Annotated in this window: 44 protein-coding genes and 1 tRNA gene (1 of these 45 running past the window's edge); 40 read left to right on the top strand and 5 right to left on the bottom strand. The window is 43.4% G+C overall.

Features of this window, described 5'->3' with window-relative positions:
• The 6 genes from AC1DBT_RS04600 to pepT form a co-directional block, all read left to right on the top strand.
• Positions 1–995, top strand: partial view of an ABC transporter substrate-binding protein gene (locus AC1DBT_RS04600; protein WP_480018782.1) — the 3' portion only. It extends 640 nt beyond the left edge of the window; only the last 995 of its 1,635 coding nucleotides appear in the window; its start codon lies beyond the left edge, outside the window; the stop codon is at positions 993–995.
• A 226-nt stretch (positions 996–1,221) separates the two neighbouring features.
• Positions 1,222–2,154, top strand: a complete 933-nt coding sequence (locus AC1DBT_RS04595; protein ID WP_480018781.1) for an ABC transporter permease — start codon at positions 1,222–1,224, stop codon at positions 2,152–2,154.
• A gap of 1 nt (position 2,155) precedes the next feature.
• On the top strand, positions 2,156–3,079 hold the full coding sequence (locus AC1DBT_RS04590; RefSeq protein WP_480018780.1) for an ABC transporter permease: 924 nt from the start codon (positions 2,156–2,158) through the stop codon (positions 3,077–3,079).
• A gap of 9 nt (positions 3,080–3,088) precedes the next feature.
• Positions 3,089–4,267, top strand: coding sequence for an ABC transporter ATP-binding protein (locus tag AC1DBT_RS04585; RefSeq protein WP_480018779.1), 1,179 nt, complete (start codon positions 3,089–3,091; stop codon positions 4,265–4,267).
• Positions 4,267–5,406, top strand: coding sequence for an ABC transporter ATP-binding protein (locus AC1DBT_RS04580; protein ID WP_480018778.1), 1,140 nt, complete (start codon positions 4,267–4,269; stop codon positions 5,404–5,406). The genes AC1DBT_RS04585 and AC1DBT_RS04580 overlap by 1 nt, the downstream gene beginning before the upstream one ends.
• A 100-nt stretch (positions 5,407–5,506) precedes the next feature.
• Positions 5,507–6,757, top strand: coding sequence for a peptidase T (gene pepT, locus AC1DBT_RS04575; protein ID WP_480018777.1), 1,251 nt, complete (start codon positions 5,507–5,509; stop codon positions 6,755–6,757).
• 215 nt (positions 6,758–6,972) lie between these two features.
• Here pepT and AC1DBT_RS04570 read toward each other — a convergent pair whose 3' ends face one another.
• On the bottom strand, positions 6,973–8,646 hold the full coding sequence (locus AC1DBT_RS04570) for a putative manganese-dependent inorganic diphosphatase (RefSeq protein ID WP_480018776.1): 1,674 nt from the start codon (positions 8,644–8,646) through the stop codon (positions 6,973–6,975).
• A gap of 634 nt (positions 8,647–9,280) precedes the next feature.
• Here AC1DBT_RS04570 and adhE point away from each other — a divergent pair.
• From adhE to AC1DBT_RS04480, 18 genes are all read left to right on the top strand, one after another.
• Positions 9,281–11,917, top strand: coding sequence for a bifunctional acetaldehyde-CoA/alcohol dehydrogenase (gene adhE / locus AC1DBT_RS04565; RefSeq protein ID WP_480018810.1), 2,637 nt, complete (start codon positions 9,281–9,283; stop codon positions 11,915–11,917).
• A 335-nt stretch (positions 11,918–12,252) separates the two neighbouring features.
• The gene (locus AC1DBT_RS04560) at positions 12,253–14,934 is read left to right on the top strand and encodes a cation-translocating P-type ATPase (RefSeq protein WP_480018775.1); all 2,682 of its coding nucleotides are present in this window, start codon (positions 12,253–12,255) and stop codon (positions 14,932–14,934) included.
• Between the two features lie 27 nt (positions 14,935–14,961).
• On the top strand, positions 14,962–16,260 hold the full coding sequence (gene rsgA, locus AC1DBT_RS04555; RefSeq protein ID WP_480018774.1) for a ribosome small subunit-dependent GTPase A: 1,299 nt from the start codon (positions 14,962–14,964) through the stop codon (positions 16,258–16,260).
• A 572-nt stretch (positions 16,261–16,832) separates the two neighbouring features.
• On the top strand, positions 16,833–17,651 hold the full coding sequence (locus tag AC1DBT_RS04550; RefSeq protein WP_480018773.1) for an SAF domain-containing protein: 819 nt from the start codon (positions 16,833–16,835) through the stop codon (positions 17,649–17,651).
• 142 nt (positions 17,652–17,793) lie between these two features.
• Positions 17,794–19,731, top strand: a complete 1,938-nt coding sequence (locus tag AC1DBT_RS04545) for a CpaE/TadZ family protein (protein WP_480018772.1) — start codon at positions 17,794–17,796, stop codon at positions 19,729–19,731.
• Positions 19,732–21,093 carry a TadA family conjugal transfer-associated ATPase gene (locus AC1DBT_RS04540; RefSeq protein WP_480018771.1) on the top strand — a complete coding sequence of 454 codons (1,362 nt, stop codon included), beginning with the start codon at positions 19,732–19,734 and terminating at the stop codon, positions 21,091–21,093.
• Positions 21,066–22,010 carry a type II secretion system F family protein gene (locus tag AC1DBT_RS04535; protein WP_480018770.1) on the top strand — a complete coding sequence of 315 codons (945 nt, stop codon included), beginning with the start codon at positions 21,066–21,068 and terminating at the stop codon, positions 22,008–22,010. The genes AC1DBT_RS04540 and AC1DBT_RS04535 overlap by 28 nt, the downstream gene beginning before the upstream one ends.
• A gap of 211 nt (positions 22,011–22,221) precedes the next feature.
• Positions 22,222–22,659 (top strand): type II secretion system F family protein, encoded by a 438-nt coding sequence (locus tag AC1DBT_RS04530; protein WP_480018769.1) that lies wholly within the window; start codon positions 22,222–22,224, stop codon positions 22,657–22,659.
• Between the two features lie 114 nt (positions 22,660–22,773).
• The gene (locus AC1DBT_RS04525; RefSeq protein ID WP_371440741.1) at positions 22,774–22,944 is read left to right on the top strand and encodes a peptidase; all 171 of its coding nucleotides are present in this window, start codon (positions 22,774–22,776) and stop codon (positions 22,942–22,944) included.
• A 9-nt stretch (positions 22,945–22,953) separates the two neighbouring features.
• Positions 22,954–23,544, top strand: coding sequence for a hypothetical protein (locus AC1DBT_RS04520; RefSeq protein WP_480018768.1), 591 nt, complete (start codon positions 22,954–22,956; stop codon positions 23,542–23,544).
• A gap of 52 nt (positions 23,545–23,596) precedes the next feature.
• Complete coding sequence (locus AC1DBT_RS04515) at positions 23,597–23,902, top strand: hypothetical protein (RefSeq protein ID WP_480018767.1); 306 nt, start codon at positions 23,597–23,599, stop codon at positions 23,900–23,902.
• Positions 23,877–24,380, top strand: coding sequence for a TadE/TadG family type IV pilus assembly protein (locus AC1DBT_RS04510; RefSeq protein ID WP_303870914.1), 504 nt, complete (start codon positions 23,877–23,879; stop codon positions 24,378–24,380). The genes AC1DBT_RS04515 and AC1DBT_RS04510 overlap by 26 nt, the downstream gene beginning before the upstream one ends.
• The gene (locus tag AC1DBT_RS04505) at positions 24,352–26,388 is read left to right on the top strand and encodes a beta-carotene 15,15'-monooxygenase (RefSeq protein ID WP_480018766.1); all 2,037 of its coding nucleotides are present in this window, start codon (positions 24,352–24,354) and stop codon (positions 26,386–26,388) included. Before AC1DBT_RS04510 ends, AC1DBT_RS04505 begins: the two co-directional genes overlap by 29 nt.
• A gap of 27 nt (positions 26,389–26,415) precedes the next feature.
• Complete coding sequence (locus AC1DBT_RS04500; RefSeq protein ID WP_480018765.1) at positions 26,416–26,979, top strand: hypothetical protein; 564 nt, start codon at positions 26,416–26,418, stop codon at positions 26,977–26,979.
• Between the two features lie 2 nt (positions 26,980–26,981).
• Positions 26,982–27,323 carry a DUF192 domain-containing protein gene (locus AC1DBT_RS04495; RefSeq protein WP_480018764.1) on the top strand — a complete coding sequence of 114 codons (342 nt, stop codon included), beginning with the start codon at positions 26,982–26,984 and terminating at the stop codon, positions 27,321–27,323.
• Positions 27,324–27,345: 22 nt separating this feature from the next.
• Positions 27,346–27,972 carry an FHA domain-containing protein gene (locus AC1DBT_RS04490; RefSeq protein WP_480018763.1) on the top strand — a complete coding sequence of 209 codons (627 nt, stop codon included), beginning with the start codon at positions 27,346–27,348 and terminating at the stop codon, positions 27,970–27,972.
• Positions 27,973–28,334: 362 nt separating this feature from the next.
• On the top strand, positions 28,335–30,368 hold the full coding sequence (locus AC1DBT_RS04485) for a DUF2207 domain-containing protein (protein WP_480018762.1): 2,034 nt from the start codon (positions 28,335–28,337) through the stop codon (positions 30,366–30,368).
• Between the two features lie 234 nt (positions 30,369–30,602).
• Positions 30,603–30,678 (top strand) — tRNA-Phe (locus AC1DBT_RS04480).
• 327 nt (positions 30,679–31,005) lie between these two features.
• On the opposite strand, the gene rlmD is transcribed toward AC1DBT_RS04480, so the two are convergent.
• Complete coding sequence (rlmD, locus tag AC1DBT_RS04475; RefSeq protein WP_480018761.1) at positions 31,006–32,355, bottom strand: 23S rRNA (uracil(1939)-C(5))-methyltransferase RlmD; 1,350 nt, start codon at positions 32,353–32,355, stop codon at positions 31,006–31,008.
• Positions 32,356–32,425: 70 nt separating this feature from the next.
• On the opposite strand from rlmD, the gene yqeK reads away from it, so the two are divergent.
• Both yqeK and rsfS read left to right on the top strand, forming a co-directional pair.
• On the top strand, positions 32,426–33,085 hold the full coding sequence (gene yqeK, locus AC1DBT_RS04470) for a bis(5'-nucleosyl)-tetraphosphatase (symmetrical) YqeK (RefSeq protein ID WP_480018760.1): 660 nt from the start codon (positions 32,426–32,428) through the stop codon (positions 33,083–33,085).
• A 4-nt stretch (positions 33,086–33,089) separates the two neighbouring features.
• Complete coding sequence (gene rsfS, locus AC1DBT_RS04465) at positions 33,090–33,515, top strand: ribosome silencing factor (protein WP_480018759.1); 426 nt, start codon at positions 33,090–33,092, stop codon at positions 33,513–33,515.
• Positions 33,516–33,543: 28 nt separating this feature from the next.
• On the opposite strand, the gene AC1DBT_RS04460 is transcribed toward rsfS, so the two are convergent.
• Positions 33,544–34,815, bottom strand: a complete 1,272-nt coding sequence (locus AC1DBT_RS04460) for a sensor histidine kinase (protein WP_480018758.1) — start codon at positions 34,813–34,815, stop codon at positions 33,544–33,546.
• A gap of 93 nt (positions 34,816–34,908) precedes the next feature.
• Positions 34,909–35,580 carry a response regulator transcription factor gene (locus tag AC1DBT_RS04455; protein WP_276799406.1) on the bottom strand — a complete coding sequence of 224 codons (672 nt, stop codon included), beginning with the start codon at positions 35,578–35,580 and terminating at the stop codon, positions 34,909–34,911.
• A 278-nt stretch (positions 35,581–35,858) separates the two neighbouring features.
• On the opposite strand from AC1DBT_RS04455, the gene rpsP reads away from it, so the two are divergent.
• The 8 genes from rpsP to AC1DBT_RS04415 all read left to right on the top strand — a co-directional run bounded on the left by rpsP (position 35,859) and on the right by AC1DBT_RS04415 (position 42,022).
• Entirely contained in the window at positions 35,859–36,212 is a 354-nt protein-coding gene (rpsP, locus tag AC1DBT_RS04450) for a 30S ribosomal protein S16 (RefSeq protein ID WP_006303237.1), read from the top strand.
• 32 nt (positions 36,213–36,244) lie between these two features.
• Positions 36,245–36,607: a KH domain-containing protein gene (locus AC1DBT_RS04445; protein WP_010242782.1), complete on the top strand. Its 363-nt coding sequence runs from the start codon at positions 36,245–36,247 to the stop codon at positions 36,605–36,607.
• Between the two features lie 3 nt (positions 36,608–36,610).
• Positions 36,611–37,141: a ribosome maturation factor RimM gene (locus tag AC1DBT_RS04440; RefSeq protein WP_480018757.1), complete on the top strand. Its 531-nt coding sequence runs from the start codon at positions 36,611–36,613 to the stop codon at positions 37,139–37,141.
• A 4-nt stretch (positions 37,142–37,145) separates the two neighbouring features.
• The gene (gene trmD, locus AC1DBT_RS04435) at positions 37,146–37,892 is read left to right on the top strand and encodes a tRNA (guanosine(37)-N1)-methyltransferase TrmD (RefSeq protein ID WP_480018756.1); all 747 of its coding nucleotides are present in this window, start codon (positions 37,146–37,148) and stop codon (positions 37,890–37,892) included.
• 5 nt (positions 37,893–37,897) lie between these two features.
• The gene (lepB, locus tag AC1DBT_RS04430; protein WP_276790434.1) at positions 37,898–38,485 is read left to right on the top strand and encodes a signal peptidase I; all 588 of its coding nucleotides are present in this window, start codon (positions 37,898–37,900) and stop codon (positions 38,483–38,485) included.
• A 77-nt stretch (positions 38,486–38,562) separates the two neighbouring features.
• Positions 38,563–39,510 (top strand): glycine--tRNA ligase subunit alpha, encoded by a 948-nt coding sequence (locus AC1DBT_RS04425; RefSeq protein ID WP_480018755.1) that lies wholly within the window; start codon positions 38,563–38,565, stop codon positions 39,508–39,510.
• Positions 39,511–41,607: a glycine--tRNA ligase subunit beta gene (gene glyS, locus AC1DBT_RS04420; protein WP_480018754.1), complete on the top strand. Its 2,097-nt coding sequence runs from the start codon at positions 39,511–39,513 to the stop codon at positions 41,605–41,607. It begins immediately after the preceding gene.
• 16 nt (positions 41,608–41,623) lie between these two features.
• Positions 41,624–42,022, top strand: a complete 399-nt coding sequence (locus AC1DBT_RS04415; RefSeq protein ID WP_480018753.1) for a kinase/pyrophosphorylase — start codon at positions 41,624–41,626, stop codon at positions 42,020–42,022.
• A gap of 170 nt (positions 42,023–42,192) precedes the next feature.
• Here AC1DBT_RS04415 and AC1DBT_RS04410 read toward each other — a convergent pair whose 3' ends face one another.
• A complete protein-coding gene (locus tag AC1DBT_RS04410) occupies positions 42,193–44,043 on the bottom strand; it encodes an FAD-binding protein (protein ID WP_480018752.1) in 1,851 nt (616 codons plus the stop codon).
• Between the two features lie 149 nt (positions 44,044–44,192).
• Here AC1DBT_RS04410 and uvrC point away from each other — a divergent pair, with 149 nt between their 5' ends.
• The 6 genes from uvrC to AC1DBT_RS04380 all read left to right on the top strand — a co-directional run.
• The gene (gene uvrC, locus AC1DBT_RS04405) at positions 44,193–46,193 is read left to right on the top strand and encodes an excinuclease ABC subunit UvrC (RefSeq protein ID WP_480018751.1); all 2,001 of its coding nucleotides are present in this window, start codon (positions 44,193–44,195) and stop codon (positions 46,191–46,193) included.
• Positions 46,194–46,433: 240 nt separating this feature from the next.
• Complete coding sequence (locus AC1DBT_RS04400) at positions 46,434–46,784, top strand: tRNA-binding protein (RefSeq protein ID WP_480018750.1); 351 nt, start codon at positions 46,434–46,436, stop codon at positions 46,782–46,784.
• Between the two features lie 28 nt (positions 46,785–46,812).
• Positions 46,813–47,799: an RNase adapter RapZ gene (rapZ, locus tag AC1DBT_RS04395; RefSeq protein WP_480018749.1), complete on the top strand. Its 987-nt coding sequence runs from the start codon at positions 46,813–46,815 to the stop codon at positions 47,797–47,799.
• A gap of 2 nt (positions 47,800–47,801) precedes the next feature.
• On the top strand, positions 47,802–48,743 hold the full coding sequence (gene whiA / locus AC1DBT_RS04390; RefSeq protein WP_480018748.1) for a DNA-binding protein WhiA: 942 nt from the start codon (positions 47,802–47,804) through the stop codon (positions 48,741–48,743).
• Positions 48,744–48,863: 120 nt separating this feature from the next.
• Positions 48,864–49,280, top strand: coding sequence for a hypothetical protein (locus AC1DBT_RS04385; protein WP_480018747.1), 417 nt, complete (start codon positions 48,864–48,866; stop codon positions 49,278–49,280).
• On the top strand, positions 49,240–57,671 hold an 8,432-nt coding region (locus AC1DBT_RS04380; RefSeq protein WP_480018746.1), incomplete at its 3' end, for a sialoglycan-binding domain-containing protein. The genes AC1DBT_RS04385 and AC1DBT_RS04380, both read left to right, overlap by 41 nt.

Below are 57,671 nucleotides of genomic sequence, written 5' to 3'. Positions count from 1 at the left end.
TTGGTACTGGTCGTTATAAGCTTGTTTCAAATGATGAAACAACCGAAGTTGTTCTTGCTCGTTATGATGACTATCACGATGGCAAGCCTGCTCTTGATGAGATCCACTATAAATACTTTGACGATCTCAACACTAAAATGCTTGCGTTTAAAAATGGTGATATCGATTATTGCGACCTTGATCCTTCGTTGCTCGCTCAATATCAGGCAGATCCCGATGTTAAAGATCTCATTCATCCATTTCAATCATGTGGTGTTCACTTTATTAACCTTAACCTTAAGCAAGGCAAAGGCCTTGAAGATGTGCGTGTTCGTCAAGCTCTGTCGCTGGCAATTAATCGTCAAGAACTTGTTGATACTATTGCAAGCGGAAGCGGTGTTGCAGCAGGTGGATGGCTTGCTCCTCAAACGCCTGGTTCGCTTAAAGATTTGGGCGAGATTGAGTATAACCCCGAAAAAGCAAAAGCTTTGCTTGCAGAGGCAGGTGCTACCGATCTTAAACTTACCGCTAAAGTTCGCGCTGGCTTAAGCCAAAAACAAGCTGTAGCCGTTCAGGACTATTGGTCAAAAATAGGCGTAAATCTTGATGTTCAGGTAGAAGATGCTGGTGTTTGGGCTAAAGACTGGGCAGATGGAAACCTTCAAATTACAACACTTGGTTGGTATCCACTTTATGCAGATGGAGATAATCACCTGTATACGTATTTCTACAGCACCACCGCTGCTAAAAAGTCGTCATTCTACAATAATCCCGAGGTAGATGCTCTCTTAGATAAGGCGCGTGCTTCTCATGATGAACAAGAGCGTGCAGATATCTACAAGCAGGTTGATACCAAGATCACTCGCGAAGATTATGCAACCATTCCGCTTTATTGGCCAAAGGGAACCTTTGTTGCCAAGTCTTATGTTAAGGGTGCAGCCGTTGGTAATCTTATTTATCATACGTTTGAACTTGACGTTGATACATCGGATCCAAATTATAATCCACAAAACTAATCAGTGGTTTCATATGCGGTTTATGTACGTGTAAGGTAAAGAGGTGCTGCTGATGTGGCACCTCTTCTTGTTTACGTTCGTAAATTATTGCATAAATAAACAGAGTTATACGTAAATTTAGGCATTACGTCCTTTATGTTACGTTTTAATAACAAAATATAGGTATTTTTTTAACATACTTTATAGTTGTACATATACATTTCCAAAAAGGAGAGGGGGAAATGGCGTGAAATATTATATCGTTAAACGTATTTTGCAGGCATTAGCAGTTGTCTTATGTATATCGCTTATCACATTTTTTGTTTTGAATATTGTACCCGGAGATCCCGTTCGTATTATGATGGGCGATATGGCAGATGAGGCTACCGTTAATCAGGTTCGCCACACCATGGGCTTAGATAGACCAGTTGTCGAGCAATATACCACGTGGTTTACGCATATGATACGGGGAGATTTTGGCGTATCGTATGCCCAGCATAAGCCCGTTATCGCCTTGCTTGCAAAAGCTTTTGCGGTTACGCTTAAGCTCTCGGGTTCCGCCTATATCCTTGCTCTTGTGGTGGGCGTAAGTGTAGGCACGCTTGCAGCAGTCTTTCATGGAAAGGCGCTTGACCGCGCGTTGATGTCGTTTTCAATTTTTGGTATCTCAGCTCCTTCTTTTTGGGTTGCTATTATTGTTCAAATTATTTTTGCGCTTCATCTTAAGTGGTTTCCGCTTTCGGGAATTAAAACACTTGCGAGTTTTGTGCTTCCCTGTATTGCGCTTTCAACGCGTTATGCTGCAAGTATTTCGCGCGTTACGCGTACTTCTATGTTAGAGGTGCTTAACCAAGATTTTATGCGCACTGCCGAGGCCAAAGGTCTTGCACGCGTACGTATCATTTTACTTCATGGTCTTCGAAATGCAGTTATTCCTATTATTACCATTGCAGGAGCGCAATTGGGCGATATTCTTACCGGATCGCTTATTATCGAAACGGTTTTTGCAATGCCGGGTATGGGAAAGCTGCTCCTAGATGCTATCAATGCGCGCGACTTACCGCTCATTCAAGGCTCTGTTATGTATATCGCGTTTATTTGTGTTGTAGTTTACCTAATTGTCGACGTGCTGTATGCACTTGTTGATCCGCGTATTCGTTTGGGTAAGGAGGCAAACTAGTATGAAGCTATCTACGTGCATCAAAGGCTTTAAGAAGCCCGATCTTGAGCAACAAGCAAAGCGTATACAAAAAGCCTCTTCTCATAGTGGATACTGGTCTATGAGCTGGAAACGTTTTACACGCAACAAATTAGGACTGTTTTGTTTGGCAGTTATCTGTGTGCTGTGTGTGATTGCTATCTGTGCGCCGCTGTTATCGGCATATGATCCCAATGCTCAATCCTTGCCAAGTGCATTGCAAAAGCCCAATCCAACACACATTTTTGGTACCGACGAGTTTGGTCGTGACATTTTTGCGCGCATTGTTTTTGGATGTCGCATTTCACTTTCGGTAGGTATTATTTCTCAGATTATTGCCCTTGCGCTTGGCTTTTTTGCCGGTGTATGCGCAGGCTATTTTGGTGGACAAACCGATGCTGCTATTTCGTTTGTCATACAGGTTTTTTCTTCGTTTCCGTTTTTGCTGTTTGCAATTCTTATTATGTTTGTTATGGGACCAGGCCTTATTAACCTCTATATTGCGTTAGGTCTGCTGATGTGGACCTCAACCGCGCGCCTTATTAGAGGTGATGTGATGCGTCTTAAAAATTCTGAATATATTCAATCATGCATTTTAAGTGGCGGAAAAAGTTGGCGCATTATTATGAAACACCTCTTGCCAAACTGTGTTTCCACCTTGATCGTTGTTTCTACGCTGGGTATTCCCAATGCTATTTTATCCGAAGCCACGCTTTCATTTTTGGGTTTGGGCGTACAGCCTCCTATGGCAAGCTGGGGTCAAATGATTGCCTCTTCTCAACCCTATATTCAATCCAATACCTATTACAGTGTTATTCCAGGGTGCGCAATTATCATCACCGTTATGGCTTTTAACCTGTTAGGTGACGCTCTTCGTGATGCGCTTGATCCAAAACTTAATCGATAAGAGGTCAGTATGAAACGTGAACTCAAAAACCCTCATAACGAAACTACACTTTGTGCTGATAAAGAACTTGTTCAAACATCAGATGTTGCTTTGGAAGCTGCTCAGAAATCAGACTCCTCGTGCGATGCGCAAAATCTCTTGCAAGTACAAGACATTGATGTTTCGCTCGAACTTGAACAGGGAAGCCTGTTAGCTCTTAACCGCGTAAGTTTTGGGATGCGTCGTGGTGAGACTTTGGCGGTTGTAGGGGAGAGCGGTTGTGGTAAATCGATGACGGCGCTTTCGATTATGTCGCTTTTGCCTCGTCCCATAGCGCACGTTACACACGGCTCTATTACTTTTAACGGACATGACATTACGCACTTATCTCATAAAGAGCTTACGCAGTATCGCGGAAAAAGAATGAGCATGATTTTCCAAGAGCCCATGACCTCGCTTAATCCCGTTATGAGTGCTGGAAAACAAATTCGCGAAGCACTTCTTGCGCATAATCGCAATCTTAGTAAAAAAGAAGCGGATCTTCGTGCTTTGCATATGCTAGAGCTAGTGGGAATTCCTGCTCCTCAAAAAGTGTTTAAGAGTTATCCGCACGAGTTATCTGGTGGTATGCGTCAGCGCGTGATGATTGCGCAGGCGCTTGCTTGTGAGCCTGAGCTTTTGATTTGCGATGAGCCAACAACGGCTTTGGACGTAACAATTCAGGCACAAATTTTACAGTTACTTGATGATATGAAAACCAAGCTTAACACTGCCATTATGCTTATTACGCACGACATGGGTGTTGTGTCCGAAATGGCTGATTGGGTTTTGGTTATGTATGCAGGTCATCAGGTTGAATATACGCGCGCGTACGAGTTATTTACCAATCCTTTACACCCGTATACCTCAGGACTTATAAATTCCATTCCGTCTCTTGATACCTCTGTTGATACCCTTTTTGCTATTGAAGGAAGTGTTCCTATGCTTTCTGATATGCCAAAAGGTTGCCCATTTCATCCAAGATGTCCGTTTGCAAAAGAAATTTGCCGTACAAAACGTCCGCACATGGTGCGTACAGACGCTAAAGCATCTGATGCGTCTGTTTCCTGCGAGGCAAACGAGTCCGCAATAAAAACGCCTGATACTCGCAGCGAAACAACTCACGAAGTTGCTTGCTGGAAATTTTCAAAAGAATGGGGTGAGGCATAATGACCACTCATATTCATCACGATAATACTCAAAGTCAAAGTACGGATGCATCTTTGTCAGCAGCTCGTAAGCACGTACCTTCGTCTGCAGAAAACCTTGGCTATCAGCAATCGCATGACAAAACGCCTATTTTAAAGGTTCGCAATCTGACCAAAAGATATCCAGTTAAATCCTCGGTTTTCTCGCGCAAAAAAAGTTATGTTCACGCGCTTGAGCATGTGTCGTTTGACGTTCATAAAGGCGAGACATTTGCAATTGTAGGTGAAAGTGGTTGCGGTAAATCAACTACAGGAAAGTGCATTTTACGTTTAAACGATCCAACTTCTGGAACGGTAGAGCTTAACGGCTGCGATTTTACAGCGCTTAAAGGAAATGCTCTTATCGAAGCTCGAAAATCCATGAAATTGATTTTTCAGGATCCCTATAGTTCACTTAATCCTCGCATGACCGTTGCCGATATTATTGCCGAGCCGATAGATATTGCGCACAGCTATGCATCCCGCGAAGAGCGTGAACGCATGATAGAAGACGTGATGGAGCATGTAGGGCTTGATCTTTCGTATAAAAACCGTTATCCGCATGAGTTTTCGGGCGGTCAGCGCCAGCGTATTGGTATTGCGCGTGCAATTATTTTGTTGCCTAAGCTCATTATCTGCGATGAACCCGTATCGGCATTAGACGTATCTGTTCAGGCAAAAGTGATTAACCTGCTTAAAGAATTGCAAAAAAAGCTTGGTCTTGCCTATATTTTCATCAGTCATGATCTGTCTGTTGTAAAACATATTAGCGATACGGTTATGGTTATGTATTTGGGTCACACTATGGAGCGCGGCTCTAAGAATGATTTGTTTTCTCGACCTTTGCATCCGTACACGCAGGCATTATTGGATGTTATTCCGCGCATTGCACATGAGAGAATCCAAGATAAGCGCATTTTGCAAGGCGATGTTCCAAGTCCGGTGAATCCGCCTTCTGGATGCGTGTTCCATACACGTTGTCCGCTTGCGCAAAGTGTTTGTGCGCAAAAGGAGCCCGATTTGGTGGAAATTGAGCCCGGCCATGTATGCGCATGTCATGTGGTGCAACAGCGCTTTGCAAAAAGTTTGGAGCAAGCACATCAAAAACTGTGTACAAGTTAAGACAGCTGTGTTTTGCGCGCTGAGCAAGTGTGCAAAATATGACACATGCCAAAAATTGCATCAGTAAAAAAGTAACCTAGTACGTAAAGGAGTACAACAGATGAGTGATGTAGTTGAACGTTTTATGAGATATTGTGCCATTCCGTCGCAATCGGATCCTTTTAATGCGCAAGAGGTTCCCTCAACCAAAAGTCAGTTTGACGTATCGCGCGTTATCACTGCAGAACTGAAAGAGCTTGGCGCCGAAAACGTTGAGCTTGATGAGCATGCATATGTAACCGCATTTTGGCCTGCGTCAAAAGGCTGTGAAGATTTGCCAACACTGGGCTTTTGTACACACGTTGATACAGCGTGGCAATCATATGGCTCTCCCGTTCATCCGCAGATTAAGCATTACGAAGGCGGAAAACTTACCATTGGCTATGATCGTCATGGCCGTGAAGTGTATGTATCTCCTGAAACTAATCCTCAGCTTGAGCATATGGTCGGGTGGGATTTAGTTACGGCAGACGGTACATCGCTTTTAGGTGGTGATGATAAAGCAGCAGATGCCATGATTGTTTCTCTACTTGCTCGTCTTAAAGAACATCCCGAAATCCCACATCCACGCCTTGCTCTTTCATTTGTTCCCGACGAAGAAATAGGGCACGGAGCTGCGCTTTTAGACCTTAAGAAGTTTGGCGCAACGTTTGGCTATACCATTGACGGAGGACCTTTAGGTGAGTTTTGCTACGAAACGTTTAATGCAAGTGAGGTTATCGTAAAGGCAAAAGGTTTGTCCGTTCATACGGGTACGGCTAAAGGTACGCTCATCAATGCGTCAGAGGCGCTTATGAAATTTCATCAGCTTATTCCTGCACAAGAGCGTCCTGAATACACCGAAGGCTACGATGGTTTTTATTATTTGAGCTATATTAAAAGCAGTTGCGAAGAGGGCGAAGCTGGCTACATTTTACGTGATCATTCAAAAGAAATTATGGATAAACGCAAACAAACGTGCTTGGATGCTGCTCAATTTGTTAATCGTCAATATGGTTCTTGTGTTTTAAGCGTTGAAATAAAAGATCAGTATTTTAATTTGGCTGATGTGGTTACTAAACCCGAGAATAAACACCTTATCGAAAATGCGCGCAAGGCTTACGAAAAAGTGGGCGTTCCCATGAAATTTGTTCCTATGCGTGGAGGTACCGATGGTGCTCAACTTTCGTTTAGAGGATTTGCAGCTCCTAATTTATCGGCATGTTATTATAATGCGCATGGCGTTCGTGAGTTCGTTCCCGTTCCCGAGCTTGAAAAAATGGTCGATATGCTTGAGGTTCTTATTGGGCTGTATGCTCAGCCTTGTGCATAAAAGCGCAGCTTTGAGAGGTTTTAGGCGCCGTATGTATACGTGCGTATTTTGGGTGCTCGTATAAGACGCGCGTATAAGACGCTTTCAGAAGAAAAAATCTTTGTGTATGAAAACACCCTCTTTCATGTGAAAGAGGGTGTTTAGTTTACACATATGAACAGTTGTGCTGATAACAAGTGTGCCTTTACCAGTGTGCTTTTACCAGCGCTCCTGTATTAGTTTTCACGCTCGCTATCTTGCAAAAGTGACATTAACGGTGGAATGATTTGTTTCTTGCGGCTTACAACGCCTTTGAGCACAGCCATGCCATCAACAGGTTTTACACCAAAAGCTTGTTCAACGATGGTTGCAATTTCGCTGGCGTCTTCGCCCCAGAACATCATCTCGGTTGTTTTACTTTTAACATCGGTAAACATATAAAAGACCATAGGAAGTTCGTAGGACTCAGCACCAGTTTTAAGATAAGGTCCAACCAATGCTTCTGCAGCTTTGCGTGAACTTTCGGTCATGAAGCTTGCTTGTCCAACACCAAAGTGAGCTTTGCCTCGTGAAAATACCTTAAAGTCACCGTTAAAGACGTCTTCTGCGGTGCGACCTGTTAAATCGGCTCCTGCATCAAACATTGCGTCAGAGTAGGTTGGAATATCCTCACCGCAAATAGCTGCCAATGCTTTACCAGCGTCAACATCAAGATGTGTGCAAGTAGGCGATCTAAATGCAAGGGTATCGGACATAATAGCAGATAACATAAGTCCTGCAATGTTCTTAGGAATCTCAACGCCTGCTTCTTTATACATGCCATAAATAATAGTTGAGGTACAACCAACGGGCATGTTACGAAATAGTGCTGGGCTTGAAGTTTCAATAGAGCCAATGCGGTGGTGGTCGATGATCTCCATAATTTCGGCCTGCTCAAGACCATCAACTGCTTGAGAACGCTCGTTGTGATCAACCAAAATAACGTGCTTCTTTTTGATTTTGAGCATATTAGTTGAACCAACAACGCCAACATATGAACCGTCTTCGTCTAAAACAGGGAAGAAACGATGACCCGTTTGAGAGATAGTCTTTTTAGCATCGTCTACAGTGGTGTTTACCGAGAAACGAATGATCTTTTCGGTAGGAAGCATGCACGCGCGTACAGGAATTGCCATGGAAATAAGGCGTGCAGCAGCATAGGTATTATAAGAAGTGGTAATAACGATGCAATCACGCTCTTTTGCGCTTTGAAGTACAACATCGCTTGGAGATGCACCGTTGCAAATAACAATGCATGAAGCACCTGCACTTACTGCAAAGTTTTGGGTTTCGTAGCGGTTAGTTGTTAAGACAACATCGCCGGCGTCAATCATACCATCCATCATTTCTGGAGAGGTGCCAACACGAACATGACCTTGGGTTAAGCTTGCGTTTTCGTCACCGCAAAGAAGCTTTGCATTAAGCGTTGTTAAAATGTTGGTAACGGGTGTGGCAGCTTTTGTTAAACCTTCATCGTCTAAAATGTCCATATTTGCATTAGCGATGTCTTTAACAGCAATAAGACCTTGCAGCATATTCTTTTCATCGATAACGCATAAGGTACCCGAGCTGATTTCTTTCATAAGATTCCATGCTGCAAATAAGCTGGTAGAAGAGCTAATAGCTGGAAGTTTTGAAATATCGGTATCTTTGATTTGAGGAGCCACAGAAGTGATGAGTGCTGGCTCATCAAAGCCAAAATGTTTGAGCGCAAATGCTGTTTCGCGGCTTACCGTACCAGCACGTCGTGCTTCATACTGTGTGGTGCCTGTTTGATTTTTAAGATATGCATATGCCATTGCAGAACAAATGCTGTCGGTATCAGGATGAAGATGGCCGATAACATTTACTTTACGTATAGCCTCTGTCATGAATAACTCCTTTATAGGTAATTACATACGTTAATGTATGGATAAACATACAGATATTTACGCGAGGATTCATGCATAATTGTCTGTATTTTTAGTTGTAATTATGGTACCTGTTACCATGCACAAAACCTACCTTCATCTAAGCTTTGCACAAAGTCTCTAGTTTATGCATCAGCGTACCAACGTAACTATTATTTTTTGTCACGGTGCATTTGTGCATGTATAGCAGATGACTACAATCTGTCATCAAATTTGTTCATTTTATAAGCGTATAGCTGTTTTTTCATGAGCGTTCGTTGTAGGACATATGACGCTTCATAACTCCTTCATAAACCTGTGCATGTATTGCTATACAAATACGTATAAATGACCCATGCGTACGGAAAAATTGAGTGGTATATGACCAGTGAAGGATAGTCATCTCAAGGCATATCCTCATAAATAACGCTGAATATAAAATTGTCGAAAGTTTATACCCACTAATCTGCAAATATATAAGTCGAATAGTTTTTGTGAAGATGAAAACATTTTGGATAAACTCGTTGCTTATCCGCCGAGTTTATATGGACTACGTTATGGAGGGGTTATGAGTAAGCATGACACGCCGGTGTGTGATCCAAAACAATCCGACGAGATGCAAAAAACCGCATCATCAAACGATTGTGTTACGTTAATCGACAGCGTAGAGTCTTTAGAGGTTCAGCTGAAGAAGATGCGTAAAGCTCAAAAAGTTTTTGCAACATTTACGCAAGAACAAGTTGACAAGATTTTCTTTGAGGCTGCTATGGCAGCAAATGAGGCTCGTATTCCTTTGGCGCAAGCTGCGGTAAAAGAAACGGGCATGGGTCTTGTTGAAGATAAGGTTATAAAGAATCACTTTGCTGCTGAATATATTTATAACGCATATCGTCACACTAAAACTTGCGGTACCATTTTTGAGGATAAAGCGTACGGCTTAAAAAAGATTGCCGAGCCTATTGGTATTGTCGCCGCTGTTATTCCAACAACAAATCCAACTGCTACGGCTATTTTTAAGTCACTGGTGTGCTTAAAAACTCGTAATGCTATTTTGATTTCTCCTCACCCACGCGCAAAAGCATCAACCATTCAAGCTGCTCGTATTGTGCGTGACGCTGCAGAAAAAGCAGGACTTCCACGCGACATTATTTGCTGGGTTGATAAGCCTTCTATCGAGCTTACTAATACCCTTATGCACGAAGCCGATATCATTTTGGCAACAGGTGGTCCGGGCATGGTTGCTGCTGCATATAGCTCAGGAAAACCAGCTCTTGGTGTAGGTCCTGGTAACAACCCTGCAATTATTGATGAAACCGCTGACATTTTAATGTCGGTCAACTCAATTATTCACTCCAAAGTCTTTGACTACGGTATGATTTGTGCTTCCGAGAATAACGTTATCGTCTGCGACAAGGTTTATGATCAAGCAAAAGCTGAATTTGCTCGTCGCGGCTGCTTCTTCCTTGAAGGTGACGACATTAAAAAGGTAGGAAATACCGTTATTGTTAATGGAAACATCAATCCTAAGATTGTTGGTAAGCCTGCACCTGTTATTGCCGAGATGGCAGGCGTTAAAGTTCCCGCTTCAACCAAGATTCTTATGGCAGAGGTTACCTCGGTTGAGCCTGAGGAGCCTTGGTCACACGAGAAACTTTCACCAGTTTTGGGAATGTATCACGCAAAAGACTTTGACACCGCTATTAAAATGGGCGAGCGTTTGATCGCCGAAGGTGGTTATGGTCATACTGCATCTTTGTTCATTAATACTAATGAAAAAGAGAAAATGGCAAAATACGAGCAAGCTATGAAGACCTGCCGTATTCTTATTAATACTCCTGCTGCACAAGGTGGTATTGGTGACATCTATAACTTTATGCTTACACCATCATTAACGCTTGGTTGCGGATCTTGGGGTGGAAACTCTGTATGTGGAAACGTAGGAGTGATGAACTTGCTTAACATTAAATCTGTGGCTGAGCGCCGCGAAAACATGCTTTGGCTCAAAACTCCTGATAAGGTGTACTTCAAGAAGGGCTGCATGCCAGAAGCTCTTAAAGAGCTCAAGTACGTGCTCCACAAAAAGCGTGCATTCCTTATCACCGACCAATTCCTTTACAAGAGTGGCTTTACCAAAACTATTGAAGACACGCTGGACAGCCTTGGCATTGTTCACTCGTGCTTCTGGAATGTAGCACCAGATCCATCGCTTCAATCTGCACGCGAAGGTCTGGCTCAACTTCGTGCTTTTGAACCTGATGTTATTCTTTCCATCGGTGGCGGTTCTGCTATGGACTGCGGTAAGATCATCTGGTTTATGTACGAGAATCCTGAAGAAAAGTTCGAGCACATGTCAGCCGACTTTATGGATATTCGTAAACGTGTATACGAATTCCCTGCAATGGGTCGTAAAGCATACTTTGTTGCTATTCCAACGTCTTCTGGTACTGGTTCTGAGGTTTCTCCTTATGCAATTATCACCGATAAAGACACTGGTGTTAAATGGCCTATTGCCGATTACCAATTGATGCCTAATATGGCAATTGTTGATACCGATAACATGATGACTCAGCCTAAGGGCTTAACCTCTGCGTCTGGTGCCGATGCAATGACGCACTGCCTTGAGTCGTATGTTTCAACCATGGCTTCTGACTACACGCAAGCTATGAGCTTAAAGGGTCTCAAGCTTATTTTTGAGACTCTTGAAACTGCTTACGACGAGCCTAACAATGTATATGCTCGCGACAAAATGGCAAATGCTTCTTGTATCGCAGGTCTTGCATTCTCTAATGCATTCTTGGGTATAGTTCACTCTATGGCTCACAAGCTTGGTGCTTTCCACCACATTCCTCATGGTTGGGCAAATGGTGTTTTGCTTACGCGTGTTATGCGCTATAACGCAGCCGAAAAACCAACGCGTATGGGTACGTTCCCTCAATATGAGTATCCTCACGCTAAAGCTCGTTATTGCGAAATGGCTCGTTATTGCGGCATCACGGGCGCTAACGACGATGAAGTCTTTGAGAAATTTATTGCCAAAGTTCAATCAATTCTTGATCACATTGGCGTAAAGAAGACCATTGCAGAATACAATGTAGACGAGAAATACTTCCTCGATACGCTTGACGAGATGTCTGAGCAGGCATTTAACGACCAATGTACGGTAAGCAACCCACGTTATCCTTTGATCAACGAGATGAAGAATATCTACTTGGATGCTTATTATGGTCGCGAGCCTAAGTCGTACGAAGAGTAAACAAGTGCATTAAGCTCTTTATGTGCTTTTAAGCTACGCGCATTCGATAGCCCTGTAAACCTATGTTTACAGGGCTTTTTGTTATGGTGAGATTAGCCATTTCGTGTATGACACAGCGTTAAGAGGGCGTTTATAGTGCGTTTATAGTGTTCAAAATTTTAATGCGTTCAAAATTTGTAAGTAAGACGTTAATTTTTTCGAGAAATAGGGCAAATACGCTAAGATAAATTCATACGTACAGAAGTTTTGGTTACGTTGGTGAGCCCTTGCCTCAGCTCCTGGGGAATTATAATCGGGAATCAATGTATCAAACAAAATTATCCCAGGAGGATTTTGTGAAAGAGTATCTTGAATCCGCAGATGAAGTCTTAAGTAGCCTTCATACTCACGAAAAAGATGGTTTGTCTTCGGCGCAAGCATCCAAGTTATTGGACGAATACGGGCTCAACAAGCTTGATGAAGCGCAAAAAGATTCTATCGTGAAACGATTTTTTGCGCAGATGGCAGACCCCATGGTTATCATGCTTATTATTGCGGCTGTTATATCGCTTATAGTAGGTATCTATAACGGTGAAGGTGATTATGCCGATGTAGTTATTATCATGTTTGTGGTTATTCTTAACTCGTTCTTAGGTGTTGTACAAGAGCTTAAAGCCGAGGAAGCACTTGCAGCTTTACAAGAGATGACTGCCGCACAAAGTAAAGTTATGCGCGACGGTTCGCTCCAAAGTGTACCTTCATCGCAACTGGTTCCTGGCGATATTATTGTCTTTGAAGCAGGAGATGCAGTTGGTGCCGACTGTCGTATTTTAGAAAGTGCTTCACTCAAAATTGAGGAAGCGGCGCTTACGGGAGAGTCGGTTCCGGTATCTAAAGTTATTGATATGTTACATCTTGGAGCGTCTGAAAAAGACGTGCCTTTAGCCGATCGTAAAAACATGTGCTACATGGGCTCAACGGTAGTTTATGGTAGAGGTCGCGGATGTGTTGTAGCAACAGGCATGAAAACAGAAATGGGTAAGATTGCTCATGCGTTAAGCAGTGTTCAAGACGAGCAAACTCCTCTTCAAAAGAAGTTAACCGAGCTTTCGCACAAGTTAACGGTATGGGTTGTTGCAATTTGCGCGATTATTTTTGCTGTTTCGCTTATTAAACATGGGTTTGAATTTTTATCTAATATTGAACTTGTATTGAACACATTTATGGTTGCCGTTTCTTTGGCAGTAGCCGCTATCCCCGAAGGTCTTGCTGCGGTTGTAACCATTGTTTTATCTATCGGTGTAACTAAGATGAGCAAAAAGCATGCAATTATTCGTCAGCTTTCTGCAGTAGAAACGCTTGGTTGCACGCAGGTAATTTGTAGCGACAAAACGGGAACTCTTACACAAAATAAGATGACGGTTGTTGAGCGCGTAACGGGTAATTTAACAGCGCATTTACGTACCATGGCGCTTGCAAGCGATGCTGTGTGGGATGATGCTACACATACAGCTCAAGGTGAGCCTACCGAAGCTGCGCTGGTAAGTGACGCTGCCAAAAATGAATTCACCACGTCATATCTTAAACAAACACGTCCGCGTGTTGGTGAAGCTCCATTTGATTCAAGTCGTAAAATGATGTCGGTTGTGGTGAATAATAACGGATCATATATGCAGCATACCAAGGGTGCACCTGATGTTATTTTGTCGCATTGTACCACGTATCTTTCCGAAACGGGCATTGTGCCGTTTACTGACGAATTAAAAGCATATGTTATCGAGCAAAATAAGCAACTTGCCAATAAGGCGCTTCGCGTGATCGCATCTGCGCGTCGTGATTGGGGTAGCAGTTGTCCAGAATCGTTTGATGGCGCATATCTTGAACATGACATGTGTTTTGTAGGACTTTCAGGTATGATCGATCCTGTTCGTCCCGAGGTTAAATCGTCTATAGACGAAGCAAAATCTGCTGGTATACGTGTTGTTATGATTACGGGAGACCACATTGATACAGCGTGCGCTATTGCTCAACAATTAGGAATTATTTCTTCTCGCAAAGAAGCGCTTACTGGCGCGCAATTAGATGCTCTTAGTGATGAAGAGCTCGACGCAACTATTGAATCATATGGTGTATATGCTCGTGTTCAGCCCGAGCATAAGGTTCGTATTGTAAGTGCGTGGAAGCATAAGCAAAAAGTTGTTGCAATGACAGGCGATGGTGTCAATGACGCGCCTTCTATTAAACGTGCAGATATTGGTATTGGTATGGGCATTACAGGTACCGATGTTACTAAAAATGTTGCTGACATGGTGCTTGCTGATGATAATTTTTCTACCATCATTAATGCGTGTCGAGAGGGAAGACGTATTTACGATAATATTCGTAAATGTATTCAATTTTTGCTTTCTTCAAATCTTGCTGAAGTTATTTCGGTATTTGTTGCTTCATTTATTGGCTTTACTATTTTGGAACCAACGCACTTGCTTTGGATTAACCTTATTACCGATTCGCTGCCAGCTCTTGCAATGGCAACCGAAGGCGCCGAGCCAGGTATCATGAAACGCAAACCTCGTAGTTCCAAAGACGGTATTTTTGCAGGTGGCGTTGGTGTTGATATTATGTTTCAAGGTATTGCGATTTCTGTACTTACACTCATTAGTTATTTTATTGGCCATTATCTTGAATTTGGCACTATGGATATATCTCAGGTTCTTCAGAATCCAAGCGCAGGTATTCATGGAATGACCATGGCATTTTTGACGCTTTCAATGGTTGAGATGTTCCATTCGCTGAATATGCGTAGTATGCATCAATCCATTTTTACGCTTAAGAAGCAAAATATCTGGTTGTGGGGCGCTTTTGTGTTTGCATTGTTGCTTACCTATTTGGTTATCGAAACACCGCTTGCGCAAGCTTTTAACTTTGCCGAAATCGGTTGGGAAGAATATGCAGCTGCCCTTATTTTAGCTGCGCTTATTATCCCAATTGTTGAAATTGAAAAATGGTTTGCACGCCGCGGACAGCGTGCATGTGCATAACGTTTTTGCTTTAAGATTTGGATGCGTATGAAGTCGTTAAAGCATAAGATTGCCAAGAAGGTTCATCAGAAGGCTTGTGTTGATGCGTGTGAAGCGCATGCATTACATGTTGGGGGAACTCAAGGAAACGAATCAGGCGTTTCATCTGATGCTTTTGTTGATGATGATGCTGGTATAAACGTTGAAAGCCCTTCTTCTACCGCGGGTCTTGCAACTTTCTTTCCTAGCTTTAACGACTTTTATGTATCGCCTGCTATTAGCGAAGTAGCCGCGCGCGAAATTCGTAATCTTTGCAGTGAGCATCATGTTGCTGAAGATACGTTGTTTTTGGGTAAATGTATAAGCCTTGATAGAGGATTTCCTCTTATCTGTACCAAAACGGCTACTATTCGCTGTGAGTTTTCTGCGCTGTTGACTAAGTCGAAGTCAGAAAAAAATGTTGTTGTTGGTGACTGGCTTATCGTGGGGATACCTTGTAATCACGAAATGGGCATTATGTACAAAATTTTGCCGCGCGTGCATACGGTAAGTCGTTGGAGGGGCGATTCCCGTGCACAAATGCAGGTTTTAGCTGCTCACGTTGATAAAGTTTTGCTTGTTCAACCGTTTACGCGCGCAGGTTTGGATTTGGCGCGTATTGTGAGAACGGCCGTGATTGCACAAGACTGTGGGTGTTCGTGTGCTGTTGTTTGCACAAAAGTTGATCGAGTTGGTCTTTCTCAATATAAAGATGCGCTTATGACCCTCAGCGCGTTATTAGCCAATCAGATTGAAATTGTTGTTTCTTCGCAGGATTTGCATTTTATGGACAGCGCTGCGTCTTATAAAGAGTTTGCAGCTGAGCATGGCGTTCATTGGGGTGTGTCTGAGATTTTGCAGCTTGTGGGTAGTAAAACCTGCGCCATGCTTCTAGGTGAGTCGGGAGCTGGGAAATCTAGTCTGCTTAATTTGCTTCTTAAACGCCCCGTACAGCGCGTTGGCTCTACACGTTCAAAGGATGATAGCGGACGTCACACCACTGTTTCGCGTCAAATGATTGCTCTTCCATTCGCTGGATGTATTATTGATTGTCCGGGACTGCGAACTTTGCCGCTTATGGGTCATGAGGCAGGTTTGGCTCAAACGTTTCCGCTTTTAACCGCGGCGGTCGAACATTGTAAATTTAGAAATTGTTCTCATAAAAAAGAGCCTGGATGTGCTGTTCGTGCGCTTGAAGCTTCGCGTCAAGTTTTTTCTGGATCTATTGATATATATGTGGCGCTGTTAGACGAAATGAATTCATCTGCTCATATGCTTGATAAGGATATTTCTCATCGATATATCTAAGACATGGTTACAGCTTTGTGCGCTGTTGGTGCATGAATAACTGCTTGTTTGTAGTTATGGGTGCGTGGAAATCATGCCGAAGTTGTTGTGGTGCGGTTATCGTCATCATCGCGACGTAACCTTACGGAGCGACCACTACAGTTACTACGACGCAACCTTACGGCGTAACCATTACAGCCACCGTGACGTAACTTTACGGTACGACCATTACTGCCACCGCGACGCAGTATTACGCCACAATATTACACGGTATCCATCACACTATCTTCACAAACTCACAACTTTGATAATTATCGTTTTTGTTTTTTGCACCCCTTCCATATTCTTCTGCATAGTTCATTATTGCTATTTCCATTTAGCTTTTAGAACATCCAAGGAACCAACTCGTCTTTTAAAGTACATTTCCTCAAGCTATTTATAAAGGATCTTCCTTAGTACTTTTGTGCAATTTCTACTAGAAATTAGGCATGCTACCTGCACGTTTTGTGCATGCCTCTTTTCGTATTCTCGCGTTATCGTTCGATATTTTGTGAGAGTATGTCCTCGTAATATTTTGTGCGAGGAGGTGGACGATGTCGCTAAAATTTCGTTTGTTATGTGCTGTGTTATGTGCACTTTTGGCTATGTATACCAGTTTTTCTTATGCGCAATCCGTGCGTAGTGATGCACAAAAAGCTCGTGATGATGCAATTGCCTCATACGGTGGAGATGTAGTACGCCTTGTTGTTACTACTCATCCCTTGCAAATTGGTGACACGATTAAAGCTGAGGACATAGTTGTGCGCGACTGGGTTTCGGACTTGGCTCCAAAAGATGCATATTTAAACAGTGATGACGTGATAGGTAAGGAAGTCAAAGTTGCAGTAGGCGAAAATGTACCCCTTTCAACCATGCATTTTACAGAATCGGATACCGAACTTGTGATTCCTAATGGCAGAGTTGCTCTTAGTTTACCTATGAATGAAAGACTTGGTATAGGACTGCATATTACTCCTCGCACTCAGGTACTTGGATACGAAACTAACAACAAAACTACGCATCTTATTACCAAAGATATGGTTGCACTGTGTGTAAAGGAAGCTCAACCAGCACAAAATATTCCTGCGCAATTGGTGTTGGCGGTATATCCCGCAGATGTCACGCGCGTGCTGTCAGCTGCAGCCACTCAAAGTTTAAGATTGGTAATTCCTGCACAAGATGTACAAGACCTTAAAGATGATTCGCAACAAGTGGAGAGCGATCATACAAAAGAAATTCCCTCGAATAGCGTGCTTCGTAAAGATGATTCCCCAAAAGAAAAAGATCCTGCGGAAAAAAGTTCTGAGCGTGGTTTGAAAAAGAATGATACGGCTTCATCAGTACTAGTTACAACTGAATCAAAACATACGTAATTTTAATTGTGCAAAGCTCGTTTTAAGCGAAATGTGTGTAACAAATTAATACATTGTGCACGTAGTTAAAAATCTTTCTGTGAGGTGAACGATTATGACTTATACCTGGATTGCTTGTTGTGCTCCACAAAATAGGATCTTGATGACACAAACTCTTCAACATATGGAGCACGCAACGATCTTACATTATTTTGACGATGGACTCCAGCTGCGCAATTATGTGCGGATGCAGAACTTAACTTCGTGTGCGGTTATGGTTGGTTTGACGGCAAGTGGCGTTTCAGATGTAAATCTAGCCGCAGCACTTGTTATGGATGGATGCGCTCGTGTTGTGCTGGTGGGACGTTGTATCTCGGGGTCTTTGCGATCGCGTGCCTTACAAGCAGGGATTCACGATATTTGGGATATTGGAAGCTCCGTTTGTGCTGAGGAGCAAAGTAATAAAAAAATAAGCACGTATGAGCACGTGTCCTTACCACAATCAGATGTTGTGTCTCAAGCTTCGTCCAGGATCTTGAATTCTGAAGAAGTAACTCCTTCTCAAACGATTACCTATGATAAGGTATATCAAAATTTACAAACGTTACTTTCACAGTTTTCAGCACTCGTAAAGGCCTCTCACGAGATGCCCTCTTCAACAGGTAAGTCGTTTGTTGCAGCAACAGATGCATATAACTCGTCTTTTGATAGCCCTTTGTCAACTAATGAGCTTTCGTCTTGCAACCAAACAAGCTGTGATGCCGTATGTAAACCACAAGTATCGGATATCCGCGCCAACACGTGCAAGCAGCCTACAGGGGTGAATGCAGATGATTGTTTTACCTCTGATAATGATCATGCTTTATTGGAACATAATTCTCAAGATACTCTTGATGTAGATGACGATGATATTTTTAAAGAAACACTGCGTCCAAATCAACGGCTCAATAAAGATATCGATCAGGTGCAACAAGCGCGCTGCGCGAATGATGCGCATGATGAGGATCATTATGTAAATAAGGTAGATCAAACGTGTGCTTTTGTACCAATGCCGCGGAAACCTGTAGTGTCTACATCGTCCGCGAGTTTGCCAGCAGCTACATCAGCTACAGAGCCTATAGCGTTTTCCTCTGCAACATCGCCAGCGTCAGTATCAACGCCGACATCATCCATGCCCGCAGCTGCGTCAGTGACAAAACCGATAGTGTCTTCCCCTGTGTCTGCGTCGCAACAGACACAAACCGCAACATCTTACGACCTTGGAGCTGCTCCTATTATTAGCTTTGTTTCCGGGAGAGGAGGTATGGGTAAAACAGCTTTGGTTGCTACATGCGCTGAACTAGCTCGAGATATGGGTTTTAGGATTGCTCTTCTTGATTTTGATTTATCGGGTGGAAATCTTGCATTTTGTTTTGGTGTTAAACGACCTTATGATTTAAGTCGTATATCGCATGATGTTATGTGTGATGACCTGATTGCAAAGAGTGCCACGCTTATAGACGATGCATGCCTTTTATGGGGTCCGTGCGAAAAGCCTGAAATGGCTGAGACAATTTCTCCTCATATTGGTGCAATTTTAAGTTATGTAACGCACAACTTTGATCTGGTTTTTGCAGATACTTCTACCACATTTACCGACGCTGTAGCGCAAGTGGTGCAAGCGAGTACGCGTGTTGCAATTGTTCACGATGATTTACCCGATGCAATTTCTGCGCTTGCAAAAACGGCTGCTTTAGCAGTAAGGCTTGGTGTACCGCGTACAAGGATTTGTAGGGTAGACAATTTTAGTAATCCTCACAATCGATTTGATATAGATTTTGGACGTAGCGAAATAGGTCTAGAGGGTGCTCAAGCATATAAAATTGTAGATGGAGGTATGGATATACATGAGCTTCTTGCAACTGGACATGTGAGAGAACTCATACAAGTACATAATGCTTATGTAAAATCAGTTCAGGCAATGCTAACAGAGTTTATTCACGATTTAGCATTAAAACCTTCAAATTCAACTGAGGCGTATGCACCAACTTCTGCAAAAAATTCAATTAAGGGTCGAAAATTACATCTTGCATTTTTTAATCGCCATAAAGAGGCGATGTAAATGTCACTTTTGGAACGTATACGTGCTTTAGAGCCTAAAGAGCAATCGAGCTATAGGGGGAGTGTACCTCGCAAGCCAAAATCAGATTTTTATGACTCGTTTCATGCAAAACGAAGGAAGCGTCTTCAAGAAGCATTGGTGGATAGATTAGGCCTCTCAACGATTGCAACGATGATGCAGTCTTACGATACCGCGCGTCTTAAAGAGGAAATTGATGTTGCATGTCGTGACCTTTTGCACACTGAGATGTTTAGTGATGTTCCAGAGCATGACTACGAACAGTTAATACGTGGAGTAAGCGATACCATTTGTGGATTGGGTCCAATTCAAAGCTTGCTTGATGATCCATGTGTAACCGAAATTATGATTAACGGTTGTGACTCACTTTTCTACGAAAAAGATGGTTGCTTGCATGAAGCGTCTGCCATGTTTGAGAGCTCTGAGCAAATCATGATGATTATTGATAGGATTTTGTCTCCCTTGGGACGAAGGCTTGATAGGAGTAGCCCCATTGTTAATGCACGACTGGCTAATGGAGATCGTGTAAATGCTGTTTTTGAATCTGTTGCCCTTAATGGGCCTAGTGTAACGATTAGAAAATTTTCCAATAGAATTACGTCGCTGGATCAGTTGGTAAACCTTGGATCTCTTCCTGCGTGGTACGCACAGCTTCTCAAATGGGCGGTTTTATATCGACAAGATATAGCTGTTGCCGGTGGAACTGGATCGGGGAAAACAACACTTTTAAATGCACTTTCATGCGAGATTAGTAAATCAGAGCGTATTGTGACAATAGAAGATTCTGCGGAATTAAAGTTTGATTCTCATCCTGATGTTGTACATCTTGAGGCACAAGATGCATCGATCGAAGGAACGGGAGAAATCACTATTCGAGACCTTGTAAAAAATGCATTACGTATGAGGCCTGATCGTATTGTTGTAGGGGAGTGCAGAGGCAGTGAGACAATCGATATGCTTCAGGCAATGAATACTGGTCACGATGGCTCTCTTACTACACTTCATGCAGGTACTGCAGAAGAAGCGATATTACGTTTGGTTCTTATGGCGAGATTTGGAATGGATTTACCTGCAAATATTATTGAGGAACAGATTGCTTCTGCGCTTGATTTGTTAGTTATGTCGGTGCGTATTGAATCAGGGAAACGCTTTGTGACCTCGCTTTCTGAAGTCTCTCAGGGTTCATCAGGTCATGTTCGGCTTACTGAATGTGTTTCCTTTGATCAAGTTCATGCTGAGTGGTCGTTAGTTAAAGAGCCGAGTTTTTTGTCGCATCTTGTTTTAGCAAAACTTGTTAAAAAAGAGGAGGTTAATGCATGGAAACAGCAAGTTTGTGCTGCTTAAATGCCTTGTTGGTTTTTAGTGGCTGTATGGTAGTACTTCCTAGTACGGCTCTTTCTTCTAAAACACTTGTATACTTACAAATGCAAAAACTTGCGTATGTGCTGTGTAAATTTATCGCTCGAACTCCTCTTATACACTTTCTTTTGTCTTATCAAACGTTTACAACAATTGCTATGTATGTGCAGGCTCGTGCTCGAAAACTTGGATATAAACTCCGCGTAGAGGATGCATGCGCTGTAACACTTATTTTGTTTGTTGTAATGCTTATTTCGGTATTGCTATTTTCACGTTCATTCGCGGCAACACTGTTATGTGCAGCGTGTTGCGTATGTGCCTGCCCCATGTTTGCTCATCGTCTTGAGCAACTTCAAAAGACCACATTATGCCATGATATGCCTGATATTTTTAGAATGCTTGGTATGGCACTTGCAGCCGGACAAACATTTTCACAAGCTATTGCATATGTGGGACAACATCAACCGGGAGAAGCAGGAAAAGCTTTTCAAAAGGCCTCTCTCAAGTTGCGCTGTGGTAGTTCAATATCAGAGGTACTTAATGATATGGCTCATACACTGCAGGCTCCCGGTGTGAAGTTTTTGATTACAGCACTATTTATATCTCAGCGAACAGGTGCACCACTGAAATCGCTTTTTAGGCAGTCGGCGCAGCTTGTAGAACAGCAGGAAAAGTTCAAAAAATTACTGTCTGTAAAAACTGCGCAAGCACGTTTAAGCATACGAGTTGTTTCAAGTTTGCCTTTGATACTTATATCTGTACTATCGTGTATTTCTTTAGATTTTCAAAAGGGGATTACACGGCCTGCTGGACTCATTTCTTTAGGTATTGCAGCTTTTTTAGACTTTATTGCATTGATGATTATTCGCTCACTTCTGAAAGGGGCATTCCATGATATCTAATGGCTTAATTTCGATAATGCAAAGCGGACTCTTGATATTTTTGGGCTGCAGTATTCTTTTGAGAACGCGACCTCATTATATGGATACCGCACGTGCGAGCAGGATTTCTTCGTTTTTTGTACCAGCTTTGATCCGTGATATAAAAACTAAAATTTTTGATTTCCCCTGAATTCATCAATATTATGTAATACTTACGAAGAAAAGGACTCGTATGATGTGCTTGCAGGAACTTCCTACCTTACTTGATGTTATAACTTTGGGTCTTTCATCAGGTCTTTCTTTTGAAGCATCATTAGATTTATATTGCATGCATTATAGCGGTGTTCTTGCAGAATTATTTCAGCGTCAATTGCTGCAATATAGATTGGGCGTTATTTCTAGGCGAGCTGCTTTACAAGATATTGCTGACGATTTACATATTGATGCTCTCACGCGTTTTACTTCAACGGTTATACAAGCGCTTGAATGTGGATCGCCTTTAGTTGGAGTTTTATCGGATCAGGCACAAAGTATTCGAGATGCCCAGCGCTTTGAGTTGGAAGAAGAGATTGAAAAAATACCAGTTAAAATGCTCATACCTATGGGTGTACTTATCGTGCCAGCTATGCTTATTTCGATTATGGGGCCTCTTCTTGCTTCTGCCGTATAGGCTTGAGCAGCAGCTGAAAGCTTTTGAATCAAGTTGAATATACGTTGATATTGAACTGAAAGGACGCATATGTTTTATAAACTTCATGCCTTTATCCAACACCTGTATAAAAATATGCAGTGCCGTCTTGCAACGTTTCGTGTTGATACGTCGGGTCAAGGTACAACCGAATATGCCATCTTGGTTGGTGTTCTTGTTGTTATAGCTATTTTGGCTATCATTTCCTTTAAAGGAAAGATACAAGAATTATGGGATGCAATCAAAAACGGTATTGAACAATTGTAAGCGTGTATTATGCACAGACATGTAAAATATCAACCCGTCAGCTTTCCTTTTATGCTTAAACGCTATATTGCAGTAGTGCTTGTTTTGGTAATTGTAACCTGGATAGCACCCTTTATATGGTTTGTTGTACTTTGCCCAAGCGTCTCTTCTGAAAGCCAGAGTCAATCTGATGTAGAGCCATTTGACGAATTGAGTGATGGCGCCTCACAAGCACCTGAATCACCTACGCATTTGTCTTTGGAACATCAGCAAAATGACTCACAAACAATTGCTATAAACAACGTGATAAGTGTGGATGATCAAGCTGCTATCGAAAATTTTATTCAAGATGATTTTCAAACGTCTTTAACCTGCGAAAGTTCGATTTCTCAGGTGATACGCTGCGTACTTACTACATATAGGAATAAATCCGCATGTAAATTAGTCAAAAGCGGTTATTTTGATCTGCTGGGTCACATGTGGATGTGTATTATTCAACACCATGAATGGATAGATGTATGCCGTGTGCAAGCGGATGCGTCTTCTAAAGGATGCAAAGTAACGAGGTTACGTATGCGCTATGAGCAATGGAGCGAGCAAGCACAGCAAAACACGGAGTAATGTGTCTGCGCTTAAGACGCCTTAATGCGTTATGCGGAAAGCAGAGGTATGTATGAGCTTTCTAAAAGGTACTACAAATGAGATTGCCTCGTGTTGGGTTTTGTTTGTCAAGTTGCATAAATCTCTTCAGCGTCTGTTTTCTGGTTGCTGGATATTAAAACATATGCAGAGTCGTTGTGGTCAGGCGAGTTTGGAATATGTGTTGGTAACGGTTGCTTTTCTATCAATGATCCTTGCGCTGAGTGCTCTCTGGCATGCATGGGCTAACAAAGATCTTTTACAAAGATCGATTGATGCTTCGTCTCATACAACTGCTCAAGGAGTGATTGGTGATGTACAGGATATCCTTCTTTATTAGCAAGTTTTATGGCTATGTACGCCAGCGCCAAGGACAATCAACGGTTGAAGCCGCCGCGCTTTTGCCCATAATTTTTATGCTGTGCGCATTGTTATTGCAACCTATCATTCTTTCTTTCAGTTTATCGGTTATGCAGAGAACAGCAGCAGAAACGGCACGCGTAGCAGCTACTGATTTTGATGGATCTTATAAAGATTGTCAGGGTTTTGCCCTACGCAGGCTAGAAGCACTCCCACGTTTGGACATGTTTCACTCCGGTGATGAGTCGGATTGGGTGATTGAAATATCTCGTGATGAGCATGAAGTTGAAGTATCTATAACTGGGCATGTAACACCACTACCTTTATGGAAAGAGTTTCTCGAAACGTTTCATGAAAAAGATGAGCGTGGTTTGATACTTCGCGCTCACGTTAAACAGGCGTATCAATCTTCCTGGTTAGGAGGTTCATATGACGAATGGATGCGAATTTGGAATTGAATTGCATACACATGTTTCGCCGTTGAGCATATTTATTGCGGATAGGAAGGGATATACAACCACAAGCATTGCGTGCGTGCTGTTGGTAACACTTTCGCTGATTTTTTCACTGGCAACGCTTCACTGGATTTCAAGTAGAGCTGCAGACATTCAAGAAGTTGCCGATGCCACAGCACTTGCAGGTTCAAATTGTGTTTCTTCGTTTGTAACGATTGTGCATGTCTTGGACGCCTTTGTTTTAAGTTTGGGATTAGTAGGGATGCTTGTATACGCTGTTGGATTGGTTGCTGCAGCGGTACCTATTTTAAATGCATTTTCACCACCTTTGCTTGATGTGGGGACGAAAGTATTTGTGGCTCGGCAGCGCTTTGCCCAAAGTGCTTATGCAGGAATTCAAAAATTTGAGCAAGCTCTGCCTGCGCTTATTGCGTACAATTCACTTTCATGTGCATATGCTAACAGTAGCGAAACATGTCCTTATGTTGGACTTGCAGTTCCATATCCACTTGTTTCTAAAAGTTCATATCCAGCTTTGACGGTAAGCGTTGATTCCAAAGATCTCAATAATGCTGGAAAACAATTGCACGATCAATCAAAGGAGTTAGAAGCCTTAGAAAATGAGATGAGTGAAAACAAGTTGAAAGCATATCAGGCAGATTGCGTGGATAATCCGCATTGTATGAGAAGTCGTGCAGCTGATTTAGCGTATTTGGAGGAATCTTATAATCGTATGTATTCATATGATGAATGGGAGTTTGAATATGCAAGACAACGTGCAGAATCTTATTATGCGCAACGTAAAAGCATGGAAGTTCCTAAAAATTTGAGTTGGGATGAATATTGCCGCTCTTGTGCTCGCAAGCAATTCTATTCATATGCGTATGACAAAATCTCAGCTGTTTCATGCCAAAATGACGAAAACCTCGTTAATTTGCCTGAATTACCTCATAATGCAGATTCTGTAAGAGGATGTGATCTTTATACCAAAAAGCTATGGCCTGCATCATATGAGGATGGGAAGTTAGTAGCACATTGTTCAACTGAGTATATGAATGTCTCGCCAGCGCGTTATGTAAGTTTACGAGAAATTGAACAAGGAGTTGCAAAAAGTAGTTCAACCGATGCGATAGATATGTCTATTATGGGAAAAGTAGCATCGGCATCCACGAATATTAATAATGGATTTGAATATTATTGGAAGATATTTCAACAAGCCGCGCGTGCTTATGCAAAAGCGCAAGAAAAAGCTGAAGAAGTTCAGCAAAAAATGCAAGATCAAGCCGAAACTACAGCAACTGCGTTTGATAAGGCTTTAGCACTTATAGGAACAGGACGGCCTCATTTGTGTCCGCCTGGTGCATATGGATGTGTTGCATTTGTCATTCGTTCTTCTGAACTTAAAGCACCAGATAATCTAGTTTCTTCTTTTACCAGTTCAGCTCAATTACCTGGCGGTATAGCGCTTTCGGCAGCTGCGCTTGCCCCTGACGCTTCAGATTCACAAAATGCTGTACTTAAAAGAACGGCAGAAGAAGTAAAAAAGTTGGATCTTCCGCTCGCATCTCCCATAATAAGCTCTCTTTGCACACTTTGGGCTGATTTGCTTGAAAATTATGGATCACTCTATGATCACATAGGTTCAATAACTGATGGCGTTTTTAGAAGTTTAAGTTTCTCTGGAAATTCTAAGGTTGGCATGTGGTTAAAGCATAAGCTCGGTGAAGTTATAACAAGTTTTGGGTTTGAGCCTGTGGATCTTCGTCTTCTCAAACCTGTACGCGTCAATTCTCAATATGTCTTACATAAAGCAGGCCTATCTCAAAACGATCAGCTTCGTGCTTGGATTGAAAAGATGCCTCGTGATCCTCAAGCGTTTAAAAAACAGTATCTTGAAAAAATAAAACAATTTTTAGGAGATGATTCGTTCACAATTGCACAAATCCCCAAACTAGGTTCGGAAGAATCTTATCCGATACACCTGGATTTATCGTTTTTATTAGAAAAATAATGTCATAGTTTGCAAAGGTTGTAAGTCATGTTTGGTAACACTCTACACCATATTTGTAGTGCCATTGCTGTGCGTATGCACGATCTTTGTAGTAACAATCGAAATGTATGCCGCTTCAACTCCCAAATTGCAGTCCTACAAGATAATGCAGGTCAGATGTGTGTTGAGCTGGTAGTGCTCATGCCTATTATTCTGGTAGTTATCTTGATTTCATATAATGTTGGCATGTATTGCAACCTATGTAGTCGCTTTGATCGTTGCGCTCAAGAAGCAATACTTGTTCAAGGTGTTGCTCCTGCTGGAGAACAAAGTGCTCAGCATGCATGTGAGGAGATCCAAAATCAACTACGTGCAGCAATGGATACAGATCTTTGTGATATTGAAGTACAAAATGATGCTTTGCATGCGGATCCATCGCGTCCTTTGTCCTATGCAATCTCGCCTCTTCTTACCAGATATACCTGCACTATGAAATATAAACCTTGGCCATCATCGTTTGTTTGTGCAGGTGTTGCGTTTAGTCCTCAAGCCTATGTTGAGCATAAAAAGTCTCTTGTAGTTGATAGATTTAGAGCAGGGGCATTGGTGTAATTATGACTATAAAGCTTATAAAAAACTCTTCACAGGCTATGTTAGGGGAGTTTGAAATTCTTGAATCAATATACGAAAAGTTACGAGGGTTAATAGGAACAACTGCACAGCATAGAGGCGTTGTGCTTGCTCGATGTTCTTCGATTCATACGTGTTGGATGGCGTATCCGCTTGACGTTGCTTTTATTGATAGCCGTGGGGTGGTGATAAAAAGCTGTCGCAAACTGAGGCCTTGGCATATTCGGACAGCGAGGAAGGCTCAATGGACTATTGAGCGTCCGTGTTCAACGACGGCATGGCTTAAAGAAGGTGATCGAATTATGTTTGAAGGGTGTATTTGCTAGTTCAACGTGAAAGGAGTTGTTTATGCAGTTTATGAGGAAGGCCAATCAACTTGAGATGATGAATAGTGCGAAAGATCTAGATTCTGAATCAGTTGATATTACCAATTCGCTTCACATACCTATGGAATCTTATATGAAGACAGCCGAAAGTATTTCGCGTGCTTCGGCTGATGACAAATATTCAGCGCAACACATGTGTGCGACGAAGCGCTGTCCTGTATGTGATGAAGAACTTTTTGAAGATATGAACATATGCTATGGGTGCTTATATGATTTTTCTCGCACTTCGTCTGACCGAGAGCAGGGAAAATATGAAGCCCATCCAAGCGCGCAGCAGAAGTCTGATATGCATACTAACGAGCTTAGCAGTTCTGAATTTTTAATTCACTCTGAAATTCTTGACACAAAAATTCGCTTTAGTAATCAGCTACGAGTGGGAAGATCTTCTTCTAATGATGTTGTCTTGCATGCTCATTCTGTTTCGCGTAACCATATTAGAATCTTTATTAACAAAGATGAGGTATTAGTAGAGGATTGTGGAGCAACTAATGAAGCAAAAATTCATGGTCGCGCGATTATGGATCCTGTATCAGTTATGGTAGGTGATACGATTGACGTATGCGGAATTACGTTTACGCGGCTCTCGTAATATATTGTCATGAGTTGATTATGCATTGTATGCATTATGAGCACTTCGTTTGCAGCTTCAGTGTCACCTATGATCATGGCTATTTGCAATGGTTCTTTGATATACTTGTCTATATGTGTTTACCTGTTCTTAAGCTATGAGAATGGATATAAATGAAAACTTTAAAGCTCAATCAGAGTTGCCACTTGCAAAATGGGTGTTTCTTCTTGATTTATACCGTTTATACAACACTTATGTGTGCGCTGGCTCGTGTGTTTGCGTCTAGAGTGACTGCGTTTAATAGGCGGAATAGCTCACGGATACACTTTTGTAAAGTTGTGAGTGCGCTTGCGTGCGGTATGTATCTTTTGAGCTGCTCATTTATGCCCGCGTACGCTTTAGCAGATAAAAATTATCGCATAACAGATGTTAATATTTATGCCTCGGTAACTACTGATGGCACATTACAAGTTCGCGAACGTCGTACTTTTGAGTTCAAAGGCTCGTTTAAAGGCGTATATTGGGATCTTCCCTTTGGAAACTATGAAGATCGCTATATTGAACCTCAAGATATTAAGGTTTCTGAGCTTGCAACACCAGATGCACAAAGCGGTTCAGCTGTATCGTATGAGGTAGAGAACGAATCAACATATAAGCATGTAAAAGTATATTCTGCACATAGGAATGATCGCGCAACCTTTGAAATATCGTATAAGTTGCCCCGTGTTGCAATGCGTTATCGAGATACCTCGGTGCTCTATTGGAAGTTTGTATCGGATGGATGGAAAAAAGGTTCAAATAATGTAACATGCACGATCGAATTGCCTTGTCCTTCAGGGGACGCGGTTCGTGAAGGCAAAAATGTTCAAGCATGGGCACATGGACCTGTTGACGGGTCGCTTACGTTTCATTCTCGCGGTATTACTTGTACGGTGCCCGAGGTACCCTCACATGCTTTTGCAGAAGTTCGCATCTTGTTCCCAAATTCATGGCTTTCCGCTGCCGATCAAGTAGAAGCTGATAAAAAAGAAAGCATACTAACAGAAGAGCGTGCATGGGCACAACAAACTAATCGAGAGCGTGAGATAAGGCTGCTTGCACCTCGTGTACTTCAAATTGTGCTGGCTGCGTTTATTGTTCTTGCATGCGTTGTAAGAATTGTGCTGTGGATATCTAAAAAACGCTGCTATCGACCCCAGTTTAGCGATCCCTATTTTAGAGATGTACCATCTCATGATCATCCAGCTGTGCTTGGATATCTGTATTATGATAAGGACATCCGTCCGTCAGCTCTGATGGCTTCTCTTATGCGCTTATGCGATTTAGGTGTCTGTAAGTTACAACCTTGTAACGTCAAGCCTTTAGCTGCTCCAAGCGAGGTCAGCAAAAAAGATAAGCAATCTTATGAGCTTATAATTCAAAAAGATAAAGACTATTTAGATACACTTTTCCAAAACCATGATCCTCATTACGCTCAATGTTTGGGATTATCGGATATAGCTACGCTTAGACAAACACATACTGAAAAGCGCAATCGCTCTGCTTTACATGTACTTGATATAGATAAAAAGGCCTATGATTTCTTAACGAGTTTTGTCAAAGTTCCCAAGAATTCCAATACTGATGAGCCTGTTTCATATGTTGGCGCGCATGTGAGTTTTGCCGATATGCATGCACTTAACGCTTCGCAAGCCAACGCATCATCCTGTGCGAAAGCGTACCAGAATTGGCATCAAAGCGTTGAGAGTGCTGCTATGTATCGCGCATTCTTCTTTGCCCAGCGTTCTTCTGCTGTTTCGCGCGCACGTGTATGCTGCTGGATATTTATAGTGTTGGCAGCATTGCTGGCTTGTCTTAGCTGCATTGGTTGGTTAAGCAGTTATATGGTTTTTGATGCCATGTTATTGGGTGAGCTCATAGCAGTCTGCCTTGTTTTTTGTGGGTATGTATATGCGCTTAAAAGCTATAAGGCTCTTTCACAAGAAGCTATCGAAATTCGCGCCAAGTTGCATGCTTTTCGTCGTTGGGCGCTTGATTTTACGCGCCTTAAAGAAACTATTCCAACCGATTTGATCCTTTGGAACCGATTGCTTGTTTTAGCGGTTGTGTTGGGTGTTTCAAGCAATTTATTAAAGAATATCCATGCAAGTAACCCTGACATGGAAATAGACGACCTCGGCGACGATTTTATGATGTACTGGTGGTACGCATCACTTTTTGCACCGCGTATGTCTGCCTATACACCTCTTGATGATTTTTCAAGAGGAATTGATAACGTTACAAGTTTTTCTTCTTCTCTTACCAATGCCGATAATCCTTTTGGTGAAGCAAGTAGTTTGTTTGGTGAATCAGGCGGATTTTCGGGCTTTGGCGGAGGCGGCGGCTTTGGCGGAGGCGGCGGCGGAGGTGCATTTTAGTTTATGCGTTTGAGTTTATGCATTTTAACCTACGTGAAGCTATGTAATTCTTGAAAAGTTCTGAGAGCGTACAGAAGGTGCGTTCAGAAGCGGTAATGCGTGCAGATGATTTTCAAATATTGTGGAGCTTGCTTATCGTTTGCACATATTTTTAAGAAAATTTGAAATTAGGCTTTGACATACCTTTCATTTTTGTTATAGTGAATAGGCTTGCTTTTTAAGAAGTAGCAACGTGGCTGGGTAGCTCAGTTGGTAGAGCAGGGGACTGAAAATCCCCGTGTCAGGGGTTCAATTCCCTTCCCAGCCACCAGTTCTTTTCTTCACTTTTTACATAATCTACCAGCGCAAACGCGAACATTTTAATACGTAAATATTCATCAATTGCACTAAGTGGTGCAAAGTGTAAAAAAGCGTGTTTAACTGGTGTGGCAGGTTGTGACCGATACTCCAAAAAATCTCATGTGACAAAAAATGTGACAGGTTATCATACTTTTTTAAGTGCGCAGCATAAGCAGTGCCCACGCTTTTTAATTAAGGGGGCATTATCCTTTAAGGGTTTAGGGATTCAAAAACGCACCAAACCACGCAAAACCACGCCAAAACGCACAAAAACGCACAAACATGCACAAAAACGCGCTTAATCTTCTTTTATCAGTAAGCAAACGTTTTCAATATGCCAGCTCTGTGGAAATAGATCAACGGGTGTAATTTTTGCAGGTAGATATGCACCTTTATCAATAAAGCGACGTATATCACGCGCAAGTGTTTGCGGATCGCACGAAACATACGCAATTGCGCGCGCCCCACTTTCTGACAATTTATCGCAAACGCCTGCTTCCAAACCAGCTCGCGGTGGGTCAACCACAATGACATCGGCATGCGCTTTTGGATATTCGCGCAGAGCATCTCCGCCAATTGCCTGAACGTTATGTAAATTAAAAAGTTTAATATGCCTGCGCAAATCTTGAATAGAACTGCCTTGCGCTTCAACGCCTATCACATCACGCGCGCGCTCTGAAAGTGGAAGCGTAAACGTTCCTGCTCCGCAATACAAGTCAAGTGCTGTTTCGTTTGGCTGTACATCCAAATCATCCATAACACGCGTAATGAGTTTTTCGGCATTGTGCGTATTAACTTGAAAAAATGAAGGAGCAGAAATTCGCATACGTCTACCTGCGATAAGTTCTTCCCAATAACCTTTACCGTACAACTTTTCTACACCGCACACACGCCTTGCGCGACGTGATCCCTTGGTTAGAACACGTACAATGGAAGTGAGTTCAGGCGCTGCTGAATTCAGAATTTTTACCACATAGCCGCGTGGGAAAGCACCAGGAGTGGTCCAAAGTGCCAGTTCTACGTCTTTTGTACGAACTGAAGTTCTCAGTGCAATGCGCTCGATCCCCAATTGTTGTGAACGTGCAATAAATTGCAGCGCGCCCGTAATTGATTTTGTCAGTTTGGAAAAACGTTTATCAACAAGTGCACAACCCGAAACTTGGATAAGCCGCTTTTGTATAGGATCATACATACCCAAATAAAAGGTATTATGTTCCGTACTTGCACTGAGTTCAATTTTATTACGATAGCCCCATTGCTTTTTAGAAGGAATCACATCTCTTACTAACGTTTGTGCTTCATCGGGCTGTATATGTGCCGTGCGGATAAGCGCGTCCACAACATTTGCTTTTTTAGCTTTGAGCTGCTCGTCATATGCAAGGTTGGCCCACGGACATCCACCTGCTTGTTCGTCGTATGAATACGCTGGTTTTACCCTATAAGGTGATGCGGCAAGAATCCGCGTTACCTCGGCGCGCAGATAGTGCTTGGCTTCCTCGGTGATCGTAGCTTCGCATACGTCGCCTGTTACTGCTCCGCGTACAAACACGCACTTGCCATCTGGCATATGCGCGATAGCTTCGGCTCCGTATGACATACGCTCTATGGTTATGGGCCCTATAATCGTAGCGTTTTGACGCAAAATCACCGTATACCTTTCTCACAAGTGGTAAAACAGTTACTATTTTAATAGCTATTGGCACGGTGAGAGGAGCAAAATGGCGTCTTTTGAATCGCTTTCATCATTTGAACGTTTTACGCCACAATTTTCTCAAAACGACAAACGCACAATTACCTTGCTTACGCAGGCGTTAAGCGCGCGCATGAGTGAGGTTAACCCTCGGCGTTTTGCGCATTGTAAAAGTGTTGCTCTAACTGCTGCGTACATGGCCAAAGTTTACCAGCAGAATCAAACGCATGCCTATATTGCTGGTCTTTTGCACGATTGGGATAAGATTTTAAGTACACCTGATCAAATTGAAAAGGCACAACATTACGGCATTGATATGGGTGCACCTTTGGAGCAAACCTGTCATCTTTTACATGGACTCACTGCTTCTTGTGAGTTGCACGAACGATTCCCTGAGCTTTCAGATGACATTATCGACGCTATTCGTTATCACACAGTTGCACGGACTAACATGAGCGCACTTGATATGATTGTTTTTGTTGCCGATGGGATTGAGCCACTGAGAAAGCCCTATCCTGCGCTTGATGCTATTCGCGCATCCGTTGGCGCACAACCGCTTGAGCGCGTCTTTTTTGAGTCGTTTACCAGTGGTCTTGTGTACGTTCTTAAAACGCAGCGTTATCTTTATCCGCCAAGCATTCAGCTTTATAATCACTATATTCGTACGTTTGCTCATGTTGGAAAGTAGTATTGTGGTGCACTTTAGTGAAAAAACGCTTGCCTTGCGTATTGCTCAGATATTGGATAGTAAAAAAGCCGAGCATACAGCTCTTATTACATTGCCGCCTGAGCGTGGTTTGTGTCCATATATGGTGGTTGCAACCGCGCGTAATCGTATCCATTTACATGCGTTGCTACAAGACGTTGAAGATGGTGTACGCAAACAGACGCACGAGGTTCCACGCGCCGTGGAAGGCATTCATGCCGATTCGTGGGTGGTACTCGATTACGGTTGTGTTATGGTGCACATTTGTACCGCCGAAATTCGCACGCTGTATCGGCTGGAATATATTTGGGAAGATACTTCTGTGCAGTATCTAGATGATTGTACGTGTGCGGATCAAGATGAGCATAGTTTTGAGAACCGCTGCGCGAACGACGTGCGACTAACAAAATGACCTGCACTTGAGCACTCGCAGACGCCCTTTATAAATGCGTGGGAAACGTTACCGTAAACGTGGTGCCTGTTTCTGCCGTACTTTCAACTTTAATGGTACCTTTATGCGACTTTACCAAACCAAGCGCAATCGATAGCCCCAGTCCAAAACCACCCTTTTTATTTGTTTTACAGCGCGCTTTGTCACTTCGATAAAAACGGTCAAAAATATGTGCCTGGTCTTCTTGACTGATGACTTCGCCTTGATTGGTAAAACAAAGTTGCAAGGCATTTCCTGCTGCTTTATTTGTTTTTGTAAGGTTTACTTGAATAACCGAAGACTTAGCCGCATATTTACATGCATTATCCAGCAAGATGTGTACAAGCCGCTTGAGTTTTTCCTCGTCGCCAAATAAAAATAAATCTCTTGGAATATCAGTTTGAATGGTACATCCATGTTCAAACGCCAAGGTATCAAACTCCAGCGCAGCTTCGTATACCATGTCAGAAAAATTAAAGCGTGTGGGATGTAAAATATTGGGTGCGCCAGCAGCTGCTTCATCGCTTTGCGCAAGTTCCAAAAGATCGTTAATCATCTGTTTGAGCTGCAGCACTTCTTCTGACGTATTTTGAACCCATTTGCGCTCCTCTGGTTCTAAGCGCGAACTATGCAGCAAAATATCGGTATTGGCAATAATCACCGAAAGTGGAGTTTTAAGTTCATGCGATACATTTCCCAAAAAGACGAGTTGTCGGTGCATTGCTTCCTCAATAGGTTTTATTGCCCAGTTAGAAAGTGCCCAGGCGATACCGGTAATAACTACCAAAGTGGCGGCAATAATGGCAGAAACCAAAATAATGCTTTGCGCAAACGAAAAGTCAAATGCCGAGGTATCAACAAACGCAATTTTATTATCGTGTTTAAGCCATTTCACGTGGTAATCGGTAAGTTTACCTCGTGTTTCAGAGTTTCCCATGATTTGCGCGCAAATATCTTCAACTGGCGCCGAGCCAATATATTCGGGGTGTTCACTTGGACAAATTTCACCAGAGTCATTAAGTTTTACTACCACAGAAAGCATATTGGTTGTGCCGCTAATATCGCTGTGATGAAAGGGTACTTGGCCAAAATGCTGAAGATCAGGGTTATCCTCAGTAATAATATACTCAAGGTAATTATTAAGTTTAATTTCTTGCGCACGGTAAGTAAGATACATAGAAATGCACGTATGGACTATTAAGACACTTTCAACAAGAATGACAATACTTAACAGAAATTTATATTTTAGTGCCTTGAGCATAACCATTTTTTGTTTACACATGTACGAGCCTTATCAACCGCAATTCCTACAACGCGCCAAACGGCGCACCATGCCAATTATACAGAGACCGCCAGATTTGCCCATACCTGGTGCTTAATACGTTTCAAGACGATAGCCCAACATACGAAGGGTAGTAATTTGAACCTTTGAATGAACGTATGCCAGCTTTTTGCGCAAAAATGAAACGTAGGCTTCTACCGAATTTTCTGACGCATCAGCTGTGGTACCCCATACATAGGTTAACAAATCCTGCTTGGACACTACACGTGACGGCGCACTCAGTAACATTTTTAAGACTTCAAATTCTTTACCCGAAAGATGAACGGAATGATTTTTGCACTTAAGGTCGTGCGTGCTTAAATCAAGCGTAAAATCGGCAAACCTCATCTGCTCGATAATTACATCTCCTTGCCTACGAGTAAGCGCGCGTAAACGAGCAAGTAATTCGGGAGCTTCAAAAGGTTTGGTAAGATAATCATCGGCACCTGCGTCAAGGCCATCAACTTTATCTTGTGTAGATGTCCGAGCAGTAAGAATTAAAATAGGCATAGAGTCGCCACTACGTCGAACTTCTTTGACAATATCAAGGCCGTCCATGCCAGGAAGCATTCTATCTACAATAGCCGCATCATATAATCCGCTTTGGCACGAGATGAGTCCTGATTTTCCGTCATATACGGCTTCAGCGTGGTAATGAGCATCTGTTAGAATACGAACGATGGCATCTGCTAAATTTTTTTCGTCTTCTATAACCAAAATGTTCATAGCCGCCTCCTTAGCGAAAATTTTCAACAACACATGTTTGTTTTAAAAGTATACTTGTACAGGTGAATAAATCTTATATATACCAGTTTATGCATGAAACTTAATTTCTGCTGAAACTATGAACTTTTTTATAAAAAACCAAAGATTTTAGTAAGAGTTCACAAAAACGACACGGTTTTTTACTGTTATAATGTCGTATAGTTAAACATTGCTTAAGTGGCAAAGCGACGCACTTTTTCTTCGTATCCATCGCGTCGCGTGTGTAAAGGAGTTCTACTTTGGCTGTAAAGATTCGTCTTGCTCGTCATGGAGCAAAAAAGCGTCCGTATTACCGTGTTGTTGTTGCTGATGGTCGCATGCCTCGTGACGGTCGTTACATTGAACAAATTGGTAGCTATAATCCGCTCACCAATCCAAAGTCAATTGATATCGATTTAGAAAAGGTTGATGCATGGGTAGCTAAAGGAGCTCAGCCTTCTTCTACCGTTTCTCACCTTATCGACATTGTACGCAGCGGTGCTGCTGCTCCAGAGAAGAAACGTAAACTCTCTAAGAAAGCTGCTGCTAAGGCTCAAGCTGCTGCAGAAGAAGCTGCGGCTGCTGCAGAAGATGCAGCTCAAGATGCGGAGTAGTTAACGTGAGTGATCAAATTCAGGAAAACGTCATGGATCAGGATATTCCTGAAACCCATGAAGAGCTCAACACTCAAGACGCGCAAGATAGCGCACATGCTGCCTCGCACAAAGAGTCTCTTTCTACGTTGCCTTTAGCAGAAGGTGAGCTTGCTTCCGATAAAGTTGCCGATCTTGTTGAATACATTGTATGTGGTTTGGTAACCAATAAAGAAGCTGTTGCGCTTGATGTTACCGATAGTAACGGCGCAGCACTCATCGAGATTTCGTGCGCCGAAGAAGATGCAGGTCGTATTATTGGCCGCAAGGGTCGCACCATTAAAGCAATTCGTACGCTTGCCCGAGCTCTTGGTTCGCGCGTTAACACAGCTGTTGAGGTTGAGGTTTTAGGATAAGTTATGTCTTGCCCGGAATATAGCGTGTTTGCTCGCATTTCTAAGGTATATGGTAATAAAGGAGAAGTCGTTGCACACTTTGTGCACGGCTTTTCTTTTACACCCACCCCACAGCAAGAACTGTATTGCATACCTCCCATGTTGCACCGTCCGCGCGTGCTTCACGTACAAGCGGCCACGTGCGCAGCCGATGGACTTGTTTTGTCGTTCGCAGAGCTTGATTCGCGAAGCATAGCCGAGTTTTATGTAGGCACTTACTTGGTTATCAACCGTTGTGATCTAACGGATGAGCAGGCAAAGCAAAGTATTGAGCCTGTGCTCAATAAAGCGGTGCACGATAAGCGTTTTGGTGATTTAGGTGTGGTAAGCGAGGTTCTTAGAAGTTCGGCTCAAGACACGCTTTTAGTACATGGCCAGTACTCTGATGTGATGATTCCGCTTGTTCCTGAGTTTGTAGATGATATAACAGCTGATACAGATATTATAACTACTCATATTCCGCAAAGCCTTCTTGATTTGCAAAGTAGGTTGTAAGTGCATGATTAACTTTGAAGTGCTTTCGATATTTCCTAACTTGTTTCAGCCATACATGGATGCGTCCATTATGGGCAGGGCACGTGCGCATAATCTCTATTCGCTTACAACGTACGATTTACGCCGCTGGACTCACGACGCACATCACAGTGTAGATGATGCACCATATGGTGGGGGACAGGGAATGCTTATGAAGTGCGAGCCTTTTTTTGAAGCTTTCTCTGAAATTTCTTCGTATAGCGCAGAAAAGCCCTACATTGTTATGTTTTCTCCGTGCGGTAAACGTTTTACACAAGCCTGCGCTGCTGAACTTTCGCACAAAAAGCGCGTGCTTTTTGCATGTGGTCACTATGAAGGTATTGATGAGCGTGTCTACCAAAAAGCCGACGCTATTTATTCGTTAGGTGATTATGTACTTACCGGTGCCGAATTAGCAACGCTTGTGGTGCTTGATGCTACTATTAGGCTCATACCTGGAGCTTTAGGCGATGCACAAAGTGCTCACGACGAATCATTTTCTGACGCAGGATTGCTTGAATATGCCCAGTATACACGTCCGCGTGAGGTAGAGGGCGCGCGTGTTCCTGATGTTCTGCTCAGTGGTAATCATGAAGCAATTAAAACGTGGAAACGTATGAATGCGCTTGAAAGAACGGCTCGTTGGCGTCCCGATTTGTTATCACGCGCAACGCTTAGTGATAAAGAGTATGATTTTGTTCAAAATCTAACATCTCATAGAAAAGAAATGTGATGTGTATGAGACATATGCAACCTCAACAAGAGCGTAGTTCATTTTTAAGAACGTGTTTTGACTGGGTCATAACACTTGCAATATCTGCAGGTATTGTGTTTGTAGTTCACGCTTTTGTGGCGGAAGTGTATTTGGTGCCTACGGGCTCTATGCTTTCTACCGTGCAGTTACAAGATCGCCTTATTGGAGAAAAGATCAGCTATAAGTTTGGAAAACCTCAAGCAGGAGATATCATTACGTTTAATGATCCTGCAGGTACAGGACATACCCTGCTTAAGCGTGTTATTGCAACTGAGGGTCAAACCATAGATTTGCGTGATGGCAATGTTTATGTTGATAACAAAAAACTTAACGAACCTTACGTTAATCACCAACCTACCGAGCCTATTACCAATCAGGGAGTAGGTCCACAAGGTGCAATTACGTTTCCTTATACGGTGCCTGCACATTGTATATGGGTCATGGGGGATAACCGAGGCAATTCGCTTGATTCGCGTTGGTTTGGTGCAGTAGATATATCTTCTGTTTCGTCGCGCGGATTTTGGATTATTTGGCCGTTTGACCATGCAAAAAGTTTGGAGCGTCCGCATTAAAGAGCGGCGCGTCTGTGTGTCTGCGCTTGTAGACATATAACACATGTAAGTTTTCCTAAAGCGGTAAGGAGATTGATATGAGCAAAACGCCCCTGACATTTCAGGATATGATTTTGACTCTACAAACGTATTGGGCGCAACACGGTTGTACCGTTATGCAACCCTATGACAGCGAAGTTGGTGCAGGAACATTTCATCCAGCAACGCTGCTTCGTTCACTGGGAAATAAGCCATGGGCGGCCTGCTATGCTCAGCCTTGTCGGCGTCCTGCTGACGGTCGTTATGGTGATAACCCAAACCGCCTGCAGCACTATTATCAATTTCAGGTGCTTATTAAGCCTTCTCCTGATAATGCACAAGACTTATATCTTGGCTCGCTTGAAGCAATTGGTTTGGATCCTCAAGAAAACGATGTCCGCTTTGTAGAAGACGACTGGGAATCGCCAACCCTTGGCGCCTGGGGGCTTGGTTGGGAAGTTTGGCTCAACGGTATGGAAGTTACGCAGTTTACGTATTTCCAGCAGGTAGGTGGCATTGAAGTTGCGCCTGTACCCGTAGAAATTACCTATGGTCTTGAGCGTATTGCAATGTATACACAAGGTGTAAATTCGGTCTACGATTTGGTGTGGAATAAGCTTGCAGATGGAACCTGTGTTACCTATGGTGACGTGTTTCACCAAAACGAGTTTGAATTTTCGACCTATAACTTTGAAGTTGCAAATGTTGAACTTATGCGCGAAAAATTTGACGAATACGAAGAAGAATGTCATGCCTGCTTGCGTCGTAATTTGCCGCTGCCTGCTTATGACTGTGTGATGAAATGTTCTCATGCGTTTAACTTGCTTGATTCGCGCGGTTCTCTTTCTGCTACCGAGCGCGCTAATTACATTTTACGAGTGAGAAGCGTTGCCAAGGCGTGCTGCGAGGCCTATTTAGCATCGCTTGCGGCGCTAGAATCAAAGGCACCCAAGCCTGCAGATAATTCTTTATCGAAACAAAACCCAACTGCAAATGAGGTGGCATAAATGAGCAAGTCGTGCGAATTCTTACTTGAAATTGGAACAGAGGAAATGCCGTCAGCACCTCTGATTCATGCAACAAAACAGCTGGCTCAGCTTATGCAGGCTCACTTGCAAAAAAGTGGCTTAACATTTGGTAGTGTTGAGGCGCATCAAAGTCCGCGTCGCCTGGCCGTTCTTGTGCATGATCTTGCAGCTCAAACACCTGAAATTAATGAGATTAAGCGTGGACCTGCTGCTTGCATTGCGTTTGATGCAAACAAACAACCTACAAAGGCGGCTTTGGGATTTGCAAAAAAGTGTGGGGTAGATGCGCATGATCTTATCGAAAAAACCGCAGAAGACGGCAAAAATTACGTTTTTGCCCAAAAGTTTATTGCAGCGCGTACCGCACAAGAGTTGCTTGGTGATATATGTCACGACATAGTAGCTTCGCTCGAATGGCCAAACTATCGAAGCCAACGTTGGGCGTTTGAAACCGAATCTTTTGTTCGTCCTGTTAGATGGCTTGTTGCTCTGTTAGATGAAGAAGTTATTCCGTTTTCTTATGCAGGAGTGAACTCTTCTTGTACAACGCAGGGTCATCGTGTGTTAGGACATGGCTTGCATACCATTGACTGTCCTGGCAACTATCGTGCAATTTTGCGCGACGCGGGCGTTTTGCTTGAAGACGAGCGTCGTCAAAAGATTTTAGACGAGGTAGCGGCCTATGAGTATGAGCATCCTCAGCTCCATGTTGACATGCCAAAAAAGACCTTTGAAGAGGTTATTAACTTATGTGAATATCCGCGCGTTTTAATTGGTTCTTTTGATCAAGAATTTTTGGATGTTCCGCACGAGATTATTTGTGAGTCCATGCTTACCAATCAGCGCTATTTCCCCATTTATACTAAAGATGGCGAACTCACACGAGATTTTGTGATTGTCTCAAACGGAGCTGCCTCTGCCGACAAAGCTATTATCGACGGTAATGAGCGTGTTGTTCGTGCGCGTTTAGACGATGCAAAGTTCTTTTTTGAAGAAGATCTCAAACATCCGCTTGATGAATATGTTCCGCGCCTTTCTAAAGTTGTCTTTCAAGAAAAGCTGGGAAGCGTCCTTGATAAAACCAATCGTATGACTAAGCTTATTTTGGTGTGCGCCGAGCTTCTTAAAGCAGATGACGCAGTGGCTAAGCTCTGTGAGCGCGCGGCTTATCTTGCAAAAGCCGATTTAGTAACCAATGCAGTGGTAGAATTTACTTCGCAACAAGGTGTTATGGGTGGCTATTACGCGCGCGCTATGGGCGAGGATCCGCGTGTGTGCAAAGCAATTGCCCAGCACTATCGTCCTCGTTTTTCTAAAGATGCAACGCCTGATGATTTTGTAGGAAAGCTTGTTGCGCTTGTTGATAAGCTTGATACAATTTGTGGCATGTTTGCTATTAACGAGCCTCCTACTGGCTCGTCCGACCCGTTTGCCCAGCGTCGTAGTGCCCTGGGAATTATAGCAATTTTACAAGAGTTGCCCTCGTGTTCGCTTAAGGCGCTTATCGATGCTGCTTTGAACTTGTTTAAAGAGCAAGGTCTTGATTTTGATGCGTCAGCGGTGTCCGCTTGCGTTAGTGAGTTTTTCTCGGTTCGTTTGCAAGCACTTGCAAAAGAGCAATCGGTAAGTGCTGAATCTATTTCTGCTATCGCTGCAATAGGAATTATTGACCCACGCGAATTTTTTGCGCGTGTACAGGCGTTTGATTCGGCGCGTACACGTGAGCCTCAGCTCTTTGAAGATTTAGCAATTGCATATGCACGTGCTTCTCACCTAACCGATGCAAGCTTGGGAACCGATGTAAACGTTTCCATGCTTACACCTGCGGAATTACAACTCTTTACTGCGTGTTCAAACGGTCGTGATAATGTGGAGAAAGCGTTGTCAAACGGTGAATACGCGCGTGCATTAGCCGCGCTTGCCGAATTAAGAGAGCCGATTGACCAATTTTTTAATGACGTGCGCATCATGGACGACGATACTGAAATTAGAAACAACCGCTTCCGCTTGCTAAATACTTTTACATCCGTCTTTAGCAAGGTGGCAGATATAGCGGCTTTAACTAAGAAGAAGTAATTCGTTTGGAGGTTTTATGTCTTTAGAAGCGCATCCACAACAATTGAAGCCCCGCACAGCGTGCATCTTTGTTATTTCTGATTCACGCGGTGAGACCGCTGCAAAAGTTGTTGAAGCTGCTGCAGATCAGTTTGAAGAAGGCAGTGTTATTGTAAAGCAGTTAGGTAATGTAACCAGTGTAGAAATGGTTATGGAATACCTTAAGAAAAATATGAACGATGATGTTCCTGTTGCTGTTTTTCATACCATTGTTAACGAGCCTTTACGAAGAGAGCTGCGTCGCACGTTTGACGACCAAGAGATTTCATCGGTTGACTTGCTAGGCCCTGCAATTACGGTTTTATCAACGCTTACTCATCGCGATCCGTTGTATGTGGCAGGACATCGTGCACATACCGTTATCGAAAAGCTCTAAGAGAGCCACTTGATCTGTACTATCAAAACAACTGTTAGCATGTTGCGTGTATAGATTGTATGGTACCCATCATGTGTATGCATGGTGGGTTTTTGTGTAAAGAAAACCTGGTATCTGCCACGCGCTCTAGCACACGCAGGCACGGAATAAATTACGCTTTGTACACGCTTTTAAGAATCTATCCAGCTATAACTTGGAAATGCCATACTTGAGCTACGTTTAGGAAAATCGCTTCGATAAAACGATCCGCGACTTTCGTTTCTCTTAAGTGACGCTAGAATAAACATTTTGGCAATAATGAGTTGCTGCTGTACCGCAAGTGTATACATAACATCGCGATATTGTGTGGTTGGCTCTTTTGTACTTGCCAAAACTTTATGCAGATAGGTAATGCTGCTTAGCGCCCGTTTACACGAAGGCGCGTCTTTAATCAAAAAACATTGTCGTGTCATAAGCATATGAAGCGTTTCTTCAATCTGCGCCGCTTGAGCAGATGCACATAACGAAAGCTGCGCCTGTGCAGCATAGAGGGTATCGGAATGAGTATCGATATATATGTCGTTGGTGTCTGTTTGTTCGAGCGCTTTGTGCGCTTGCTTTGCGCGTGCATAAGCTGCTGCTTCAAAGCCACTGATTTGTCCAAAGACAATACAGCTGGTAGACGACATGGCACCTAAGCGATCGGCGCCTTGCATACCTGCGGCTATTTCTCCAGCAGCAAAAAGTCCTTTAATATTATGATTGCAAGCCGTACGTGCAAGCGCATGCGAATCAATGACAACACCACCGTTAGATGTATATGCATACAAGTCAAAATTAAGACGTTTGTGCATAGACAACTTGGCCGCTTTAAGCGTGTTCATATAGGTCAGAATAGGTTGAGGAAGCCGATTTGGAAGGCGCGTATACAAAAGTGAAAGTTGATGGTTAAGACTTTGATCTGCAAGCTGTATGTCAAAAGATTTGCTCGAAAGACGCGAGGTAAACGGGCTATATTGCGAGCGGTGTTCCAACAGGTCTTTATCGCCTGTATGCAGCGGATGAATTAACGTATCGTCTGCATAAAAATCTGCCCACTTGAACATATCACGGTTGCATATAATCGGTGCGTGATTGCTATGAAATGCAGGTACAATTTGCATAAACTCAAGATTAGCCATGCATAAACCATGCGAAAGCAAAACAGCATGGATATTGCCAGCGCCTGATCGTGCGCTCAACGACCGCTTGAAAATTGAGGTAAAACCGCCCGTTGCCATAACAATACTTGTTGCTTTGATATATACAAAACTGTTGGTGTTGGTATCAAAAAACAGGGCTCCACAAATAACGTGTTCTGGCGCTTCTTCAGCTGCGCGATCTTGTGCGTGTTCCGCCGCTTCTTTCGCCGCTTGTTCTGGCGCGTGCATGGGCGCGTCTACCTGCGTATCTGGTGGTTTGTCAGAGCACGCGTAATCTTTTGGCATATGCTTTGATGTGCAGCGTGTAAAGAAATCTCTGTCCCATACATCCTCTGCAAGTACGCGTTGTCCACGTTCAACAAGATCAACGAGCTGCAGATGGGGTTTTTCGATAATATCGAGCTCATGAAATTTGCGCTCTAAGGCGTGGCGATACCGTTTTGGCTCAATTTTGCACCAGGAGCGCCTTCGATGGTCAAACGATGGGATGTATGTTTGTGCTTCTTCGCCACGGGGATGAATAAGACTCAATTTTTGATGTTTCAGATTTTCGTGAGCATCTGCAATGTGATCTACCATGGTTTTTACAAGCTCATGATCAGTTACGTTTTGACCTACGGCTTCAATGGTGCGAATAAGTTCATCTTTTTCTGAGTCACGAGGGGACTTCAGAACAATCATCTCGTAGGTACTGCGTGAAAAACTTGACCCCGAAAAAATATGAGAACTACTGGTAATAGCAACGCGTGCACCAAGTTGTGCGGCGGCGTAGGCTGCTTGTGTACCTGCAAGCCCTGCACCGATAACCAAAACATCTACTTGAAGTGTTGACGTGTGCATAATCCCTCATTTGCGTTTGAAATGGTGTTTTAAGACCGCCTGCAAGCACATCTTCATTATGAACTTAGCTTGTCAGCTCATGTTATACTGCACATAAGTTTTACAATACAAAACTGAAGCAATTTAGAAAACCATATCATAGGAACTATATGAGCATACATCATACTACACAACAAGCGCGCGTTGGTTTGTGTGTGCCAGATGAGAAAGCGCAGCGCGAAGCGTCCGCGCAAACGCAAGCACCCACGCGCACGATACATGGTATTCGCTGCGAGCTTGTGCATGAAGTTGAACAAGTTCCTGTGCTTCCTGGGTGTTATTTGTGGAAAAATGCGTCGGACATCGTAATTTATGTGGGCAAAGCAAAAAACTTACGCGCGCGTATGCTCCAGTACGTAACGCTTAGTGATGATCGTCTTAAAATTCCTCGTATGATGCTTGAAGTTGCAAGTTTTGATTACGTGGTTGTGAGTTCAGAACACGAAGCGCTGGTATTAGAACGTAACCTTATTGAGCAGTACAAGCCCTATTATAACGTTGATTTTAAGGACGACAAAAGCTATCCCTATATTGCGCTTACCAAAAATTCGCTGTTCCCCGCAATTAAATACACGCGCGAGCATCATAAACGCGGAACAAAATATTTTGGCCCATATACCGATGTGTATGCTGCACGCGAAACGATTGAAATTTTACGTAAAGCAGTGCCCCTATGCAGTGCTTCATGTACCGAGTGGAAAAGACTTGAGCGTTATTTTAAAAAGCACGCGGACGAAAAAGAACTTGCTCCGTTTAGTTTGGCACAACACGGTAAGGCGTGTTTTGATTATCATATGCAAAAAGCACCTGGTGCTTGTATTGGACGTATAGGTGTTGATGAGTATCGTCAAAATGTTGCGCTTATCGAGGACTTTTTATCGGGCAAGCGCAAGCATATCTTGGATGTATTGAGCGAGCGCATGGACGCTGCGGCACAAGATCTTGAGTTTGAAAAAGCGGGGAGAATAAAGCATCGCTTGCAGGTATTGCAGGCGCTTAACGATAAACAAAAAGTTGTTTTTTCGTCGCGGCTCTCTATGGACTGCATTGGGTTTTATCGCGAAGAAACCATATCGGCTGCCTGCGTGTTTATTGTTCGTGAGGGGCGTGTTATTCGCACGAACGAATTTATTTTGAATAAAGGTCTAGACGTTCCAAAAAACGAACTGCAAGAGAGTTTCATCAAGCGTTATTATCATCAAACAGCAGATATTCCTGCCGAAATTAACCTTGATGAAATGGTTTTGGATGTAGATGCGCTTAGCAATTGGTTGAGTGAAAAACGTGGCTCGCACGTGACATTTCGCGTTCCCCAACGTGGTGAAAAGCGTGATTTGCTTGCTATGGTCATACAAAATGCTTCGTGCGCACTTAAACGTTACTCGGTACGAACGGGGTATAGTGAGGATCGTACTAATCTAGCTTTAACACAGCTCGAAAGCGCGCTTGCGCTTGACCGCGCGCCCTTGCGCATCGAATGTTTTGATATATCTACTCTGCATGGCTATTTTACCGTGGCGTCTATGATTGTATTTACCAATGGTCGGGCGGACAAAAGTCAATATCGAAGATTTATTATTAAAACACCGCTTGATGAGGCTAACGATTTTGTGTCTATGCAGGAAGTTCTTTCTAGACGGTATAGCAAAAAAACTATGAGCAATAAGCGTTTTGGCAAAAAGCCTGATTTATTGGTGCTCGATGGAGGAAAACCGCAGCTTTCTGCCGCGCTTTCGCAGTTGCGCGCGCTTGATTTGGATATACCGGTGTGCGGTTTGGCAAAATCCGATGAAGAGGTTTTTGTGCCCTGGGATACAACGCCTATTGTTTTGCCTTCGGGTTCTGCGTCTTTGTATTTAATTAAACAAGTTCGTGATGAGTCACATAGGTTTGCGATTACCTTTCATCGTGAATTGCGCGATAAAGCAATGACTAAATCAATTTTAGACTCAATTGAAGGTGTTGGTCCCAAGCGTAAGCATGCTTTGCTTACTCATTTTGGTTCTATGAAGCGCTTGCGCGCGGCAAGCGTGGGTGATATTGCACAGGTTTCAGGTATTTCCGCTCAAGTTGCACAAAATGTGTGGGAAGTTCTGCAAACGTGGCATTAGCAGCACGGCAGGTATTGCGACGTCGCATGGCATGAGCAGCATTCGTTGCACGTTGTCATCGTCGGCGTTGCATGGAATTGCTGGCATAAAGTTTTACCGTCGTAATTTCGTTGTAAATTTTGTACGTTACTATTCATTCGCAAAATTTTGGATGATAATAAAAATATACGTTTGCACGCTACACTCGATGATGTACGTATGCACACGTAAACTTACTGGCAATCGGATAAAGGATAACGTATGGGCGCACCAGTTAAAGAGAACATTAAATATAGCGACTTTGAAAAACTTGATATTCGCGTTGGAACAATTTTGCACGTTGATGATGTGCCCGATTCAAATAAGCTGGTTTGCCTTACGGTAGATTTCGGTGATTTTAAGCGCACCATTCTTACCGCTCTTAAAGAAGAGCGCGAGAGTCCTGAAGAGCTCGAAGGAATGCAAACACTGTTTTTGGTAAACATGGCTCCTCGTAAGATGGCGGGTATGACCAGTGCTGGCATGTTGCTTGATATTGGCTACGAGGACAATATTCCGTCTGTTATGCCTACGCTTGAACATCCCGTACCAAACGGTACGCGTCTGTGCTAGTTTGCCTTTTGTTTGATTGTGACATCCCATGAACTCAGCAACTCATATAGAACATACAGAGCACATTGCAAACCACCCGCAGATTCCCGATGTGGTTGTTATTACCGGCATGAGTGGAAGCGGCCGCACGCAGGCAATGCACGTGTTTGAGGACATGGGTTATTACTGTATTGACAATTTGCCACCGCGTCTTATTTTGAGCTTGGCGCAAATGGTTGGAATCAATTCTGGGATTGGTCGTCATTTGGCTGTAACGTGTGACTTGCGCAGTCAAGGTCTCTTTGACGAGATGCTCGACATTTTGCATCAGTTGCACGACGCGCACATGTTTGTAAAGACACTATTTTTGGATAGCAGCGATGATGTTCTTATTCGTCGTTATAGCGAAACGCGCCGCCGTCATCCGCTTGCAAATCGCAAAGAAAGTTTATCGCATACTATCCAGCGCGAACGTGAGCAACTTGCTGTTATAAGGCAACAAGCCGATTTAATCATTGACACCTCTCATCTGCGCGTAAACGATTTGCGCCTTAAAATTCGTCGTGAGTTTAGCGAGCGCTCGGATCTTCAGCTTATGGACGTCAACGTATTTTCGTTTGGATATAAATACGGAACTCCTGCAGAGGCCGATGTTATGATGGACGTGCGCTTTTTGCCTAATCCGTTCTATGATGCGCATATGCGCCCTTTAACTGGTCGCGATAAGCTTGTCCGCGACTTTGTGCTTAATAACGATGTAACACGCAAGTTTTTATCCTCGTGGACTACGCTTCTTGATGTGGTTATGCCAGGTTATATCAACGAGGGTAAAACGCGGCTCTCTATTGCAATTGGATGTACGGGTGGCCAACATCGAAGCGTTGCAATTGCAGAATATACTGCGCATTATCTGCAACAAAAAGCTTACCGAACAATTGTTTCGCATCGTGATTTGCACTTTGCCAATGCAGACGCACCCGCCTCATCTCAAAATACGTGTGAGCATGACGCTAAGCCTTCAACTGATAAGGCATAACCATGTCGTTTACTGCCTCTGTCAAAGACGAATTATCACACATCAACGCTACATGTCCGCACTGTGATTATGCTCTTTTATCGGGGATTGTAAGAATATGCGGTTCGTTATCACTTAAAGGCTCTACTACATCGCATTCAAGATATTCGGTAACCATTGCCACCGAAACCGGTGTAGTGGCTCGTATGATTATCAATCTTACTCATACACTTTTTGATCTTGATACCTATTTAACGGTACGACATTCTAACTTGCATAAAACAAGAAATTACGTTATTCAAATTCCTTATCAAGACAGTTTGCCAACATTTTTGCATACGCTCGAAATTTTGGATGCCACTGGTGCATTATGCACAGGCATTCCTCAAAAGCTTTTACAGCGAACGTGTTGCGCGCAGGCATTTTTGCGTGGATGTTTTATTGCAGGTGGTTTTATGAGCGACCCAAGAACATCATTTCATATGGAAATCTCGGTGTCTTCGGCTGCGTTTGCACGCGAAATTGTAGCGCTTGCAGATACCTTTGGCATTGTGATTCGCAGTAATCAAAGGCGTTCAACCATTTCTTTATATATCAAAAAGTTTGATTCAATTTTGCTGTTTTTACAGGTTGTAGGAGCAAAGCGTCTGTCGCGTGCCTTTGAGAATATACGCAAGGTAAAGCGTCTTAAAAACGAAGTGAATCGTAGGGTAAATGCCGAAATGGCAAATCAAACTCGATCATGCATGGCAGCAACTGATCAGCTGCTACTGATCGAAAAAGTTTACGCGCGCTATGCGCCCGATGATTTGCCGCGTGCGCTTCGACAATTTTGTGAAGTGCGCAAGGCACATCCCGAGCTTTCTTTAGCTGCGCTTGGCGAGCTTGTTTGTCCTCAAGCCTCAAAATCTGCTATGTATCATCGTGTTTTGCGTTTGCAAAAACTTGTAGACACCCTGGAGTAGAAAATCAGCTATGACGTACTGATTTCGCTGTTTTCCAGAATTTTCCTCTATGCTGAAATTTCACATTATTTTAAGGTAAAATATAAACACATCTGTGTTTTTTAGGTATTGGAGGATTTTGTGAAATCTCAGGGTAAGCATACAGAGAAAACCAAGCGCACAAAGGTGCAAAAAGACATGCATCATGCCGATGTTTCTACACTTGCGGCAGGAGCTACTTCCATGCTGGTTGCGTCGTCATTGTATTTAGGTGTTAATGCCACGCACGCTGAGGCGCATGAAGCCACTACAGATGAGCACGATTCTTCGCATAACCTGTTGCTTAATTCTCATAAAGAAGCAGCGTCTGACGCACCTGAGACTCAGGCTTCACCTAAGCACATCCCTTTACATGCAGAAAAGTCTGCACCTAAAGTGTTGAGCACATCCGCACCGTTAGAAGATTCTGCTCATAAAAAAACGCTTACCCCCCCCCCTAGCTCAAAAGAAGGAATCTGTGTCTGGAGCCAGCGATGCTGGTGTGGAGCCTTCTGTTAACAACGCAAACGCCATCGCACACGCACAAGAGAGATCTCAAGAAAGTGCAGGTCGTGTGCGCACCAAGCGCTCTCTTGCAAGCTGGCGAAAACAACAAGAAGAAGATAGAGATTTTGACCTTAAGGGTCTTGAACTTCATAAGGTACAAGGTGCCAAAGAGTTTAATTCCGAGGCATTTAAACTTCAACAAGCAAAAAATTCTGCCATCGCATTCTTACAATATGCGCTGAGCTGGAATAACAATGATGACAATAAGGTTATTGACGAAACCTCAGGAAGTGTACCGCGTACCGATGCATTTATCGGTCAAAATGCAATTTTGGGTATTAGAAACGCCTCAGACCGTAATGAAATTAGACGCTGGCTTGATTATGTGTTTTGGCACAAGCGCGGCATGTACATTGTGCCCGAAAATCCTTCTGATATTCGAACGCCTGACGATGTGTTTGGTCTCTATAAGCCTGGTACTTTTTTGTATGGTACGCATAATAATGCACGTGATATTCCCACAGTTAAAGATATTAATGGCACTATTTATGTGAGCAATAAACCTATTAAGGATAATCAGGGCAAATTAGTAGGATACCGCTGGTATTTGCGTTTTAATAAAAATCATGACTTACATCGATCGGGTCATAATTATTTTACGGTGCCAAAAGGTCAAACGATTGTTTCATCGCGTGATGGCAAGGCATTTCAAGACTCAACGTTTAAAGTAACATCAAAAAATGTAACACAAAGCGGACTCCAATCCATGACCTATACGGGTCAAGGTGTTGACAACCTGTTTGCGAATATTAGAAATAAAAATAAGGATATGATCAGCAGTATGGTTACCGGTACTGCTGAAGGCCCCAACACCTATCTTAATGACAACAATAAACCTTATGTGTATGAGGGGAATAACGCTTGGTGGTCAAACAACAAGTATAACTTTACTGGTTTTGCCCATACCCTAAAGGATATCATCTATAAGCATTATTGGGAAGGAACCCAGTACCCACAAAAAGGCTGTACAAAAAAGAACAACAGTGATGAATGGACGGACCTTGCTGCTTTTACAAATAACTCTGATGGCATTAAGATGGGGCCGTTTGTAGATAACTTATATAAATATAAATTTGATTTCAATAAGCAAACAGCAAGTGACTATCAACAGATCGACTATGCGCAACTCATTCAGGAAAACACAGGACGCGTATTTCTGTTTGATACACGTAGCCAAGATACAGCTATGTATGAGCTCACTTACGACACGCGTATTGATGATCCCAACTCGCCAAATGCGCATAACCCCTATTATGCAGCAGGGTATCGCTCATACGAGAAGCGAACCACTATCAATTTTATGCAATGGGGCGGTATGCGCTTTAAGCCCGAGCTTGATATTACGGTAAATGGCACTAAGAACAATATTAAAGTTGACTCTACCACTAAAAATGAATATGTTGTTGTTCACGAAGGTGAAAAAACTAAAATCTCGCTGAGTTCCAAAAATGATAAGCAAGGCTTGTACATGTGGACAAGCGAGTATAAGAGCAATTCTCCTCTTTCTTATCAGCTTGGAAAGTCAGATGAAAATCTCTTTAATGCCGATTTTAAAGAAACACCTGTAGATGTTGATAACAACGTACACAACCCGTACGTGCATCATAACGCCCGCATTGACCTAAGCGGTGTAGTTATTGCTAAGCCGAATAGTGAAATGAATATTGCATGGGCCGGTTCTGGTTTTCCGTGCTTTTGGGATAAGGATATTACGGACATTTACGGAGATAAAAGGGCTGTTGACGACGGCCTCAACGCCTTTTTGCCCAACCGCGAAATTAAATCCTTAAATGTGCGCGTGATTCCTGCAGCAGCGTATGCCAAGAAAACCAAGATTGGTGTGCGTTTTAAGGGTCAAAAAATTGTTCTTTCAAAGGATGAAAAGAATAAGGTTAAACAAACTATTATCGACGCAAATAAAGACCACTACGATATTGTCCAAAATGACGCAAAGCATCCGTTTGTAGTAAATGATGACGGAAGTGTCAGTTTTTGGATTAGTTTTAATGCAGCAAAGCATAAAGGCGACGCGCCTGACATGCAGTATCGAAATCTTACGCTTAAAGCTTCGGACACATTGAGCTATAGCACGGTAGACGTGGTACCGCAGAACGGATCTGCTGAGTTTTCGCTTACCGACGCAAACGGAAATGTGAAGCCTACGCTTACGATTTATAATCACGAGCCGTATACTGTCCAAGCAAAGGTAATCGACACCACCAATAAGATGACCGATTTTCTTACCACAAGCTCAAACGTTCCTGGTCTTTCAAGCGACCATGAGGATTACCAACAAGCGCACCGCGGTATGTCGGTTGATAGTGCCCATCCTTATGTACTGACGCTTAAGGGACAGGGTGCAACCCGTGAAAACGACGGCAAGAAGACCTACACCTTTAGCTTTGAATCGTGGGATGGCGAGAACATTCGATCCACGTCTATGCCCGTAACGGTGGTGGTTGCTCCTCAAGCAGGACGTTATCGCAATAAAGTAAACGGTACACTGGTTACGGTTGAAGTGAACGACCCTCATGCAAATCTTACGCCTGAACGCTTTGTAGACGACAGTACTAAAGCACTTCTAAGCAAAGCTCCTTCGGGTGATCCTCATAAAAAGGGAGTTACGTATTCATGGGGAGTTGCGCCTGGTTCACATGCCACGCCCTCGGCGCCAACGATCGATAAACTTACCAACAAAGGAAACGGCTCTAAACCTGTATATGTACGAGCTACGTTTAGCGATGGCTCATTTATTGATATTGCAGGAAATCTGTGCGTCGATGACAAAACAAAGCCTCAGCTTGCATTTGAGAAAGTCACTCAAACTGCTGACGGAAAAGAGCATACGCAAGACCTTACCGCAAATGCTGATGGTAGCTATAACGTAGACGTATATGCCGACGAGAAATTTACGATTCGCGTAAAAGGTAGCGATAACTCGAATATCGTACAGGATCTGCGGGTACAGGCGGCCACAGGTTCAGGTTTCCCATCGTGGGTTACTTCTGATGAAGCTGCTGTTCAGCAAAAGTATATAAAAGATACGAATGGTGCACGTGATATGCGTGGCTCGCAAGACAATCCCTATGTAGTGACGCTTACCGGCACTGCTCCTAAGCATCCTTTAGATCCTAATGCTGAGCAAACATTTGAGTTGACGGCACGTGCGTGGGATGTGAAAGACCAAACACAAGAAGCGCACCTTGCGATTCATGTTGTGTCACAAAAGCGCAAATACGCCAATTTGCGTCCGCATGAACAGACCATAGAAGTAAATGCGTCAGTTCCCGATGTGCGCAGCTTTATATATACTTCGGACGGCACGCAAGCGCTTCTTCCGAAAAATGCTAACTTTAGCTATCTTGATTCCGAAGGCAATACATGTACGGGCTTTGATAACCAGTACAGAAAAGATCCTCAAACTAGAACTATTCGTATTACGTTTAGTGATGGATCTTCCGTTGACGTTGAGAATGCAAAACTGCACGTCCAAGACACCAAACTTGCAAGCGTTTCTCTTGTTGCAAAGACGGGCGCTATCATTACAGGAAACGCGCAAGGTGTGCAGACGCTTGCGCCTTCTGAGTCCTTTGCTGCAACGAGTGCGCCGAAGATCACGGTATACGCGAACGAAGCATTTAGCTTTGATGTCCAGGTGCGCGATAACTCAAACCATGTCATGGATGTTCGTTTGGGCGATGTAGCAGGAAGCTATTTAACATCAAATGAAGCTACGTATCAGCAAGACCATCGTAATCAGGATACGTCTACAACTTCTTATACCATAAGTGTAACGGGCTTGGCGCGCGAGCAAGGTACGCGCACGTTTAAGGTGAGAACCTGGGACGGCGCTGATCACGAAGGCTTCATGCAATTTGTTGTGGAAGTTTTGCCCCAAGCACAAAAGTATACAAAGCTTGAGGGCGCACAAAAAACAGTTGAAGTAAACGATCCAACTGTACATCTCTCGCCGCGCGATTTTGTAAGTCAACAAACGCTTGATGCGTTGAAGAATGTAAATGGTGGTGTGAGCTATGAATGGGCAAAAGCTGAGGGTGCTTCTACGGGTACCGCTCCATCAATAGACAAGGTGTCCGCGCGCAAGGGCCGCACCTATACACCTTCCGATGTGGCAGTGGTCGCTCGTTTTCATGACAGCTCTACGGCAACTATTACCGGAAAGCTCGTTGTTCAAGATACACATGCGCCTCAGATAAAAATCGTTGCTACTCCTGGTGAGGATGCTCAGCACCAGCCACTAGCTGGCAAAGTGAAGCTTATATCTACAACAGAGAATAATCAAGTTATTACGAAGATCGTTGTGTATCGAAACGAGCGCTTTGGCGTTCAAGCTGAAGCAGTGGATAATTCGGGCGTGGTGAATGATCTAAAAAATAGAATAACACTTCCCTGGGTATCCAATGACCGTGACAGCTACTACCAGCTTAATAGTGGTAAACGCGGTACACAAAATGATCCTTATGTGCTGCGGATGTATGGAACGGTGCCAAAGAACTCCACGCTGGGCTTACCCTATCCAAACACGACGCGTAAAAAATCTGAATATACGAGGCCAATTGATGCATCGGACGGCGTTGGTAACCAATCAACTGCATATATTAGATTTGTAGTAACAGAACAGGCAGCTCAGTTTGACGATCAAACTGTATCGGGCAGAACGCAGTCGATTTCAGTTAATAAAACGCTTAACTATACTCCGGCAGACTTCGTATCAGATGCCACTAAGAAGCTGCTTAGCGGCGCCAACGGGGGAGTCACATCGTATACGTTCAAAGATGGAGCTCCTTCCACAAGCACAGTTAACCGAGACGGTGTGGCAGTTTCGGTACTTGCTCACTTTTCTGATGGATCTACCAAGGAAATCCAAGGCAAGCTTGAAGTTACGGACAAAAATGACCCTGTAGTTACCTTTGCAAAACACGAGGCGCCTGGCAAGTCCAATGCCGTTGACGTAGATAACGAACAGCGGACCATTACCGTGTATCGAAACGAGCACTTTAGCGTAGACGTGCGTGTTGTTGACGACTCTAAAGTTGTGACGGACGCCATGCTTTCCAATAAGGGAACCGATCCAGTTGAATTCCCGCACGCTACCATTACAACCGATCACGATATGCAAGGTGTGGATCATGGTAAGAACCCTTATATCTTGAACATCAGAGGTAAATTTAACGGTGACGCTGGTACGGGAACATACACGCGCACTATTGTTGCAACTGACGGCAATGGAAATCAAAGTATCACGCAGTTTAAGTTTGTCGTTAAAGAACAAAGCGCGCGCTTTACGCAAGCTCAGCTCCATGGTGCTGTTAAAAAAGTTGAAGTCAATTCGGTTGCACCTGCACCGTCTGATTTTGTAAACGAAGACACCAAGCGTTTGCTTGGTAGCTCGCTTGCACAGAATCCTTATACTTTTGCTGATGACAAGGCACCTGCTATTGACAAAGTTGACACGAGCGGTAAAGATGTGGCTATTACCGTCACTTTTAGCGATAATTCAACGGCAACTATTACTGGTACGCTGAAAGTAGTCGATACAACGGCGCCCCAACTTAAGATTGATAAAACACCTGATGTAAGCGGTGCTTCTAACCTTATTGAGTCGATAATGCATGATAAGACGAATCACACAACGCGCATTGTGGTGTATCGCAACGAACGCTTTAGCATTCAAGCAAAAGCTACGGATAATTCTGGTGTTATTAACGATGTTCAGCGTCAAGGCGATAACATTCCAGGTATTTCTGATGACCGCGATAGTTATCAGGCTGCCAACCACGGAAAACGTGGTACGAGTGCTGATCCTTACGTTTTGACGATTTCGGGTGTAGTGTCCAGCTCAACACAATTAACTAATTCTGACTTAGCTACCAACCGCAAGGCTGACACCTTTACACGTTCTATTTGCGCTTGGGATGGCGTGGATCATACCTCTGTTGAAACGCTTCAGATCGTTGTAAAAGAGCAGGCAGCGCAGTTTGATGGTAACAAGAAGATCGAAGGCGCCACCAAAGAAGTGGAAGTCAATACCACTGAACAGCTGCTCCCTGCAGACTTTGTAAGTGACGAGACGAAACGGCTCTTTGATAAGGCGAACGGCTCCGAAACATATGCGTTTACCTTTGATAATGACCATAAGGTTGATAAGGTAACCACGGACGACGGATCCACCGTTTCTGTGACAGTGACCTTTAGTGACGGCTCCAAGCAGATCGTGCTTGGCCATCTTAAAGTTAAAGATAGCGTTAAACCCGTTCTGTCTGTTGTTAAAACGCCTGATACTGCAGGTGAGAGCAATAAAACTGCATCGGTTACTCAAACTGGTGATACGGTTACGGTTGAGGTGTATCGCAACGAGCACTTTAGCATTCAGGCAAAGGCAAGCGATAATTCTGGCTTGATCAGCGATGTTGTGGTGAGTGGGGAAAATATTTCAGGTGTCGAGAATGATCACGATGCGCACCACAATGATTATAAAGACAAAAAGGGTAGCGAGGCTGATCCCTACGTTGTAACGATTTCGGGAACTGTTCCTGCGAGCACAACGCTTCGCCAGCGCGGCACAGATGGTCATGCCTATGATCAGTTTATGCGCACGATAACCGTTACCGACAGTGCGGGTAATGCATCGAGCTATACGCTCAAGCTTGTGGTCAAAGAACAAGCGGCGCAGTTTGAAGACAGCGCGCTTACGGGTGCCACGCAAACGGTAGAAGTTAACTCAGGCAAAAGCCTCCAAGCTGCTGATTTTGTAAGCGCCGCAACAAAACAAGCGCTTCAAGCTGCGAAAGTTACTGCAACCTATACATTTAACGACCAAAACGACCACAAAATTGATGTTATTACCAAAGATCGACTTGGCAAAAAAGTTACCATTAAGGCAACTTTTGGCGATGGTTCAAGTAGATTAATAGAGGGTCGTCTTGTTGTAAACGATGTAACTAAGCCTGTTGTGAGCGTGGAAGCACCAGCAAAGATGAAGCCGCTTGCGCACGCGGGCGAGGGTAGTGCTGCCTCGGATACAATCGCAAACAGCGTTGAATTGAAACAGTCGTCCGCAGATCCAAACACGTACAATTTGACAGTTTGGAAAAATGAGCCGTTTGAGCTTCATATTAAGGCGCATGATAACTCTCACATTATTGCCGATGTTAATGTTAAAGACGACGTGGACATTCAAGGTTTTTCTAATGACCACGATGCGTATAAGCAACAATTGAGCTCAAGCACAAAGGGTACCGAAGCCGATCCCTATGTCTTAACCGTGCGCGGTGCCTTTAGCAAGGACGCTCAAACGGGCTTGTATTCGCGTACTATTCGCGCGGTAGATGAGTCGGGTAACTCTACCGATATCACGCTGAACATCACGCTCAAAGATCAAAGTGATAAGTACCGTGATAAGAAGGTATTTTCTAGCAATAAGGTTCTCGCACCAACAGGTTTTGATTGGGCGCACGCGATCGAGGGTGCTGGTCAGTCGCTTGTTGCCGAAAAATTTGTCAAGCATACGGGTACGGTTCCTTCGGATGTCACATATAAACTGGTTGTTGCCCAAGGTGGTGATCCTGGTACGGAGCCTGGAGGCGGCACACCCGTTGCACAAAAGCCTACCGTTGTTGTGACATTTAGCGATGGCTCGCATATAGACGTTGCGCTTGATGTGCAAACTGTTGCCGATACGCCGTCTACAGAGGCGGGGGCACATGCTCTGGCACCTGCAGTTGCTACGACAATCACCAGAATGATTGTGGTGAAACAAGATGGTTCGTTGATTGATCCGCAGCCGCTTGCGCAGAGTGCGCACTTTGTTCGCTATGTTATTGAGAAGAGTGGCGAAGGACAGGCGCTCTCGTATGAAACAGGTATGTGGCTCCATCCCAATCTTGTTGAGCATGGGAAGATTGATTCGTATGGCAGCTTTGCAACGTTTAAAAAGTATCAGCCTAAGCCTAAGAGCGGATATACCATTTTTGAGGATCACAATGATACGCTTGAGGTAAAACCAAATCCCGATCCGCATGGTGCGATTCGAATTCCTCTGCGCGCGAATGCTGCATTTAGAAGTGCGCTTATTGAACGTGCGGTGGACGAGGCACAGGCGCGTATTGCCCGAGGCGTTAATGAGTATGATTATCTGGTAAAAACTGGTGTCGCGAGCGATTTTGTAGCGGCGTCGTCTATCCCCGATGTTGTTATTGAGTATAAGAAGAATGTAATTGATGCAACAGGTGACCAAGCACCTGAAGGCTATGTACGTATTAGCTTTAAAGCGGGAGCCAACGCAACGATCCAAGGAGCAGATGCTCAAACTCATATCAAAGC

The sequence above is a fragment of the Fannyhessea sp. C0108B2 genome (genome assembly GCF_056583915.1).
The sequence above is the reverse complement of the archived record's forward strand: the minus strand, read 5'-3'. Positions and strand labels throughout refer to the sequence as shown.

Excerpts from the sequence above, each read along its gene's own strand:
- AC1DBT_RS04520 (WP_480018768.1), top strand. The coding sequence starts at position 22,954 with ATGCACAGACATGTAAAATATCAACCCGTCAGCTTTCCTTTTATGCTT.
- rapZ (WP_480018749.1), top strand. The coding sequence starts at position 46,813 with ATGAACTCAGCAACTCATATAGAACATACAGAGCACATTGCAAACCAC.
- AC1DBT_RS04505 (WP_480018766.1), top strand. The coding sequence starts at position 24,352 with ATGACGAATGGATGCGAATTTGGAATTGAATTGCATACACATGTTTCG.
- AC1DBT_RS04585 (WP_480018779.1), top strand. The coding sequence starts at position 3,089 with ATGAAACGTGAACTCAAAAACCCTCATAACGAAACTACACTTTGTGCT.
- whiA (WP_480018748.1), top strand. The coding sequence starts at position 47,802 with ATGTCGTTTACTGCCTCTGTCAAAGACGAATTATCACACATCAACGCT.
- adhE (WP_480018810.1), top strand. The coding sequence starts at position 9,281 with ATGCAAAAAACCGCATCATCAAACGATTGTGTTACGTTAATCGACAGC.
- AC1DBT_RS04495 (WP_480018764.1), top strand. The coding sequence starts at position 26,982 with ATGACTATAAAGCTTATAAAAAACTCTTCACAGGCTATGTTAGGGGAG.
- AC1DBT_RS04580 (WP_480018778.1), top strand. The coding sequence starts at position 4,267 with ATGACCACTCATATTCATCACGATAATACTCAAAGTCAAAGTACGGAT.
- AC1DBT_RS04485 (WP_480018762.1), top strand. The coding sequence starts at position 28,335 with ATGCCCGCGTACGCTTTAGCAGATAAAAATTATCGCATAACAGATGTT.
- AC1DBT_RS04455 (WP_276799406.1), bottom strand. The coding sequence starts at position 35,580 with ATGAACATTTTGGTTATAGAAGACGAAAAAAATTTAGCAGATGCCATC.
- AC1DBT_RS04460 (WP_480018758.1), bottom strand. The coding sequence starts at position 34,815 with ATGTGTAAACAAAAAATGGTTATGCTCAAGGCACTAAAATATAAATTT.
- AC1DBT_RS04490 (WP_480018763.1), top strand. The coding sequence starts at position 27,346 with ATGCAGTTTATGAGGAAGGCCAATCAACTTGAGATGATGAATAGTGCG.
- glyS (WP_480018754.1), top strand. The coding sequence starts at position 39,511 with ATGAGCAAGTCGTGCGAATTCTTACTTGAAATTGGAACAGAGGAAATG.
- rsgA (WP_480018774.1), top strand. The coding sequence starts at position 14,962 with ATGAAGTCGTTAAAGCATAAGATTGCCAAGAAGGTTCATCAGAAGGCT.
- AC1DBT_RS04400 (WP_480018750.1), top strand. The coding sequence starts at position 46,434 with ATGGGCGCACCAGTTAAAGAGAACATTAAATATAGCGACTTTGAAAAA.
- AC1DBT_RS04530 (WP_480018769.1), top strand. The coding sequence starts at position 22,222 with ATGATGTGCTTGCAGGAACTTCCTACCTTACTTGATGTTATAACTTTG.
- trmD (WP_480018756.1), top strand. The coding sequence starts at position 37,146 with ATGATTAACTTTGAAGTGCTTTCGATATTTCCTAACTTGTTTCAGCCA.
- AC1DBT_RS04590 (WP_480018780.1), top strand. The coding sequence starts at position 2,156 with ATGAAGCTATCTACGTGCATCAAAGGCTTTAAGAAGCCCGATCTTGAG.
- AC1DBT_RS04515 (WP_480018767.1), top strand. The coding sequence starts at position 23,597 with ATGAGCTTTCTAAAAGGTACTACAAATGAGATTGCCTCGTGTTGGGTT.
- AC1DBT_RS04445 (WP_010242782.1), top strand. The coding sequence starts at position 36,245 with ATGGATCAGGATATTCCTGAAACCCATGAAGAGCTCAACACTCAAGAC.
- AC1DBT_RS04535 (WP_480018770.1), top strand. The coding sequence starts at position 21,066 with ATGGAAACAGCAAGTTTGTGCTGCTTAAATGCCTTGTTGGTTTTTAGT.
- AC1DBT_RS04410 (WP_480018752.1), bottom strand. The coding sequence starts at position 44,043 with ATGCACACGTCAACACTTCAAGTAGATGTTTTGGTTATCGGTGCAGGG.
- AC1DBT_RS04570 (WP_480018776.1), bottom strand. The coding sequence starts at position 8,646 with ATGACAGAGGCTATACGTAAAGTAAATGTTATCGGCCATCTTCATCCT.
- AC1DBT_RS04540 (WP_480018771.1), top strand. The coding sequence starts at position 19,732 with ATGTCACTTTTGGAACGTATACGTGCTTTAGAGCCTAAAGAGCAATCG.
- pepT (WP_480018777.1), top strand. The coding sequence starts at position 5,507 with ATGAGTGATGTAGTTGAACGTTTTATGAGATATTGTGCCATTCCGTCG.
- AC1DBT_RS04440 (WP_480018757.1), top strand. The coding sequence starts at position 36,611 with ATGTCTTGCCCGGAATATAGCGTGTTTGCTCGCATTTCTAAGGTATAT.
- uvrC (WP_480018751.1), top strand. The coding sequence starts at position 44,193 with ATGAGCATACATCATACTACACAACAAGCGCGCGTTGGTTTGTGTGTG.
- yqeK (WP_480018760.1), top strand. The coding sequence starts at position 32,426 with ATGGCGTCTTTTGAATCGCTTTCATCATTTGAACGTTTTACGCCACAA.
- AC1DBT_RS04525 (WP_371440741.1), top strand. The coding sequence starts at position 22,774 with ATGCAGTGCCGTCTTGCAACGTTTCGTGTTGATACGTCGGGTCAAGGT.
- lepB (WP_276790434.1), top strand. The coding sequence starts at position 37,898 with ATGAGACATATGCAACCTCAACAAGAGCGTAGTTCATTTTTAAGAACG.
- AC1DBT_RS04510 (WP_303870914.1), top strand. The coding sequence starts at position 23,877 with ATGTACAGGATATCCTTCTTTATTAGCAAGTTTTATGGCTATGTACGC.
- AC1DBT_RS04545 (WP_480018772.1), top strand. The coding sequence starts at position 17,794 with ATGACACAAACTCTTCAACATATGGAGCACGCAACGATCTTACATTAT.
- AC1DBT_RS04425 (WP_480018755.1), top strand. The coding sequence starts at position 38,563 with ATGAGCAAAACGCCCCTGACATTTCAGGATATGATTTTGACTCTACAA.
- AC1DBT_RS04550 (WP_480018773.1), top strand. The coding sequence starts at position 16,833 with ATGTCGCTAAAATTTCGTTTGTTATGTGCTGTGTTATGTGCACTTTTG.
- AC1DBT_RS04415 (WP_480018753.1), top strand. The coding sequence starts at position 41,624 with ATGTCTTTAGAAGCGCATCCACAACAATTGAAGCCCCGCACAGCGTGC.
- AC1DBT_RS04500 (WP_480018765.1), top strand. The coding sequence starts at position 26,416 with ATGTTTGGTAACACTCTACACCATATTTGTAGTGCCATTGCTGTGCGT.